Source organism: Streptomyces boluensis (genome assembly GCF_009908195.1).
GTDB lineage: Bacteria > Actinomycetota > Actinomycetes > Streptomycetales > Streptomycetaceae > Streptomyces > Streptomyces boluensis.
The window spans coordinates 1-46,063 of the sequence record NZ_JAAAHS010000015.1 but is presented as its reverse complement, the minus strand read 5'-3'; the positions used below and the strand labels follow the sequence as shown (position 1 = coordinate 46,063).

Sequence of the window (46,063 nt, the reverse complement as noted above, 5' to 3'; positions counted from 1 at the left end):
CTCGGGGGCAGGGGTGGCGGGTCGCCTGGGCGTGGGGCCGGGTGCCTCTTCCTGGCCTCCGCCAAGCCGAGGACGAGTGTGGTGCAGAGCCAACGGATCTCGTCGGGATCGTCAGCCAGGAGCACCCGCGCGGCGGCCTGGGCGGTGGGTGAGTCCGGGCCGCCGGGGAGCCCTGGCGCCTCCGGGCGCAGCCGGTTCAGATAGGCGCGTTCATACGGGTCCGGGACCAGATCCATGACCTGTGCCGCATCGAGCATCGACGCCGTCACCGCCGCGCCCTCCCAGGGCCCTTGAGCCAGGCGGAGCAGGTGACTGCAGTGCCGCTCCCGCCAGTTGCGAGCACGCCGGTCCTCACCCGCGCCAAGCCGGGTACGGAGCGTGACGGGTGCCTTGCCGGAGAGCAGCGCGGCGTTGGCCTCGGCGAACTGCCGTACGTCGTCGGCGAGATAGAGCCAGACCATCGCTCGGTAGCGGTTGATGTAGAACTTGGCCGGGACGAGGAAGCCGAGGCGGGCGAGTTTGGTGAAGCGGTCCCGGGTGATGCCCATGAGGTCGGCGCCCGCGCTGGTGCCGACGAGTTTCACCCGGCCCCGCAGCGCCTCGGGAAACCCGTGCGCGGCCTGGAGCCGTTCGACCTCGGACCGGGCCACCCGCCAGCGTCCGGGATCCTTCCCTCCGGCTGTGCGGACCAGGCCGAGCTGGACCGCGAGATTCAACTCGGTTCGCTTCAAGCCCAGTTCTACTGCCGCGCGACCCGGCGCGTATGACGCCGTGGGCGTGTGGGCTTCGGTGTTCGGTGCGGCATGTGCATGTGCCGTCATGGTGGCGGTCTCCCCCGTGAGTTCGTTCGCTCGATCACTCTCGGTGAAGACCGTAGCCCGCTCGCGACTTTCTCCGCTCGGCCTGTGGATAACTCTGCCGAGCGGCGCGAGAAAGCCCCGAATCACGGGCCGGTCGGCTCGTGCGGCCGGCCGGCCGCACGAGCCGACGAACCGTCAGAGCTCCACGGCTGGCGTCTCGTTGGGCTGTCGCGCGCCGACGCCGAGGTGCTCTCCGACCCGGTTGACGAGGAGCGTCATCTCGTACGCGACCTGGCCGACGTCGGCGTCCGCCGAGCTGAGGACGCACAGGCAACTGCCGTCGCCCGCCGAGGTGACGAAGAGGATCGCCTCGTCAAACTCGATCATGGTCTGTCGGACGGTGCCCGCGCCGAAGTGCCGTCCCGATCCCTTGGCCAGGCTGTGCAGGCCGGACGAGACCGCGGCCAGGTGCTCCGCGTCCTCCCGCTGAAGTTCCGTACTCGTCCCCGTGACCAGGCCGTCGTTGGACAGGACCAGTGCGTGCCGGACATGTTCGACGCGCTTGGTCAGGTCGTCCAGCAACCATCCAAGTTCCGTGTTCTGCGCCATGTTTGTGCCTCCCCGTTACTCCGTTGCTCGCAAGCCTTCACCAATGGCGCGTTACGGGCAAGGCAGGATGGGGCCATGGCACAGAAGATGACTGACGCCGAGTGGCGGGCCTTCGTCTCGCACGGCACGCGCACCGGAAAACTCTCGACCGTACGGGCCGACGGCTCCCCGCACATCGCTCCCATCTGGTTCGTGCTCGACGGGGACGAGCACCTGGTCTTCAACACCGGTAAGGACACCGTCAAGGGACGCAACCTCGCGCGCGACGGCCGGGTCGCCCTGTGTGTGGACGACGACCGGCCGCCGTTCTCGTACGTCGTGCTCCAGGGGCAGGCCGAGCTGATCGAGGACCTGGCGCAGGTGCGGGCGGGGGCCACGCGGATCGGCGCCAGGTACATGGGCGGGCACCGGGCCGAGGAATTCGGCGCGCGCAATGGAGTGCCCGGCGAGCTGCTTGTGCGGGTCCGGATCGCCAAGGTTCTCGCTCAGGCCGGAGTGGCGGACTGAGCTGCGGGTTCAGTGCACTGGGCGGCCCGTGTCAGGGCCGGCCGACGGTGTCGAGGAGCCGGGCGGTGTGCATCCGGCCTGCGTACTCGACGAGCCGGATCAGCACTTCCTTTCCGGAGTCGCGGTCACGGGCATCGCACAGCACCACGGGCGTGCCCTGGTCCAGGTCGAGTGCGCGGGACACGTCACCGGCTCCGTAACCGCGCGCTCCGGGGAAGCAGTTGACCGCGACCACGAAGGGGATGCGGCGGTGCTCGAAGAAGTCCACCGCTGGAAAACTGTCCTCGAGGCGCCGGGTATCGGCGAGGACAACGGCGCCCAGTGCGCCCTGTGACAGCTCGTCCCACAGGAACCAGAAGCGGTCCTGTCCCGGTGTGCCGAAGAGGTACAGGGAAAGCCCGCTCCTGATGGTGATCCTGCCGAAGTCCATGGCGACCGTGGTGGTGGTTTTGCGGTCCACTCCCCCGGTGTCGTCCACCGACTCGCCCAGTTCGCTGAGCTGTTCCTCGGTGCGCAGTGGCCGGATTTCGCTGACCGAGCCGACCAGGGTGGTCTTGCCCACGCCGAATCCGCCGGCTACCAGGATCTTCAGGGACAGGTCCGTGGGGTCACTGTCGGCTTCGTATCGCTCGGGGGCCATCGATCACTTCTCTCGGGTGGACGCCAGGAGTTCGGGGTCGGCACGCGTGTGCCGGGGTCTGGGCAGCGGTTCCGGACGGAGGCAGCAGTATGGCCGCCAGGCGCTCGGGCACGAGGGTCTCGACCGTGGACAGCAGCAGTTTGACCGCTGTGCGTCCGAGTGGTGTCGAGGTGCGGGCGGTCGAGGCCCCACCTGGTTTCGGTTTCCACGCGCGCGTGGTTGGGGTTTCCACACGCGCGGATTCGGTTTCCACATGCGTCGTTTCGGTCCCCACGCGCGCGTGGCCGTGGCTTGTCACAGAGCACGCAGTCCCTCGATCACTTCGCGCAGGATCCGTTCGTCGGGCAGTTGCGCGGGCGGCACGGGGCGGCTGATCTTCACGCAGCCACCGGCGAGGAGGTCGCCGAGGAGCACCCTCACCACTCCGACGGGGAGGTCGGCTCCCGCGGCGAGTTCGGCGACCGACTGCACTTCTGTGCGGCACAGGTCGACGATCGCCCGGTGTTCGGGGCCGAGCGCGCTGTCGCCGCCCGCCTCGGGTGCGTTGGCGTCCAGGGCGACGAGGGCGATCAGGTCGAAGCGCGCCGCCGCCGGGCCGGGGTCGGTGCGGCCGCCCGTCATCGCGTAAGGACGTACGAGCGGCCCCGCCTCCGCGTCGTACCACTGGCTGCCGGGCTGCGCGCGGTCGCCGCCCTGAGGCCCGTTCCGGGTGCTCATCTGCGGCCGCCTCTCCCGCTCACCGCGCGGCGGGGGGCTGCTCGGCGTACCGGGGCGGCGTGTACAGGTGCTCGCCGACGCGCTTGACCAGACGGGCCATCTCGTACGCGACCAGACCGATGTCGGCGGCCGCCGTGCTCAATACGGCGATGCAGGAGCCGTCTCCCGCCGCGGCGACGAACAGGAATCCGTCGTCCATCTCGACCATCGTCTGGCGCACTCCCCCGACACCGAAGTGCCGGCCGGCGCCCTTGGCCAGACTGTGGAAGCCGGAGGCGACGGCGGCCAGGTGCTCGGCGTCCGCGCGGCGCAGGGTGCTGGAGGATCCGACGGCGAGCCCGTCGTTGGAGAGCACCACACAGTGCCGGACGTCGCCGACACGGGCCACCAAGTCGTCGAGGAGCCAGTCGAGTTCACCGGAGCGGTGTGCGGTTCCGGGGCGCGGGTCGCCGGTCATGTGCGGTCTCCTTCGCTGCTGTCGCCGGTTTTGCCGGGGCGGGGGCTTCCGGGGCGAGGCCTGCCGGGTGCCCCAGGTGGGCGGCCGCCGCCTCGCGCCCAGCCGTCGCGGTACGCCGTCATACGGGCTCTGACTTGTTCGGGGGTACGTTCGCCGGGCTCGGGGGCGCCTTGGGGTACCGGTGTGGGCTCGGCGGCGGGGTGCTCGCGCAGTTGTGGGGCGAGGCTGGCCTGGCGCACCCTGCGGGGCAGTCCGCCGATGTCGTCGTCGACGGACTCCGGCCCTGTGTGGCCGTCGGGCTCCGGTGACCACGCGCGCGTGCTGGTGTCCGGGGGCCGGTTCCGGGAGTCCTGTTCCGTGGCGGCTTCATGGGGGCCGGTGCCCGTACTGGTGTGGAGCTTGAGGGTGATGACGCCGGGTCGGGCGGCCGGTTCCGGCTGGTCCGAGGGTGCGAGTTCGGGACGCTGCCTTGCCGGGCGTACGGAGCTGGTCGACGCACGCGGGAAGGCCGCCACATCGCGTGGGTGAGCGTTGTCGTGGGCGCTGGTGTGGGCGTTGGTGTGGGCGTTGTCGCGGCCCTCGTCGTGGCCCGGCACGCGCGCGTGCTCGAACCGGTCTCTGAGGGTGCCGATTTCAGGGACAGGGACAGGGACAGGGGCGGGAGCGGGGGCGGCCAAGGCGCTTTCCTCGGTGGCCTGTTGGAGGAGTCCCGTGGGCAGCAACACCACGGCCGTGGTGCCGCCGTACGGCGAGGTGCGCAGATGCACCCTGATGCCGTGCCGTGAGGAGAGCCTGCTGACGACGAAGAGGCCCAGCCGGTCGCTGTCGAACAGGTCGAGGGCCTCGGACTGCTCGATGCGCCGGTTGGCCGCGTCCAGCCGCTCCCTGCCCATGCCGAGACCCCGGTCCTCTACCTCCAGGGCGTAACCGTTGCCGACGGGTTCGCCGCTGACCCGCACCCTGGTGTGCGGCGGGGAGAACTGGGCGGCGTTCTCGATGAGTTCGGCCAGGAGGTGGGTGACGTCGGCGATGGCGGAGCCGACAACGGCAGCCTCCGGGAACTGACGGACCTCCACGCGCGCGTAGTCCTCGATTTCGGAGACGGCGGCGCGCACGACGCTGGTGAGGGACACCGGTGCGCGCCAGGCCCGGCCCGGCGGGGAGCCGGACAGGATGATCAGGCTCTCCGCATGCCGTCGCATACGGGTGGTGAGGTGGTCGAGCCGGAAGAGGTCACCGAGTTCGTTGGGGTCGTCGGCGCGGCGTTCCATCGCGTCGAGAAGGTTCAGTTGGCGGTGTACGAGGACCTGGGAGCGGCGGGCCAGGTTCACGAAGACCCCGGAGATGCCGCTGGCGAGTTCGGCGCGCTCGACGGCCGCGCGCAGCGCCGCCCGGTGCACAGTGTGCAGGGCCTCCGCGACCTGACCGGTCTCGTCGTCGGTGGCGGGGCCCTTCGGGGCCTCCGCATGGACGTCGATCTCTTCGCCGGCGCGCAACCGGTCCATAGCGTGCGGGAGTTTGCGCCGGGCGATCTCCAGGGCACTGTTGCGGAGGCTGACCAGTTCGACGACCAGTGCGCGGCCGATGCGTACGGAGATGACGAGCGACGCGGCGACGGCGAGCAACCCGAACAGGACCGCGGCGCCCGCCGGGGTGAGCGCCCCGCGCGTGAACGGGTCGGCGCGCTCCGCACCACTGCGACGCGCCTCCGCCTCGATGGCGCGCAGCCGCTCGCGCACATCCGGGTAGGCCTGTTCCCCGGCGCCGCCCTTGATGGCCGCGTAGGCCTTGGCGCCGTCGGACGCGGCGAGCACCTTGTCCTCGGTGGCGCGCACGTCGCGGTACGCACTGCCCGCCTCCAGGTCGCGCCACGCATCGCGGTCGGGCCCGTGCAGGTCGCGTACGGCGGTGTCGGTGAGGGTGCGGCGGGAGTCGACGGCGCCCAGGTAGCGGTGCAGCCGTTCGCCGTCCAGGGAGCCGGTGAGGCGCGCGGAGGCAAGCAGGGTGTCCTGGCGGGCCAACATCTCGCCCGCCTGGCCGAGTTCGAGCAGCACGCGCGCGTCGGAGCCGAGTTGGGCGTCGGCGATGCCGGTGAGGGCGCCGTTCACGCCGAAGGCGGCGGAGATGGTCCTCGTGTACGTGTCGTACGCCTCGTCCCAGTCGGTGCGGTGGTCCAGAACCGTGGTGCGCAGCGAGGTGAGCCCGTTCGTCCGGGTCATGAAGTCGTCGAGGCGTACGGCGACATCGGGCGGCAGGTCGCCACTGTCGGCGACCGTGTGCGCCGGGCCGAGGCGCAGCCGGTTCACGGCCCGGTCGGTGGCGGCGGCCCGCTGTTTCAGGCGGGCGGCACGGTCGGCGCCCGGCTCTGCGGCGTGCCGCACGGCGGCGTCGCGCTCCTCCTGCAGTGCGGTGACGGCCGCGGCGACGGGGGCACGTACCTGCTCGTCCACCCGCCGCACCTGCCGGAGTTCGGCCACGTCCTGCGCGGTGGTGACGGTGGCGTACGCCCACAGGGCGAGCAGCGACACGACGGGCACCATGAGGAGGCAGACGACCTTGGCGCGCACAGTGCGGGGGCGCAGCCGCAGGCGTCCGGCACGCGCGCGTGGAGCGGGTTTCGGTGTGCTCGGGTTGGGTTTTGCGGTCGGGTCGTGCTGTGCGTGGTGCGTGCTCGTCGCGTCCTCTGCAGCGGGCGCGCCCGCGTGGGCGCGGCGGCCGCGCGGGGGTCCGGGGTCCAATCCGGGGTCGGGCACTGAAGTGCCGTGTTCTGAGGGGTGTTCGGGGCCGGGTGATGTGCGGCGGGGTGTGCGCATGGCCTCCTCGCTCGGGCCGGGGTCTGTGGCTGTTCCTGTCCAGCGGCCGAGGAGGGGGTGGGGAGCTGCGGCCGGTGTGTGCAGTGCGCGTTCCTGGTGCGGGTTGACGCTGGGGGGCGCGTCGTCGCGGTCAGGGTGCGGCGGCTCCTTCCAGCGGGCGTTGGGCGGCGGCCGAGGCCGCGCTCTCCACCGCGGTCGGGGAGAGCGCGACGAAGGCCGAGGTGAGGAAGAGGTACGAGCCGAGGCCGACGGCGAGGGGGAAGACGAACTGCATCGCCGTGGCTCCGGGGAGCAGCGCACTGGAGGGGTCGACGCGCACGGTCACCGCGAACATGCCCGTGTAGTGCATGCTGCTGACCGCTCCGCCCATCACCAGGGAGGCGACGGCCACCGCGAGCGGTGAGGTGATGTTGAGCGCGGCCCACAGGGCCGCCGTCGCGGCGATGACAGCGATCACCACAGAGAGGCCGACGCGTACCGGATCGAAGATGACCTCGCCGTGCAGCCGTACCGCCGCCATGCCCAGGTAGTGCATGCTGGCGACGCCGATGCCGGTGGCGAGACCGCCCACCACGAGCGCGCGCCCGCGGTCCCGGCTGTAGCCGACGGCGAAGACTCCGCCACCGACGACCAGCATGGCGACAACGAGGCTGAGGATGGTCAGCGGCACGTTGTAGCGGATCTCCGTGCCGGTGACGCTGAAACCGAGCATCGCGACGAAGTGCATCGTCCAGATCCCGGTTCCGATCGCGGTGGCGGCGGTGATCAGCCAGTTGCGGCGCGCCCTGCCGGTGGTGGCGAGGGCGCGGACGGTGCAGCGCAGGCCGAGTGCCGCGCCGATGCACGCCATGACGTACGACAGTGCGGGGGTCAGCCAGCCGAAGGTGGCGTGGTCCAGGTGTCCCATGGCTCAGGGACGCTAGACCTGCCGGGGGCGCACAAGGGGCGCAGTTCGCAAGCTGGCGGAATATGACATGGATATGTTCCGGAACGATCGATCCAGGGTCGAACATGCGCGCAGTACGGACGTGCGAAGCGGAGCTTCCCCTTCACGGGGTGCTCGCGTCATGTCACGCGGTGCACTCACCACTTCACGGGGTGCACTCGCCCTCGCCGGACAGCCCCGTTGTCAGTGCTCTGCGGAATCATGAAGGCATGAGCGACAACGACAGCCGTGCACGGCAGCCCCAGGAGTACGACACCGCCCGCGTCCAGGAGTTCTTCGGCGCCCGCGCCGCCGGATGGGACGCACGGTTCCCGGACGACGGCCCGGCGTACGCGGCAGCGGTCGCCGAACTCGGCCTGCGCGCCGGAGCGTCCGTACTCGACGCGGGCTCCGGCACGGGGAGAGCCCTGCCCGCGCTGCGTGCCGCCGTGGGCGCAGAGGGCCTGGTCGTGGGCGCCGACCTCACCGCCGAGATGCTGACCGCCGCGGCGCGGGCGGGCCGTGATCGGGACAGTTCCCTGGTGCGCGCGGATGTGTCGCGGCTGCCGATCCGCACCGGCTCCATGGACGCGGTGTTCGCGGCCGGCCTCATCGCCCACCTGCCCCAACCGACGGAAAATCTACGGGAGTTGGCGCGAGTGGTGCGCCCCGGTGGGCAGTTGGCGCTGTTCCACCCCATCGGCCGCGCGGCGCTCGCGGCCCGGCACGGACGGCAGCTCACTCCGGACGACCTGCGCGCGGAGGCCAATCTCCGTCCCCTGCTTGCCGGTTCGGGCTGGAACCTGATGTCGTACGTGGACGAGGACGACCGCTTCCTGGCCCTGGCGGTGCGCGAGGACTGACAACGGCTGCGCGCGCCCGAGAGCGAGCTGAGGTGGTTTCCGACGACAATGAAAACGGGGGCAGCAGCATCCCGTCCGGCCGCCGCGCGGGAGCTCGTACCGCGTGCGCGCAAGGCCGGAAGACCGCACAGGGGGAAGGCAGTTCGACCATGACCGACATACTCCGCAGGCTGTTCCGGCCGGACGGGCGCGAGCCCGGCACGACCGTCGACGAAAGCCCGCGTGGCACCACAAAGGCGAAGGGCTCACGCAACCTCTTCGAGGCGGCGGCCACTTATGTTGCCGCCGGAGCGGAGGACGACCAGGAGCGGATGGACGACGCCGCCGGCTGGGTCTCACCCGAGGCACTCTCCTTCGGCGTCAGCGAGCTCGCGTGCCGCGCGGTGATCGCGCTGGCGCGTGAGCGCGACGAGTCACCGGAGCAGGTCGCGCGCACACTCCTCGGCCTGCCCACCGACTGACGCGGCGCGGCTCGGCTCGGCTCGGCGCAACACGGCGCGAAACGGCGCGATACGGCTCCCGGCACGGTGGCGGCACATCCGACCACGCCACCACCCACACGTCACCGTGCCGGGGCACGCACACGGGTGCCAGGCAAGCACAAGGGTGCCGACGAGCGACTTTGAAGTATCTCCGGGCCTCGACGCGCGAGTTACCCACTCGTTAAGGTGCGCCGACCGACAAAGCGAAGTGGAGGATGCCATGGCCGGGACGGACCAGGCCGTCACCGCCGACGATGATGCGCTGTACGTGCTCACAGCTGTGCTGTTGACGCCCGCGAAGTTCCCCAGCGCACTCGGCGACGACTATCCGGAAGCATGCGAAGCCCTCGGTCTCGCACCGCTCACCGACGGGTACGGCCTCGTGCTCGGGCAGGACTGCGACGGCGCCCGCTGGACGGTCGTCGTGGACGACGTGTCCCTCGTGGCCGTCGCCATCGCCTCCTGGGACTGCGGCATGGAGTACGACCTCTCGCCGGACGACCGCACCGTGGTGTGCGCGCTGCCGGGCTGGCCGCTCGCGGTGGCCGTCGCGGCGCCGGGCGTGGCCGCGCCGCACGACCCAGAGCCGGACCCGGACGCCCCCGACGCCCGCACGCTCACTCCCCCGGACACCAGCACATGGGGTCCGGCCCAACGCCGCCTCGGCGCCGACGAGATCGCCCTGCAGTGGGCGACCTGGCGGTCCCAGATCGACGACTCGGAGTTTGAGACGGAGCCCTCCGAGGCGGACGAGCCGGACACGGGTGCGCAGGACGACGAGGGCGTGGAAGGCGTCGAGGGCGTGGAAGGCGTCAAGGCCGTCGACGAAGAGACAGGGACCGAGACGGAGGCGGAGACGGAGACGGACTCGGCCACCGAGACCGACGGCGACGAGACGCCCGCCCAACCGGCGACCGGTGTGCGGCGCGTGCTCGCGGAGGCTCGCGCGTACGTCGACACTCCGCCGCCGCTCGGCCGGGTGCGTTCGGCCTTCGCCACGCAGGACGCTCGTACGTTGCGGGCCGACGGTCCTGGCTGGTCGCTGGTGGCGAGGACCGACGACATCGCGTTCGTGCTGCTCGACGAGGAGCCGGGCGAAGTCCTGCCCGTGGGGCGCGGGCCCGAACTGCCCGCGCTTCTGGAGGCCCTCGACAAGATGGCCGTACGCCCCACCTGAGTGAGCGCGGCGGCTCTCGACTCAGCGGCGGTCACGACTCGTCCGGTGACACCAACTCCGCCTCCAGAGCCGTCTCCGCGTCCTCGTGGGCCCGCAGGGCGTCGAGTTCGGACCGCCAGTCGGCGGTCCAGGAGGACCGCTGGCCGCCGATCCGTACGAGGGCGAGGGCGAACCTCGCCGCCACCACCGAGCCGCGTTCTCGCAGGTCCTTGGCGGCGGTGAGGAAGGCGGCGGGCGGGGGAACGGTGACGTATCCGGGGATGGCGTAGACGCCGCCCCAGGGGTTGTTGTGGCGTTCCAGCGTCTGCAGGAACCGGTCCCAGCGTTCCGGCCGGTACTTCCCGGCGCACAGTTCTGCGGCCAAGGCGTCGCGCCGCGCTCGGGCTGCACGCGCGTGCAGCCCGACGGATTCCAGGGCGTCGGCGAGGCCGTCGGTCGTCGCCGCCTCGTTCAGGGACGCGCCGCCGCCTCCGTGGCCCGCTCCGCTTTCGTTGCTGAGGAGTTCGGCGCAGGCGGTGAGGCGGCGGAGCATGTCGGCACGGAGTGGCGACTCTGCGTCGCGGGCGCGGCTGACGAGGCGCCGCCACGTGTCCAGTACGGCGGTGACGGTGGGGGTGCCGACGGGACCGGCCGGTACGCGCAGCAGGGCCTCGGCCGCCGCACGCCATTCGCGCGGTGCCCGCGCGGGATCGAGGAGCACCTCCGCCAGGGCCCGTAGCGCCGCTTCCGGGTCCGGCACGGACCTCGCCGCGAGGGTCCGGCACGCCGTTGCCACAGCGTCGTGGCTCATGCCTGTGGTGTGCAGCACCCGGATGAGGAACGCGGTGTACGCGGTGGCCCAATGTGCGGGACCGGACACAGGGCCGGATGCGGAACCGGACGCGTGGCCGAGATCGTGCACCACGCGCGTGTGCAGCACGACCTCGCGGAGCGCGGGTTCGTCGAGGCAGGGGACGAGGCGGTCCGCGATGTCGGGTCGGTCGACTCGGGCGACGAGGAACTGGGCCAACACGGCGCGTACGTCCCGGTGTTGGTTCTCCACGTCCCAGGCGGTGAGCAACGCGTCGAAGGCCGCGGCGTCCGGGAGTTCTCCGAGGGCGCGGGCCGCTTCCTTGCGGCTGCCCACGGGGTTGGCGAGGTCGGTGAGGACCGAGCCGAGCAGGGTGACGGCCTCGTCGGCGGGCCGGGTGCCGAACACCTGGCGCAGCGCCGCCATGGCTGCCCGGCCGCGTACGCCTCCCCTGCCCGTGTGCCGGAGCAGACAGGCGATCGACTCGTCCGCCGGCTCCTCCGCGTCCGGCGCGGCTTCGACGGTGACCACCGAGGCGGTGACCCCCAAGGCGCCGAGTGCCGCTGCGGCCACGGGTTGCGGCGCCTCGTCGGCGAGGCCGGTGAGGAGTTCCGGCGTACGGAGCCTGGACGCGGCGTCGGCGCGGGTGTGCAGGGGCACGTCCTCGTCCCGTGCCACGCGCGCGTAGTGCTCGTTCAGAGCGCGGCGCTGCCGCGGCAGCCAGCGGCCCGTGACGGCGGGAGCGACGCATGGCACCCAGGGTGTCGCGCGCGGCCTGAGGTGTCCTGTCAGTCCGTCCGTCGCGGCCGCGATGACGGGGTCAAGGAGGTCGGTACGGCGGGTGGCGAGGGTGTGCAGGACTCGGGGTACATCCGCGAACGACACGTCCTGGGCGATGAGTTCGGCGCACCGTTGCTCGCGGCGGGCCGAGGGCGCGACCCAGAGCCCGGCCGCGCGGGCGGCGAGTGTCGGGTCCGTCGAGGTCAGGGCGATGTCGTGGACGCGCCTGTCGAGATCGGGCAACCGCTCCAGGTGAGGCGCGAGGAGCTCGGCCAGAGTCACGCACAGGGCGGGGTTCTCCCGAGTGTGCGGAGTGGCGTCCACCGAGATCGCCGCCCACAGTGCCTGCGCCGTGGCCGTGTCGAGCGGCAACGGCTGCACGGCGCCACCGGAACGTCGGCCACCGGAACTCCGGTACGACTCGGTCCCATATCGGCGCGAGGCGTGCAGCGGATGCCGGGTGTCGTTCAGGACCTGGCAGAGCAATCCGGCGCTATAGGCGGCGTTTTCGAGGTCCTGGCCGCTGATCTGGGCGAGCGTGCTGCGGCGCAGCAACCGCCCGGCGGCGGTCAGGGTGCCGGAACTGGAGTCACGCGACTGCACGGCGGTCAGGGCGGCGTCCCGCAGGACCTGCCGGGGCAGTGCGCGGAGCAGTTCGGCGGCGGCGCCCGCGAGTTGGGTGAGGGTGTGTCGGCGGATCTCGTCGCGGTCGTGCCAGGCCCGTTCACAGAGTGCCGCGATCCGCGCGAACTCGGCCGGATCTCCGTTCAGTTCGGCACACGCGAGGAGTGTGGGCCAGGCCAGATAGCGGTCGTGGAGGCGGTGCTGACCGGCCATCTCGATCAGCAGGGGTTCGACCATGGACAGGGGCAGGACGACGGCGTACCGCGCCGCTCTGCGGTGGCGGCGCGCCCAACGCTGCCTGAGCGGTTCGATCAGGGGGGCGCGGTCGGCGGGTTCGAGGGCGGCGAGCACGCGGACAGGTAGCGCCCCGAACCCGCCGCGCAGCCGCTCGGCCCTGCGGGTGACGATGCGGAGGCGTTCGGCGGGCGGCAGCAGCATGAGCATGCTGTCCGGGGCCACGTCCTGCCGCTCCCCCGGGTGCTGGCGCCGGACGCCGTCGGCGCAGTGCTCCGCCAGCTCGATCAGATCGTCCGGCGCGAGCCGGTGCAGTGCGGTGCGCACCTTCTTCGGCAACGGCCCTGGTGGTACGCGTAGTTGGCTGCTCGGCCGGTCCGCCGGGCCGACCGGCTCGGCCTCGCCCCGGCCCGGCGGCCGGGCCGCGCGGAGGGCGTCGAGCGCGGCGGCCGGTTGTCGCAGTACAGCGACCGCGGCCCGCCCGTCGAGCAGGTGCGGCACGGCCCGTACGAGCACGAGGGCCGCCTCCGGGTCGCGTATGGCGGCGATGCTCGCAAGGTCACGGTGGTGGCGGCCGAAGCTGTGGACGGCGCTCCGGTCCTGCGGGGTGAGCTGGGCGTACCGTGCGGCGATCAGTCGGGCCACCGCCAAGGGTGCCGTGCGGGTCAGGGTGCGCAGCACTCCGTGCGGCGGGTCGAGCCGAGGTAGCCAGGTGTCGACGGTGGCCGAGGGGCAGGCGGGCAGGAGCCGGGCCGCGTCGTCGGCGCCGTACCGCTCGTGCACGCGCGGCAGGAGCCGTGCCGCCAGCCGGTCCCGACGGCTGAGCCTGAGCACGCGGTACGTGTCGTGGCGCACCGCGCGTGCGGGGTTCAACGCCAGCCGTTCCAGGGGTTCTTCGGGCACTGGGAGGCGGATCGCGGCGGACAGGGCCCGTCGGCGCAGCACCGGGTCGGCGAGCGCCGCGCCCACGGTGGGCAGATCGCGACGGGCGACGGCCAGGAACAGCGCGGTGTGCCGTTCGTACACGGTGCCCGCGTCGAGCGTGCGGTGCAGCGCGGCGTAGGCGTCCGGCGCGAGGGTGCGGGCATACCCGGCCAGGGAGCTGGTGCGGGCGGGGAAGGGCTGGTCGTCGAAGTGGATGCTGAGCCAACCAGGAGTGAGGGGCTGCGGGGAAGTGTGTGGGGCCATCAGCGATCACCGTGGGACCGCTGGGCCTCCTTTCCGGAAGTCATACGGAGAGGATCACCACCCGGCGCCGCCACGGCAAATCCTTTTCCGGGACGGCGCCTTCACCGCCGGCGGCCCAGGTCAGCCGCCTATCTGCCGTCGCCGGTTCCGTCGCAGTCTGCGGCGCTGGGACGGGTCGAGGGCCAGATACGCGCCGGCCGGGACGCCGATGACGATCAGCAGGACGGCCCACAGGGGCAGCCAGATCCACAGGAACAGACCGATCGCCACACCGCCGATGGCGATCTTCGCGTTGTTCGACATGATGTCGCCTCCTCTGCGGCCGGTGCCGCGCTCTGTCTGGAGAACGGACCCGCGCTCGCCCTGGTTCCAGTGTCGACCCCGAGCTACCCCTGATGTCGAGTGGTTCGAACCCTGACTCAACCCTGAGACCGCCCTCGGTCAGCGGGCGGTCGTCCGGCTCAGGGGCGGGCCCGGAGCGGCTCTCCGACCTCTCGCAGGTACCGGAGCACCTGACGATAGGAGTCGACGAGTCCGGTTTCCGCGTACGACAGTCCGAGGCGGCGGCAGTGCGCCCTGACCAAGGGCTGGGCGAGGCGCAGGTGCGGGCGCGGCATGCTCGGGAAGAGGTGGTGCTCGATCTGGTAGTTGAGGCCGCCGAGGAACCAGTCGGTGAGCGGGCCGCCGCGGATGTTGCGCGAGGTGAGGACCTGGCGGCGCAGGTGGCCCCAGCGGGCGCCGTAGCCGTCGGGCATCTCCATGCCCTTGTGGTTCGGGGCGAAGGCCATGCCCAGGTGGAGGCCGAACAGCGCCTGGTGCAGGACGGCGAACGCGAGGGCCTTGCCGGGTGAAAGCACGGTGAGAAGCAGGGCGGTGTATGCGGCGATGTGGACGAGCAGCAGCGGCCCTTCGACGGCACGTTCGGCGGGCGTCTGGCGGCGCAGGTCGCGCAGTCCCTGCACCTTGAGGTTGAGGCCTTCGAGGAGGCACAGGGGGAAGAACAGCCAGGCCTGGTGGCGGGTGAGCCAGCCCTGCAGGCCGGTTCGGCCCTCGGCGTGCGGCGCGGCGAAAACCAGCACATCAGGGGCGACGTCGGGGTCCTTCTCCAGATGGTTGGGGTTGGCGTGGTGCCGGTTGTGCTTGTCGTTCCACCAGGCGGCGCTCATCCCGAGCAGCAGGTTGGCGTGGATCAGGCCGATGAGCCGTGCGGACCGGCGGCCACGGGTGATCTGGGAGTGCCCGGCGTCGTGACCGATGAACGCGGTACGGGCGGAGAACACGGCGAGCGGCACGGCGAGGAGCAGCGTCCACCAGGTGTCGCCGAGCGTGACCATGCCGGTGACGATCGCGGCGAGGACCAGCGCGTTGGTCGCGATACCCAGGGCGTACCAGCCGGCCCGGCGCTCCAGCAGGCCCTGCTCCCGCACGGTGCGCAACAAGGGCGCGAACTCACTGCCCTTGCCCGCGCCCGCACGCGTGCCCCCGTCCGCACCCTCGCGCGTGCCCTCGTCCGCGCTCTCCCTTGTGCCGGTTTCACCGCCGTCTGCGCCGGTTTCACCGCCGTTCGCTGTGGGGGCGAGGCCCGGTTCCATGAGGCTGGGGTGCGGCATGGCGCGTCTCCGGTCTATAGGTCCGTCACGAGGAGGTGCGGGACGTGCGGGGATGCGGGACGTACCCGGGGTACGGAGGCACGGGATGCGGAGATGTGGCGCACCGGATTCCGCCCGCATAGAGGCGCTGCCATCAGCCGGGCGAGCAGCCGGGCAGCCGCTTTCGAACCTACGGAGAGTCACCTTGCGCGACCATGGCGCCACCACCCGTGTACGACGGGGGGCCTGCACGGCGCGCGCGGTAGGGCTGGCCACAGCCCGGAACCGGCGTGACGGCGATCACAGCATTCTTGCTCGCATGGGCACCCCGGGTCGATGTATCCTCGGCCGCCCTGCCCGCACTAGTCAAATTTGAGGAACCTGTCATCGCTGTGCACAGGCCATCTGCGGTCATGCCCTCCCAGATCCGTGAACTCTCCCTCTGCAGCGCCGTTTTCCTGCCCGGCGATCCGGCCCGCACCGGTCGCGTGGCGTTCTGGCACCCCACCGGACAGGCCCCGCCCGAAGCGGACGCGGGAACCGTCGCGGAGCTGACCGTGGTCCTGCCCGGCCCGGCGGAGGCCGAGCGTGTCCGGGTGCCCGCGCGGGTCATGTCCGTACGCGAGGCGCTGCCGGTGCTCACCCGGGCCCGCGCTCTGGACGGGGCCGACGCGGCGTCCGCGTTCTGGGGTGCCGCCGCCGTGTGGGCGCTGCAACTGGCCGCACGGGGGCTGCTGTTGCCCGGCCTCTCGGCCGCCGACCACGACGCCTGGCGCGTGGGTCCGCTGGCCGCGGACGACCTGCGACTGCTTCGTGACCTGGCGGCGGCGATGCCACCGGCCGCGCACGCGGTGCCGCAGGCCGTCGAGGGGCCGCTCCTTCTGCCCGAGCCGGAGCGGCTGCTGCGCGGTTTCCTCGACGCCGTGGCCGACACACTGCCCCGCTCCCCCGCCGCCCGGCTCGCGGCCGGGCAGCGCCCGTTCGCGGCCGAGGAGCCCGAGCACGTGCCCGCACAGCGCCCCTGGGCGGCCGATGTCGCTGCCGGGCACGACGCGGGCGTACGGATCTCGCTGCGCGTCGAGGTCGGCGGTCTCAGCGCCGCCGAGGCGGCTGACGCGCCCGGCGCGTTCCGTGCCGTGCTGCAGATGCACAGCGTCAGCGACCCGGCGCTGGTCGCCGACGCCGCCGAGGTGTGGGCCGAATCCGGGCCCGCGGCGCGGTCGTTCGGGCCTCGCGCGCGGCTCGACGCGCTGCTCGCGCTACGGCGGGCGGCCCGAGCGTGGGCGCCGCTCGCACCGCTGCTCTCGGCGGCCGTCCCGGACGCCGTGGAGCTCGCCGACGAGGACGTCACCGAACTCCTCGGCACGGCCGCCCGCACCCTCTCGGGAGCGGGCGTGGACGTGCACTGGCCGCGGGAGCTGGCCCGCAAGCTGACCGCGCGCGCCGTCATCGGGCCGCCGGACGGCGGCCCTGACGATCCGGACGGTGACGGCGGCGACCGTGACGCGCGGGGCTACTCCGCAGGACCGTCGTTCCTGTCCGCCGACGCGCTGCTCTCGTTCCACTGGTGGTTCGCCCTCGGCGACCAGGAGTTGACGCGCGAGGAGCTCGACCAGCTGGCGGAGTCCAACCGTCCGGTGGTCCGGCTGCGCGACCAGTGGGTGCTGGTCGACCCGCAGGAGGCACAACGCGCGCGTGCGCGGCAGGACCACAAGATCAGCACCGTCGACGCCCTGAGCGCCGCCCTCACCGGCTCGACCGAGGTCGACGGGCGCCGCGTGGAGGTCCAGGCCGGTGGGTGGCTGGAGCGGCTGCGTGAGCGCCTCGCCGACCCGGAGGCAGCCACACCCGTGGAGCAGCCCCGGGCACTCGCCGCGACCCTGCGCGACTACCAGTTGCGCGGCCTCGGCTGGCTCGCGCAGATGACCTCGCTCGGCCTCGGCGGCTGCCTCGCGGACGACATGGGGCTCGGCAAGACGATCACGCTGATCGCCCTGCATCTGCACCGGCAGCAGGACAAGGAGTCGGCCGGGCCCACGCTCGTGGTCTGCCCCACGTCCCTGATGGGCAACTGGGAGCGGGAGATCCAGAAGTTCGCGCCGGGCACGGCCGTGCGCCGCTTCCACGGTGGCTCCCGCAACCTGGACGGTCTGGCCGACGGCGAGTTCGTACTCACGACGTACGGCACGATGCGCCTGGACGCGGCCCAACTGGGCTCTGTCACCTGGGGGATGGTCGTCGCCGACGAGGCGCAGCACGTGAAGAACCCGTTCTCCGCGACCGCGAAGGAGCTGCGCGGAATCGGGGCCCACGCGCGCGTGGCGCTGACCGGCACCCCGGTGGAGAACAACCTGTCCGAGCTGTGGGCGATCCTCGACTGGACCACTCCGCGGCTGCTCGGCCGGCTCGGCACGTTCCGCTCCCGCTACGCGCAGGCCGTCGAGGGCGGCGACCCCGCGGCCGCCGAGCGGCTCGCCCGCCTGGTGCGGCCGTTCCTGTTGCGCCGCCGCAAGTCCGATCCGGGCATCGCGCCCGAGCTGCCGCCGAAGACCGAGACCGACCGGGCCGTATCGCTCACCACGGAGCAGACCGGCCTGTACGAGGCGGTGGTGCGCGAGACCATGGCGGCGATCACGGCCGCCGACGGGATGGAGCGGCGCGGCCTGGTCGTGAAGCTGCTGACCGGGCTCAAGCAGATCTGCAACCACCCGGCGCAGTACCTCAAGGAGGAGCGCCCGCGCGTGTCCGGGCGCTCCGGCAAGCTGGAACTCCTCGACGAGCTGCTCGACACGATCCTCGCCGAGGACGCGAGCGTGCTGGTGTTCACGCAGTACGTGCAGATGGCGCGGCTCATCGAAGGGCATCTGGCGGCGCGTGGCGTGCCCAGCCAGTTCCTGCACGGCGGCACGCCGGTGCGGGAACGCGAGGCGATGGTGGAACGTTTCCAGGACGGTGAAGTCCCGGTGTTCCTGCTGTCGTTGAAGGCGGCGGGCACGGGTCTGAACCTGACGCGGGCCGAGCATGTCGTGCACTACGACCGGTGGTGGAACCCAGCGGTGGAGGCACAGGCCACGGACCGGGCGTACCGCATCGGGCAGACGCAGCCGGTGCAGGTGCACCGGCTGATCGCGGAGGGCACGATCGAGGACCGGATCGCCGCGATGCTGGAGCGCAAGCGCGAGCTCGCCGACTCGGTGCTCGGCGCCGGCGAGGCCGCCCTGACCGAGATGACCGACGCGGAACTCGCCGACCTGGTGGCGCTTCGAGGGGGCACACGATGAGTGGTGGACACGACGAGGTGTACGCGGCGGACGACGCGTGCGGGGGGCACAAGTACGACGACGCGCACACGGCCGAAGAGGAACGGACGTTCGCGGCGCTGCCGCCCGCGCAGGGGCGGAGCTTCGCCACGAGCTGGTGGGGGCAGGCCTGGCTGAAGGCGCTTGAGGACACCGCGCTTGAGCTGTCGCAGCTCAAGGCGGGCCGCAGGCTGGCGCGTTCGGGCGCGGTCGGCGCGATCTCGGTGCGGCCGGGCCGGATCACCGCGGTGGTGAGCGGCCGTGACGGCAGCGGGCACCGCTCCGATGTGCTGCTGCAGCGCCTGACGGACGACGAGTGGGACCGTTTCCTCGACATGGCGGTCGAGCGGGCGGGGCACATCGCGGCGCTCCTCGACCGCGAGATGCCGCCTCATCTGGTGGAGGACGCGGCGGCCGCCGGGGTCGAACTGCTTCCGGGCATCGGCGATCTGGAGCCGCAGTGCACCTGTGACGCGTGGGACCACTGCGCGCACACGACAGCGCTCTGCTACCAGGTGGCACGGCTGCTCGACCAGGACCCGTTCGTGCTGCTCCTGATGCGTGGCCGGGGCGAGCGCGCGCTGCTCGACGAATTGCAGGTGCGCAGCGTCGCGCGGGCCGCGCAGGACGAACCGGAGGGGCAGGCCGAACAGGAGGACGCGGAGCGGGCGGAGGGTGTTCCGGCCGACGAGGCGTACGCGACGGGCGCGATCCTGCCCCCGCTGCCGCCGCTCCCGGTGCTGCCCGAGGCGCCCGGGGAGCCGCCGTCGCTCGACACCGAGACGCCGCCCGCGCCCGGAGTCGACGCCGCCGCCGTGGCGTTCCTGGCCGAGCGGGCGGCCATGGACGCGCACCGGCTGCTCGCCGAGGCGCTCGCGCCCGGTCACCGCGAGTCCGCGCCCGAGGAGCCGTTGACGGTCGACCAGGACGCGGTGCGGCTCGCCGCGGACGCCGGTCCCGGCGCGGACGCGCACGTGCTCACGCGTATCGCCGAGGGCACCGGCCGCGACCGGGAAGCGCTCCGACTGGCGGTACGCGCGTGGCAGTTGGGCGGGTCCGCGGGCCTGGCCGTACTGGAGGAGGAGTGGACGCCGCAGGCCGAATCGGCCGCACGCGCGCGTGCCGATCTGGAGACGGCCTGGGACGACGACGAGCGGCCCGCGCTGCGCGCCGCCCGCAACCGCTGGACCGCTTCCGGCTCCCGCGCCCAACTGCGCCTGGGCCGGGACGGCCGCTGGTGGCCGTACCGCAAGGAACGCGGCCGCTGGCAACCGGCGGGACCGGCAGCGCACGACCCGGCAACGGCGCTCGCGGCGGCCACGGGCGAGGCGGGCGGGGACGCATGACCCGGACGCTCGGCGTGGACGGGTAGCCGCGTGGACGGGCGTTGGTCCGGCCGGAAGGGGTGACGGCGCGACAGGAGCCGTGTGCGCGTCGCCGCCCGTTCATGTGGCGGTTTCCGGGTGTTGGGGCGAGGGATCGACTGTGATCACGCATTCGTTGATACGTCCACAGTCGTTCTGGAGGCCCTGATGTCCGCGCACGCCCCACAGAGGCGCCGAGTCCGCCGTTCCGTCGCCGTAGGTGTGCCGCTCGCCGTGGCCGCCGCCGTCGTCGTGGCCGGGACCGCCATCGGGGCGCCGACGCCGGCCGGCCCGTCGACGACCGCACCGGAGGTCACAGGCGCGGCGACGCTGCCGGACCTGCCGTTGGCGGAGTTCAGCAACGGCCTGCTGCCCGGCACGGTCGCCGACGACCGGGGCGTGGACCTCGGCGGCATCGGCAGCGACCTGTACCCGGCGGGCCGCGAGGGCGAGTTCTGGACGGTGACCGATCGCGGGCCGAACGGCCAGATCAAGGTGGACGGCGGCAAGCGGCGCACGTTCCCCGTGCCCGGCTTCGACCCCGCGATCGTGCGCGTCAAGGTGTCCGGCGACAGCGTCCGGGTGCTTGACGCGCGCCCCCTCACCACGGCGGGCGGCAAGCCCGTCACCGGGCTGCCCAACCAGCGCGAGCGCGACGAGGCCCCGTACTCGTACGACGCGAGCACCCCGCTGGCGTACGACCCGAACGGCCTCGACACCGAGGGCGTCGTGCGGGCGAAGGACGGTTCGTTCTGGCTGGTCGACGAGTACGGACCGTCGCTGGTGCACGTGTCCGCGCGCGGCCGGGTCCTGACGCGGTACGTGCCCGAGGGGCTGGCGCTCAAGGGCGCCGACTACCCGGTGGTGGAGGCGCTGCCGGGCGTACTGCTGCACCGCAAGGTGAACCGCGGCTTCGAGGGTCTCGCGCAACTGCCCGGCGGTGACCTGGTGTTGGCGGTGCAGAGCCCGCTCTCGCTGCCCGACGAGGACGCGGGCGAGGCTTCGCGCACGGCCCGGCTGCTGCGGTTCTCGCCCCGGCAGCAGGAGGTCACCGCGGAGTACGCGTACCGCTTCGACCCCGTGGATGTCGTCGACCCCGGCGAGGACGACACCTCCGAGCTGAAGATCTCCTCGGTGGTCGCGATCGGCCGCGACACGCTGCTCGTCCAGGAGCGCACCGACAAGGCGTCCCGACTGCACCGCGTACGCCTCGACCGGCGCGCCGACATCCTCGGTACGCGTTGGGACCAGGCGTCCACGTCGCCGGCCCTCGAAGCGCTGGACGACCCGGCGGAGCAGGGCGTTCCGGTGCTCGGGAAGCGGCTCGTCGTGGATCTCGGCAAGGTCGACGGTGTACCCGGGAAGATCGAGGGCGTGGCCGTGACGGGCCGTTCGTCACTCGCGCTGATCAACGACAACGACTTCGGGATGACGGACGGGTCTGAGGCCTTCGACGCGGACGGACGGCTCGTGGACAGCGGCCTGGAGACCCGGGTGACCTTCCTGGACCTCGGCGAACGCCTGTAGTTCCAGGCGGTGTCGGCCTCTGCGGCCGCCGCACCGCTCCGGGCGCGGTCGCGGGAACGCCCCTGGCTGGTCAGCCGTGCATTGCCCGGCCGAGCTCCTGGGCCCGCTCCCGCAGCACGGCGGCCCTTGCCGCACCCGCAGCGTCGAACGCCTCCGCCGCGGGTGCGGCGCCCGCGCGGTCCGCGAGGACGAGGGCCGTGGCGACGAAGCCGTCCGAGAGGGCCATGAGCACCGGATGCCGGGTGCGCCCGTAGCGTGCGAGGAGTGCCGTCGCGAAGGCCCGCAGGGCGAGCGGGTCGACGGTCGCCTCGTCGTCCTCCATCGGACCGATACCGGATGCCGAGCCCAACTCCACCTCGTACAGCGCGACTTGACGCAGAAACAGGCCCGCCACGCCGTTGGACGGATTCCACAGCGTCACACCATCGCATTCGAAGTACTGGCTCATCGCATCCCTCTCGCCGCCACCACCGTCGCCGCAGTCGCAGTCGCAGTCGCCACCATCCTCGTAGAGCCCGACTCGTCCAGAACACCCTCCACGCGCGTGTAGCGCCCGCCTGACCAGGCACGCCCCCGTACCCCGAACCACCGCACCGCACTCGTCATTGGGTCGACCAATGAATCTCCTACGCGCGTAGCCCGCACCCTTCCGCCCCAACAACCGCCCGCCGTACGGTATTTGGAGCGCGCCGGCATGTGCAGCGCACCCCACCCCGACGCCACACCACGCATCACCCGAGGGAGCACCACCTGAGGCCCTGAACTCCCCCACCCGAGAGGCAGATCACCCCATGGACCGTGCCAGCAGAACCCCCACCGGCGGGCCGAGCCGTCGCCGTCTGCTCCAGGGCGCCGCTCTCGCCGCCGTCCCCACCTCTCTCCTCCTCCCCGCCACGCGCGCCGACGCGCGGCCCACGAAGCGTGCCGACTACCCGGACGCCGAGTGGGTCCCGGCGAGCAACTCCAACTTCACGGCGTCCAACCGGCCCAGCTCGTACCCGATCGACTTCGTCGTCATCCACGTCACGCAGGAGACGTACGACGACACCCTGGCGATCTTCCAGAACCCGGACGCGCAGGTGTCCGCGCACTATGTGGTGCGCTCCGCCGACGGGAAGGTCGCGCAGTGCGTGCGGGAGCGTGACATCGGCTGGCACGCGGGCAATTGGGACTACAACACGCGCAGCGTCGGCATCGAGCACGAGGGCTGGGTGGACCAGCCGGAGTGGTTCACGGAGGCGATGTACGCGTCGTCGGCGCAGCTCACCGCGCATCTGTGCGCCGCGTACGGGATACCGAAGGACCGCGACCACATCATCGGTCACAGCGAAGTGCCGGGCGCGGACCACACCGACCCGGGCCCGCTGTGGGACTGGGAGCACTACATGGACCTCGTGAACTCCCTGTGAGGTGGACTCACACGGACTCCCTGCCACGTGAACTCCCTGTGAGGTGATCGTCACCTTCCGAGCACGTCTTCTCTCGTCGGAGCTGTTGTCGCCCCGCACGCGCGGGGCGACGATGGCAGCGTCCGCACCGCCGGTATGGGGAGGCAGAGTTGACGGATCCGTGGGTGGCCCTCCAGCCGGGCGCCGACCGTGCCGAGCGGGTGCGCGTGCTGCGCAGTGCCCACTCGGCGTTCACCTCGGCGGGGACCGTCGCCCGGCCCGTGCGTTCCGTGGTGGCCGATTCGTGGCGGCGCTCCGCGCGGGCGCGGGTCAGCCCGGAGGGCACCGCACGGGTCGAGCTCGTGGACGGCGACCTCGGGGCGTACCGCGCGCAGCATCCGCTGGCCCGGGTGATGCCGCTGTTCCGTGAGTTGATGAGCACGTTCGCGATGGACGGGGAGCATCTGCTCGCGGTGTGTGACGCGCACGGGCGGCTGTTGTGGGTGGAGGGGCACTCGGCCACTCGCGCCCGCGCGGGCGGCATGAACTTCGTGCCCGGCGCGCGCTGGTCCGAGTCCGCCATGGGCACCAACGCGCCCGGTACGGCGGTGGCCGTGGGCCGTCCGGTGCAGGTGTTCGCGGCCGAGCACTTCAGCCGCCCGGTGCAGCCCTGGACATGCGCGGCGGCGCCCGTGCACGATCCGCGGACCGGGCGGCTGCTCGGCGCCGTCGACATCACGGGCGGCGACCGCCTTGCGGAGCCGATGAGTCTGGCCTTCGTGCAGGCCGTGGCCCGCGCGGGAGAGGCCCAACTCGCCCTGGACCGGCGCCCGTCCCGCCGGGAGACGATCGAGCTGTACGCCCTTGGCCGGGACGAGGCAAGGCTCGTCGCCGGGGGCCGCAAGGTGCGCCTGAGCCGCCGGCACAGCGAGCTGGCGGTGCTGCTTGCCCGCCACCCCGAGGGCCTCACCGGGGAGCAGTTGCTGCTCTGTCTGTACGAGGACGAGTCGATGTCTCCGGTGACGTTGCGCGCGGAGCTGTCGCGGCTGCGGGCGCTGCTCGGCGCGGAGTTGCTGGCCTCGCGGCCGTACCGGTTCACGGGACCGGTCGACGCGGACTTCCTGCTCGCCGAGCGGCGGCTCGCCACCGGGTCCGTTTCCGGCGCCCTGTCCGCGTACAACGGCCCGCTGCTTCCGCTCTCCCAGGCGCCCGAGGTGGCCCGGTTGCGGCGGCGGCTCGACCGGGCGCTGCGGGACGCACTGATCGGGCGCGGCGATCCGCAGCTGCTCGCCGACTGGGCGTACAGCCGCTGGGGCGGCGACGACCTGGACGTGTGGCAGGCCCTGGTGGCGGCGACGGCACCGGGCACACCGGAGCGGGCCGCGGCGCGCGCCCGGCACCGCGAGCTGGACGCGGAACAGTCTGCGCCCTAGTCCCACCCCCGGATCTCCCCCAACCAGCCAGCCGGGCAACCGGGCAACCGGCCAGCCAGGCAACGTACTTGCAACCTCCGCGCTCCTAGCCTCCCCCAAGAGCGCTGCCCAACGGCGGGCGGCCGTTCCCGGGAGGCCCGAAGAGATGACCCGTTACGCCGCGCCCGGCACCGAGGGCGCCCTCGTGTCCTACGAGTCGCGTTACGACCACTACATCGGCGGCGCGTATGTGCCGCCCGCCCGCGGCCAGTACTTCGAGAACCCCAGTCCGGTCAACGGGCAGCCCTTCACGGAGATCGCCCGCGGTACGGCGGAGGACGTGGAGCGCGCCCTGGACGCCGCACACGCGGCCGCGCCCGCGTGGGGCCGTACGTCCGCGACCGAGCGCGCGGTGATCCTCAACCGGATCGCCGACCGGATGGAGGCCCATCTCGAACCGCTCGCGGTCGCCGAGTCCTGGGAGAACGGCAAGCCGGTGCGGGAGACGCTGGCCGCCGACATCCCGCTCGCCATCGACCACTTCCGCTACTTCGCGGGTGTGGTGCGCGCTCAGGAGGGCTCGCTCAGCGAGATCGACGACGACACCGTCGCGTACCACTTCCATGAGCCGCTCGGTGTGGTCGCGCAGATCATTCCGTGGAACTTCCCGATCCTGATGGCGACTTGGAAGCTAGCGCCGGCGCTCGCGGCGGGCAACGCGGTGGTCCTGAAGCCCGCCGAGCAGACGCCTGCGTCGATCCACTACTGGCTCAGTCTGGTGGCCGATCTGCTGCCGGACGGTGTGCTCAACATCGTCAACGGTTTCGGCGCGGAGGCGGGGAAGCCGCTGGCGTCCAGCCCGCGCGTCGCGAAGGTGGCGTTCACCGGGGAGACCACGACGGGGCGGCTGATCATGCAGTACGCCTCGGAGAACATCAAGCCGGTCACGCTGGAGCTGGGCGGCAAGTCGCCGAACATCTTCTTCGACGATGTGTGGTCGGCGGACGACGCGTTCCGCGACAAGGCCCTTGAGGGCTTCACCATGTTCGCCCTCAACCAGGGCGAGGTGTGCACCTGTCCTTCGCGGGCCCTGATCCAGCGCGGCCACTACCGCGAGTTCCTGGACGCGGCCGTCGCCCGCACCGAGCTGATCGTGCCGGGCCACCCCCTGGACACCGCGACGATGATCGGCGCCCAGGCCTCCAACGACCAGCTGGAGAAGGTCCTTTCGTACGTCGACATCGGCCGGCAGGAGGGCGCGAAGGTCCTCACGGGCGGTGAGCGCGTGGAGTACGACGGTGAACTCGCGGGCGGCTACTACGTCCAGCCGACGATCTTCGAGGGCGACAACCGGATGCGGATCTTCCAGGAGGAGATCTTCGGCCCGGTGGTCTCCGTGACCTCCTTCGACGACTACGACGACGCCTTGAAGATCGCCAACGACACGCTGTACGGGCTCGGCGCCGGTGTCTGGAGCCGCGACATCAACACCGCCTACCGGGCGGGCCGTTCGATCCAGGCGGGCCGCGTGTGGGTGAACAACTACCACGCCTACCCGGCGCACGCGGCCTTCGGCGGCTACAAGCAGTCGGGCATCGGACGCGAGAACCACCGGATGATGCTGGACCACTACCAGCAGACGAAGAACCTTCTCGTTTCCTACAGCCCGGAGAAACTCGGGTTCTTCTAGAGCCTCAAGTCGGGTGCCTGGAGGGAACGTTGTGCCTCAGGCACCCGACAACCACGGTCACCCTCCGCGACACTGTAGGAGTGACCTGTCACTGGCTGGAGTCGGCTGGCGGTGCTTTTGGACCAGTCACGGACCAGAGTTGGTGTCGCGACCACGCCCGGAGAGCCTCCTCATGGGGAGGGTGGATTCAGCTCTCGGGAATGCCAGCCCCCGGCGGTACTGCTCGTCGGTGACGGGTTCCAGCCAGGTGGTTCCGCCGCCTCGGCATCGAACCGGTCGTCATCGAACCCCACCCCCAACGGCTCGCCCGCGCCGAACGGCTGGGTGCGACACGCGACGACGGGCGTACCGGCTTCACGTACGTCTTCGAAACCTCCGGCCACGCCCCCGCCCTGCGCGACCGTCGTCCTGATCGGTCTCAATCCCCACCAACTGCCGCTCACCACCGACGACGTGGTCCGCCGCCAGCTGGTGCTCCGGGGCTCGATGATCTACGACCACCCCGGCGACTTCACCGCCGCGGTCACCGAACTGCCCCAGGCCCGGCCGGGACCGTGATGGACGCCCGCTTCGCACTCGGCGAAGCCCAAGAGGCGTTCGCCGGCGCCGCTCTCGCCCCGAGGAGATCCGCGCCCGTGAGGCAGACGGGCCGCACCAGGTCCGGCCTGCGCGCACGGCTCGACTCAGTGAGTGGCTCGGCGCACCCGATAGCGCAGGTGAAGCACCCGGTGGCCCTGAATCACCACGTCAGGATTCTCCAACCGGTGCTGCGCGTGGACCGACCCGAAGTAGCGCTTGCCGGACCCGAACACGACGGGTACGACGTCCATGCGCACCTCGTCGATCACGCCCGCGGCAAGCACCTGGCCACCCGCGTAGCCAGCGGCGACCTCGACCATTCGGTCACCCGCGAGCTCCTGCGCCTTGGCCACGGCCGCCTCGACGCCGTTGCCGAAGTGAAACGGCTCCTCGGGGTCCCATCAGGACGTCTGCGACACCTTCAGCTGGCCACTCTCGTCCAACGGGGCGCACGCCGACTTCGCCGACCTCTAAGACGCCGACGACATCCCCCGCCGAGTCCGCGTCCGGCGGCCCGCCGACCCGCTCACCTCGACGCCAGCCGGACCATGTCTCAATCAACATTCCATAGCAGGTGCGGGTGACCTCCCCATCAACAAGCAGGGCGTGCTGGACAGCTACGAGGCGCCGGCCCCGATCCTCGCCGCAGTGGGCTGAGGCTCAGCGTCCTCGGGCAGCGGCTCCCCGATGTCGCGCAGATCCGCTGTGTGGTCAGACGCGGTAGGCGTCCAGGGTCTCGCCGGCGAAGATCCGTTCAGGCGTGAACAGATCTTCGGTGAGGCCTTGTTCATGCATGTACCGCAGGAGTGTGCGCAAAGTGATGTCGTTGGCGGCCGCGCCGTACGGCCAGAAGTCCATGCCCATGACCGAGCGGGTGCGCTCGACCTCCTCGTACAGCCAGGGCAGCGAGTAGCGAAGGGCGTTGGTCTCGCCGATCCGGCGCAGGGCCAGCGCTCGGGACTCCTCGAACGCCTTGTACAGAGAGCGGGCAAGCCACGGCCGGGCGTCGTAGACGTCACGCCGCAGCGCCACCACATGCATGATCGGGAAGATCCCGGTGTCCGCGAAATACTTCTCCTCGACCTGGCGCGGGTCGGGGAACAGCCGGGTGATGCGCGAGTCCGCCTGGGCGAACGGCAGGGGCATCCGGGCACTGTACAGGGCGTCGATCTCACCGTCAAGGAGCATGTCGGCGAGGGTCCGGCCGGGACCGATCGGCTCGATCTCGACACCGAGGTGGTCGGGCAGCGGCAGTTTCTCGACCCGGCCCGGCTGGTGGAGACCACCGGTGCGGTAACGAGGCGCGGCGACCGGCAGGTTGTGGCGCTCGGCGAGCGTGCCCCGGATCCATACGGCGGCCGTCATCTGATATTCGGGGATGCCCACGAGGCGCCCTGCCAGGTCGGCGGGCTCACGAATGCCGGCGTCGGCGTTGACGTATATGCCGTTGTGGCGGAATGTCCGCGAGGGAAAGACGGGGATGGCTATGAAGTCGCCTGAGCGGGCGAGGTTCATCACGTACGAGGACAGTGACAACTCGGCGGCGTCGAACTCCTTGTGCCGCAGCATCCGGTAGAAGATCTCTTCCGGGGGAAGCGCGATGTAGGTGAGTTCGGCGCCCTCGGGGACGATGGCGCCGGTACGCAGCGCCTCCGTGCGGTCGTACTCTCCGCACGCCAGGGCCACGGGGACAGGGATACTCATGCGCGGTCTCCTCCTGGGGGCGTCGCATCACGGATCGCCTCGCCGGACTCGACGAGGTTCTGCAGGATCCGGACGAGTTCCTTGCGGTCGTCGTCGGGCAGGATCTCGACCAGGCGGTCGGTCATCGCGGCGGCGGCCCGGGAGACTTCGGTGAACAGCCGCACTCCGTCCGGGGAGAGCGACAGCAGGTTGCGCCGCCGGTCCACCGTGTCCTTGGTGCGGGTGAGGTAGCCCCGGGCGGCGAGCCGGTTGACGACCTCCGCGACGGTGGAGGTGTCCAGGGAGACCCTGCGGGAGATGGAGTTCTGGTCCGTTTCGGGCTCCTCGGCCACCGCGCTCAGCACGGCGAACTGCGTGGAGGTCACCTCCGCGGAGACCAGGGACACCCACATGGACGTATGGACCTGCTGGGCGCGGCGGATGAGGTGGCCGGGCTGCTGGTACATGTCGATGCGCAGGGCCGCCTCCAGAGCTTCGCTGTCGGGTTTCTGATCGGTCATCGCTCCCCCTTGTGTCCGGGTCGGTCGAGGTACGGTATGGCGCCGTCCGCGCTCACGGCGACCTCAAGGGTTCCGATGCGATCGATCGTCAGGGAAATCGTGTCTCCGTCGGAGAGGGGACCGACCCCGGCTGGGGTACCGGTGGCGATGACGTCCCCGGGGTGGAGGGTCATCGCGGCGCTGGCGTAGGCGATGAGTTCGCCAACTCCGTAGATCAGCTTGCTCGTCGAGGTGTGCTGGCGCAGAACGCCGTTGACGGAGCAGCGCAGTTCGAGCGCGGAGGGATCGGGTATCTCGTCGGCGGTGGTGATCCAGGGGCCGATGGGGGTGAACGTGTCGAACGACTTGCGCAGGGAGCGGTCCTCGGTGGAGCGGACGGTGATGTCGAGGACGCAGGTGTAGCCGAAGATGTGGTCGAGGGCGTCCTTGGGGTCGACATGACGGGCGGTCTTGCCGATGACGACGGCGAGTTCGCCCTCCTGGTCGGTGCGCTTATCCGACCAGGGCAGCCTGATGGTGCTGCGGTGACCGGTGACGGAGGTCGGGGCCTTGAGGAACAGTCCCCAGTCCACGATGGTCGCCGAGTCCGGCATCTCGTCCACGTGGTCGTAGTAGTTGGCGGGCGCGCCCATGATCTTGCCGGGGCGTGGCAGCGGTGGCTTCCAGTCGAGGCCGGCTGCGGCCCGCCGGGGAAGGTCCGCGAGCCGCTCCCGCGTCAGTTCGGCGGCGAAGTCGTAGCCGTGCTCGATGAGCCGGTGCAGTGGTTCGCCGCCGGTCAGTTCACTCACGTCCACGGCCGCGCGGCCGTGGATGTCAGCCGCGTCGTCGCCGTCGAGGACGACCGCGGTCCGGCCTTCGGCGAACACTCCGATACGCATGGGGTGTTGTCCCTCCTTGCTTGTCTGTCACCGGTCGGCGTCGGCCGGCGCCTTGGTCGGTTCGGCCGCCTCGGGCAGCGTCACTTCTGGACGTTCTTGACGATGTCGAGCGTCATTCCCAGCTCGGCGGACTGCTGCGCTGCGGGGATCTCCGGAATGGCCTTGCTCTGGATGTCGGCCATCACGGGCAGGCCCTCGGGAGCCGGGGTTCCGGAGCGGGTGCCGTAGACGCCGGCCTTGGACAACGCCGTCTGGCCCTCCTCGGTGTGCAGCCAGTTGACCAGGAGCTTGGAGGCGTTGGGTGCGGGGGCGCCCTTGAGCAGGCAGACGTACTGCGTATCGAAGCGGGCGCCTTCGCTGGTCGGGAAGACGAAGCCGACGGGGAGCTTCTTGTCCTTGGCGGCGGTGAAGACGGCGGAGTTGTTGGCCACCATCACCTGACGCTCGCCCCGGGCCAGGGACTGCTCGGCCAGGGCCGCGGTGTCGACGGTCTGCGGCTTGTTGGCCGACAGGCCCTTGATCCAGCCCTCGTCGAGCTTCTTCTCGGCCAGGAGGTTGGAGATCATCAGGGAGGTGACTCCCACGATGCCCGGGTCGGCCTGGACCAGCTTGCCTCTCCACTTGGGGTCGGCCAGTTCCTTCCAGCTCTTGGGTGCCTTGTCCGCCTTGATCTTGTCGGTGTTGTACTCGATACCCACGGCGAAGCGTGCGAAGGCGGAGTAGGGGCTGCCCGCGCCGGCCTCGTCGGCCGCCTTGCCGGTGGCGGTGAACGGCTTGTAGGACTCGCACTGCTCGGCCTGGTCGCTGGCCGCGATGCCGGAGCCGCCGTTGGTCTGCACCGAGCCCGCGTGCTTGCCGCTGGAGAACTCCTGGGCGAGCTTGGTGATCAGCTGCTGGCCGAAGACCGGTTGCGGCACGATCTTGATGGCCGGGTAGCGCTTCTGGAAGGCGGCGTAGGCGGTCGCGTAGAAGTTCTGGCTGGGACCGTAGACGAGGATCTGGCTCTCGTGCTTGTCCTGGGCGGCCTGGTAGAGAGCTCCGAGCTGCTTCTCCGAGCTGCTGCCACCGACCTTGTCGGCGCCGCCGGCGGACGTGGGGGCGGGGGCCGTGTCGGGACCGGCGCTGCAGCCTGCGGCAGCGAGCAGAGCGGTGGCGGCGACAGCGGCGCACAGCGGTGCCTTGCGTATATGCATGGTGGTCGTCCTCCGGGTGCGGGTGGTTGGGCGACTCGTTCAGGCCACGGCGAGCAATGCGCCGGGCTGGGGAACGAGGGAGACGCGGTCGCCGGGGCGCGCGGTCGCGGGCGCGGGGGTGCGCACCCGTACGGTGTGGGGGCCGACACGCATCGTGTACTCGGCCTGGTCGCCGAGGTAGGCGGCGGTCAGCACTTCGGCGGGAACTCCCGATGGGGTGGCGGTGTTCTCGACCGAGGGGGTGGGGGTGAAGGAGAAGGCGTTGGCCCGTACGACGACGGTGGCCTTCTCGCCTGCGGTTGGCGGCTGCCCGGTGGGGCGGGCCGACACGGGCTCGGGGAAGCCGTCGACCTGGACAACGACCTGGTCGAGGTCGGCTTTCACCACGACCCCGGGCAACAGGTTCTCGAAGCCCACGAAGTCGGCGACGAAGGCGTTGGCGGGGTCGGCGTAGATCTGCGTCGGCGTGCCGACCTGCTGGATGCGGCCGTCGTGCATGACGACGATCCGGTCGGAGAGGGTCAGTGCCTCGATCTGGTCGTGCGTGACGTACACCGAGGTGGCCGGGAGCCGCTCGTGCAGGAGCTGCAACTGCTCGCGCATGGAGGCTCGCAGGCGGGCGTCGAGGTTGGACAGCGGCTCGTCGAACAGGACCAGGCCCGGCTGCGCGACGAGGGCGCGAGCGAGTGCGACACGTTGTTGCTGGCCGCCGGACAGAGCGCCCACCGAGCGGTCGGCGAGCTGCCCCAGGCCGACGGTCTCCAGCGATTCCCGCACCCGTGAGGCGATCTCGGGGCGGGGTGTGTGACGCATCTTCAGCGGATAGGCGACATTGCCTTTGACGGTCATGTGGGGCCACAGGGCGTAGCTCTGGAAGACCATGCCGAGGCCGCGCTTCTCGGGCGGTACGAAGGTGCCCAAGCTGTCGACGACGACCTTGCCGTTGATGAGGATCTCGCCGGCGTCGGGCTTCTCGAGTCCGGCGATGCAGCGCAGGGTGGTGGTCTTCCCGCAGCCGCTGGGCCCGAGCAGGGTGAGGAACTCGCCGTCGGAGATGTCCAGATCGAGCCCGTCGACGACGCAGGCGTCGCCGTAGCGCTTGGTCAGGCCCCGGATGGTGACAGCGGCCATGGCTATTCCACTCCTGAGTTGGTGAGTGCGGGGCGGGACGGAATCGACGGCACCGTGGGCGTCACGGACGCGGTGGCCGCCCTCGCGGTGGGGGCCTTGGGGCTCGAAGCCCTGCCGCGTATCAGCCAGGCCACGGCGCCCAGGACGAGGGCGAGGCAGACCACGGCACCGAGGAGCAGCACGAACAGCGCCGCCGCCCGGGTGACCTCGCCCTGCACGTTGAGCTGGTAGACCAGAACGGCCACGGGCTGGTTGGCGGGGCGGGAGAGCAGGATGGGCACTTCGAAGTTGCCGGCGATCTGGATGGCGGTGATCAGCCAGGCCGCCAGGCAGCTCGGCAGGATGAGCCGGGCGACGATGCCGACGCCCATCCGCAGTGATGAGGCTCCGGAAACCCGCGCGGACTCCTCGAGTTCGCGGCCGACCTGGGCGAGGGCCGCGTCCATGGCGCGTCCGGCGACCGGGGTGGAGGCCACGACGAGGCCGATCAGCACGATAGTGACCGTTCCGAACAGTGACCGCAGGAACGGCACCGACAGGAACGTCCACACCAGTGCGAGTCCGAGGATGATGCCCTGGACCGCCCACGGCAGCCAGGAGGACAGCTCCAGGCCACGTCGCAGCCTCAGCGAGCCGTGCCGTCCGACCATCGCCGTCAGCAGGGACAGGGCGACGGCCAGCGCCCCGCCGACGACGGCGTACTGGGCGGTGTTGATCAGCGCGGGCATGACCTGGGGATCATCCAGCAGCGCCGTGAAGTTGTCGGCGGAGAAGCGGTTGATCCCGAAGACCGGCTGAAGGGATCCCAGGACGATCTGGATGACGGGCAGGACCAAAGCGAGCAGCGCGTACACGACGATCACGGCGTTGCACAGCCAGGTCCAGCGACCAAGGTCCCAGGGCTCGGGCCTCGCGCCCTTGCCGCTGACGGTGGTGAACTGCCTGCGGTCCAGAAGTCGCCATTTGATGGCCACCAGGGCGACCACGACCGCGATGAAGATCATGGCGAGAGCGCTGGCGGCGGCGTAGTTGGGCGGGATGTCGTTGTTGGCGAAGTCGAATATCTGGGTGGCGAAGACCTGGAAACCGGCCGGCCTTCCGATGATCAGCGGAATGTCCAGGACGATCAGGCCGATGATGAAGGCGATGATGAAGACGGACATGACCGCGGGGGCCATCACGGGCACATTGACGTGTACGAAGGTTTTCAGCCGCCCGGCGCCCGCGATCAGCGAGGCCTCCTCGAGTCTGCGGTCCATGGCGAGGAACGGGCCGATGAGGATGAAGTAGCCGAGCGAGCAGAGCTTGAGCGAGAGCACGAACCAGACGCCCCAACGCCCGGTCACCGCAAGGGTGTCGGGCAGCCCGACGGCTCCGAGTGCCTCGTTGAGGAGGCCGAACTTCGGTGTGCCAAGGAGGTTCCAGGCCAGGGAGAAGAACAGCGGCGGCGTGGCGAGTACGACGGCCATCAGCGGGGTGACCAACCGGCGCAGTGCCGCGTCGGTTCGCGAGACGATCCAGGCGAAGGCCACCGCCAGTGCGGTCGCGCTCAGCCCCGCCATGACCGCGAGCCACAGGGAGTTGCCGAGTGTCGAGTAGGTGCGGGAGTCGGCGAAGGCGTCGGTCAGGCCGGTGAGGCTGAAGTCGCCGGGCAGGCCGGGCGGTGCGGTGCGGAAGGCCCCGTACACGGTCATGGCGATGGGCAGGACGTAGAGGATGCCCACCAGTGCGAGCAGCGCGGCGATTCCCAGGCGGCTGCGGTTGAACAGTCTCACCGACGTCACCCGCTTTTGTGGTGCAGGGCTTGGAGGGCGAACCGGTAGCCGCGCCATCCCGCGCCCGCGAGGTACACGTTGGCCACCGGGAGGAAGATGTCGGGCTCGGGCTGCGGGCCGTAGCGGTGCAGCTCGGAGAGGTGTACGACGGCGATCGGGACGCACGCGTCCTGGACGGCGGTGCGCAGTGACCAGCCCGCGCGCGTGAGTCCGGCCGGATTGAGGATGATCCCGGCCAGGCCCTCCTGGTCCTGTTGTTCGTGCAGCCAGTCGATCAGGGCGCCCTCGTGGTTGGACTGGAAGTGGGCCGTCTCGACGCCGAGTTCATCGGCGCATTCGTCGATGTCGGCCTGGACGTCGGCGAGCGTGTGGTGGCCGTAACGTGCCGGGTCGCGCTTGCCGAGCCGGTTGAGATTGGGGCCTTGGAGTACCGCGTAGCGTGGCATGTCAACTCCTGAGGGCGTACAGGTCGACGTGGGCGGGGAGCGCCCGGGACGGGAGGGTGCCGTCGGCTCGGTACAACCAGTCGGTGTACGCGTAGCGGTCCTCGGCGCTGAGGCGGGCGAGGAAGTGGTCGCGCAGCAGGGCCGCGGCGCCGCCGAAGTGGCAGAAGTCGCCGACGAAGCGGGTGAGTTCCTGGACCGCGGAACTGCGCGGGAAGCGCGCGGCCTCGTAGGACTTGAACGCGGCGGCCGGGTCGCCGGGGGTCTCGGCGAGCGCGGCGCCCAGCGCGAGCGCGTCCTCCAAGGCTTGGCAGGCGCCTTGCGCGAGGTACTGGTTCATGGGGTGCGCGGCGTCGCCGAGCAGGGTGATCCTGCCCTGGGCCCAGCCGGCGAGCGGCTTGCGGTCGCACAGCGGCCAGCGCTTGCCGATGTCCATCTCGGCGACGGCCTGTCGCACGTAGGCCATGGCTCCGGCGAACTTCTCCGTCAGCTCCTGCGGGGTGCCCCACTCATCGGTGCCGGGCTCGCCGCGGGTGGATTTGAAGGACGCGACGCGATTGAGCATGGTTCCGCCGCTGATCGGATACTGCATGTAGTGGATGCCGTCGCCCACGTAGAGCATCACGGCGTCCTCGATGCCCTCGGGCCTGGGACCCGGGCCCCGGTAGACGACGTACGAGGACAGCAACGGCGGCTCGGCGTCGAGGAGTTGGGCTCTGATCACCGAGCGCAGTCCGTCGGCCGCGACGAGCGCGTCCGCGGTGAGGGAGGTTCCGTCGGCGCAGTGTGCGGTGGCGGATTCGCCGTCCTGGCCGACCTCGGTGATCTCTTTGCCGGGGACGAGGGTGACCAGACCGGTCCCACGGCAGGCGGTGATGAGTGCGGTGAGCAGTTCACCGCGGTGCATGACCGCGTAGGGCGCGCCGTACCGTTCCTCGAAGGCCTCGCCGAACGGCAGGGAGAAGATCTCCTCGCCGGTGGTGATGTCGGTCAGCGCCCAGCGGCTGGGCAGTACGGCGCGCCCGGCCAGGCCGTCCAGGACGCCCAGCTCGCGCAGGACGCGCCAGGCGTTGGGGCCGATCTGGAGTCCCGCTCCGACCTCGCCGAACTCTGCGGCTCGTTCGAGAACGGTGACGGTGATGCCGCGACGGGCGCAGGCGAGTGCGGTGGCGACGCCCCCGATTCCACCGCCGGCGATGAGGATCTCGGTGCTCACGCTCGCTTCTCCTTGCGCTGGAGACCGAAGGGCTCGAGCAGCGGCAGGTCGCTCATCTCGAACAGGACGACTTCGGTGTCGGGGTCGGGAACGTGCTCGTACCAGGTCCAGGCGGGAACGGCGAAGAAGTCCTTCTCGTCCCAGTCCAGGCGCTCTCCGCCGACGATGCTGTGACCGCTGCCGCGGGCGACGCAGAAGACGCCGCTGGAGACATGGCGCTGGGCCTTGGTCGGCTCGGGGAGCAACGACAGGTAGCAGGCCATGGTCGGCAGGACATGTCCGCCGGTCAGGGGATTGGTGTACTCGAGTTTCACACCGTTGTGCGGGTCCGTTCCGGACTCGGCGAGCTTCTTGAGCGCGGCGTAGGTCGTCCCCCACTTGTAGTTCATGATCGGGGAGTGCGGATGCGCCGGGCGGTCGGCGGTGGGGGTGAGGCCGGCTCCGTAGCGCTCAAGGCTGTAGCCCTCGGGCTTGTCGAGTTCCTGGAGGCCGCCGCTCGGATGGTCCTCGTAGAAGTTGGCGCGCATCTGCTTGACGAAGGGCACATCGAGCCCGTCGAGCCAGATCATCGGCTCGTCACCGGGGTGGCGGTGGTCGTGCCAGGTGTTCGCCGGGGTGAGCACCAGGTCTCCGGGCTCCATCAGGACCGGCTCGCCCTCGACGGTAGTGTATCCCGCTCCGGCCAGCATGAAGCGGATGGCTCCGGGGCTGTGTCGGTGAGCCGGGGCGTTCTCTCCGGGGAGGACGAGCTGGTACCCGGCCACGAGGGTGTGGGTGGTGCCGAACACTCTCGAAGGGTTGTGGGCGTTGAGGGCACGGCGGTCGGCCTCGTCGACGCCCAGGTCCATCACCTCGGTGGCCTGGTGAAGCAGCGGCTCCAGGCCGCGCCACCGCCACACGTGGGGCACCTCCGCGACGCCGGGTTCGGGGTCCGTGGTGCCGGGGATCCGCCACAACGGGGCGACTCTGGCCTCCTGGAGACGGCCGTAGTAGTCGGCGCCGGTGACGCTCTTTACGGGGGCTGCGTTCACAACAGTGGTCCCTTGCACACGCTGCGTCCGCAACAATTATTCCGTGCACGTATCTTCAGTGGACGTAAGAAAAGCAGCGCCGTCCGAGACCGTCAAGACTTCGGACACCTCGATCACGCATGCCGGGCACAACACAGGGGCGCCGCGCGCGAACCGGACCGCGAGCCGGATCCGTCGCCGCGCCCCGCGTGGCCTCTCACGATGCGATCTCCGCAGGTAGACCTGGCGAACAGCACCGGACGCGGCAGCTTGCGAAACGGTCCCCCAGGCGGCCGGCGATCGCGCAAATACGGACGGTGCTGCCCCGCCCCCGCCTCTCTCCGCCCGACCTGCCCGGACAAAGAAGGTGCCGCCGACTCCTCAGCGCCATCGGCAGGCACGTCACGCCATCAAGCCACCCACTGGCTCAGCCCGAACCCGGCACTGTAGCCATCGGCACAATTCAGTCGGATGAAGTGGTGCCACAAGAGGGCCGGCGGACACTTCACCCCTCCCCGCCGCGTCCGAGAGCGCCCTGCGCCCATGCATGTCAAGCAGGCGAGCGGGACCATGGAGGGACAAGGATGTTGAGGTGGGTGGATGTCATCGACACCTGAGCCGTCGAGGGCTCGTTCCGACATACCGCCGCCTGCAGATCCGGGTGCGCCTTTGGACGCGGCCAATGACGCGTCTGCGGTGGTGAACGATGCCGGCAGGATCGTGGTGTGGACCCGAGGGGCGGAAGAAGCCCTCGGATACTCCGCGACGGAAACGATCGGCCGGTCCGCCGCGATGCTGTTGTCCGACCCGGGCGACCGGTTCCGTGCGACGGGAGTCGCCGAGCACTGCCGCACGGGCACGGGGTGGAGCGGACAGATAGGGGCCCGCCACCGCGACGGCCGTCGCATCGAATTGCCGCTGCGGGTGTCCGCGTCGTTCCAACTCGGCGGGCAGGACTGCTATCTGGTCTCGGCGCGAGAACAGAGATCGCAAGGGGCCATCGGGCAGCCCGTGATGGACTGGTTCCTGACCCGGTCGCCCGTCGGCATGGCAGTCGTGGACACGGAGCTGCGCTACGTCTGGATCAACGACACCCTGGAGCGCTTCGGCGGGGTCCCCCGTGAACAGCGGTTGGGCAAGCGTCTGAGCGAGCTGCTGCCCGGGCTGCAGGCCGAGTCCCTCGAAGAAGTCATGGGCAAGGTGCTGAGGACCGGTGTGGCGGTCGCCGACTACGAGTACGTGGGCTGGAGTTGGGCCGACCCGCATCGACAGCACGCCTACTCGACGTCCTTCTTCCCCATGGTCGATGCCCAGGAAGCCGTGACGGGCGTCTGCTACATGGTTCTCGACGTCACCGACCGCTGGAACGCCCGTCAACTGCTGTCCATGGTCAATGAAGCCGGAGCCTGCGTCGGCAGCACCCTGGACATCATGACGACGGCCCAGGAACTGGCTGACTTCGCCGTACCGCGGTTCGCCGACTTCGTCGTCGTCGACCTTCTGGAGCAGGTCCTCAGCACGCAAGGACACGGGACGTGGCTGTCCGATGCGGGACCGGCGGCCGCGCGGCCCCTTATGCGCCGGGCGGGAATGAGTTCGGTACGCGAAGGCTGCCCTGAGGCGGTCGCCCAGGTGGGCGACCGGGTGGACTTCCTCCCTCCTCCGCATGACGTCGGCCTCCTCGTCCACGGCGAACCGGTCCTCATACCGGTGATCGATCCAGACCATCCCGAGTGGACGGTGCAAGAGCCCTGGAGGGCCGCGAGGATCCGCGAGTTCGGAATGCACTCCCTCATCTCCGTGCCGATGCGGGCGCGGGACACCGTCCTGGGCCTGGCCACATTCACCCGCTCGCTGAACCCCACCTCATTCGATGCGGACGACGCTCTGATGGCCCGGGAAGTCGTCGCACGCGCGGCCGTCTGCGTCGACAACGCACGCCGGTACACCCGCGAACACAACGCGACCGTGACGCTCCAGCACAACCTGCTGCCCCACACCTTGGAGGGCGGCACCGCCGTGGACGTCGCTTCCATGTACCTGCCGGCCGACGCCAAGGACGGCGTGGGCGGAGACTGGTTCGACGTCATCCCCCTGTCCGGCGCCCGCGTCGGCCTGGTCATCGGCGACGTGGTCGGGCACGGTATCAGCGCAGCCGCGACCATGGGCCGGCTGCGCACCGCGGTCCAGACACTCGCCGACATGGACCTGCCTCCCGACGAACTGCTCGCCCACCTGGACGACCTCGTGATCCGCCTCGGTGACGAGGAACGCGACGACGAAACAGCCGACCAGGGCAATATGGGCGTCATCGGGGCAACCTGCCTGTACGCCGTCTACGACCCGGTCACACAACGCTGCGAACTCGCCCGTGCCGGCCACCCCCCACCGGTCGTCGTCACTCCCGAAGGAGCCGTCAGCTTCCTCGAACTGCCCTCCGGCCCACCGCTCGGCCTCGGCGGACTGCCCTTCGAGGCGACCGAGATCGAACTCGCCGAGAACACCCTGATCGGCCTGTACACCGACGGCCTCATCGAGGGGGACGACCAGGACGTCGACCGCGGAATGGCGCGCCTGGGCAGCGCTCTGGCCGAACAGGACGTCCCGCTTGAGACCCTCTGCGCCAACGCCGTGGGAGAACTGTCCGACACCCCTCATGCCGACGACGTCGCGCTGCTACTCGCCCGCACACACGTCCTCACCACCGACAATGTCGCTTCCTGGGACGTGGCCTGCGACCCCGCCGCCGTCTCGGGCGCCCGCACCCTAGCCGCCCGCCAACTCGAGGAATGGGGCCTGGAGGAACTGACCATGACGACCGAACTCATCGTCAGTGAACTGGTCACCAACGCTATCCGCTACGCACCCGGGCACGTACGACTGCGACTGCTGCGCGAAGCCCGCCTGATCTGCGAGGTCACGGACACCAGCAGTACCTCTCCCCGGCTCAGGCACGCCCGGACCACCGACGAAGGAGGCCGCGGCCTCTTCCTCGTGGCCCAGCTCGCCCACCGCTGGGGCACCCGGTACACACGCGAAGGAAAGATCATCTGGGCGGAGCAGGACAACCCGTAGGAATGCGGCGTCGCCGCGCACCTCGCTGCGGGATCGCCCTTGGCAAGTCCGGTGGATGCCGATACATCATCCGGGCAATCCGCCGCCGGGATCCCCGTGGCCCGTGTCGGCGCGCCCGAGGACATCGCCAACGCGGTCTCGTTCTTCGTGGGCGAAGACGCGGGATTCGTCTCCGGCCAGGTGCAAGCGGCATGGGCCGGCCTCGCAGTCGGCCGGGTTGACCAGAGTCTCTGAACGCCTCAACGTTGGTACGGCCGCACTTCCGACCTACAGTCGGCGCGTCTCGCCGAAAAGCATTGGCCGGGGCGGGTGTTGGAGGAACCATCGCCAGGTGATCAACGGGATCCTGTACCGGCTGAGGACCGGCATCCGACGGCGGGATCCGCCGACTCGATTCGGGAAGTGCAGCTGGGCGACGCGGAGACCGCGCGCACCACGGTGATCCGGCATCTGTCCCGGTCCCGGGATCTGTACGTGAAACCGATCCGGGAGGCCCACACGGCGATCCGCTGCTAGGGAGTCCCGGCCGTTCTGCTCGTCGGCCCAACTCGGCGGAATTTCCTGGGCCGTTGGCGCGTTGTGGCCGTGTGACCGTGACCTTGCGGCATTGCGCTGGGCTGCCGCCTCGCGTAGCGTCCAGGCAGGTTATGAGTGTCAGCGTCAAGCCCTGGCTTGCTGACCGGCAACCCTCCTGCGCGGCGGGGTGCTCCAGGTGACGACCAGGTGGAGCCCGATCCCGGGGTTCACAAGCGCGACGGCGGGCTCCGGGCCCGCCGAGCCGGACGGACGGAGGTGACGGCCATGCCGCCGGTGTCCTGCCCGTGCGTCCTGGTGCTCGCCCCGCGTTCCTGCGTCCGTCTTTACTCCCGCGCTCACATCGACCTGCAGCGGGTGGCCGGCGCGCTCTGTCGTTCCTGACGCGCCCCCAGCCTTCGGCCGGGGGTAACCCCGTCTCCCCTCGCTCGCCCGCTGCCGGGCCTCCGGCAACAGGGCAGCGATCACCTACGGTCGTTCGGGAAGGCTCACCCGGTCGTGTCCTCGTCTTCTTCGCTGTCTTCATCTCTGTCTTCTTCGCTGCCCGCATCACTTCACCTAGCCGTCGCGCTGGACGGCGCGGGCTGGCATCCGGCCGCATGGCGCGAGCCCGAAGCCCGCCCGGGGGAACTCTTCACCGCCGCGTACTGGTCCGGCCTCGTCATCGAGGCCGAACGTGGCCTGGTCGACTTCGTGACCATCGAGGATGGACTCGGCCTCCAGTCCTCGTACTTCACGGAGCCCGACGGCCGCACCGACCGGGTACGCGGGCGGCTGGACGCCCTGCTCATCGCCGCCCGCGTCGCCCCGCTCACGCGGCACATAGGGATCGTGCCGACCGTGGTGGCCACCCACACAGAGCCCTTCCACATCTCCAAGGCGATCGCCACCCTCGACTATGTGAGCACCGGCCGCGCCGGCCTGCGCGTCCAGGTCACGGCGCGACACAACGAGGCCGCGCACTTCGGCCGTCGCACGTTTCCTCCCGTGCGCATCAAGGGTGTCGAGCAGTCCGCCGATCCCGTCGTACGGGAGCTGACCACCGAACTCTTCGACGAGGCCACCGACTACGTCGAGGTGGTACGCCGCCTGTGGGACAGCTGGGAGGACGACGCGGAGATACGCGACGCCGCCACCGGCCGTTTCATCGACCGCGACAAGCTGCACTACATCGACTTCCAGGGCAGGCACTTCAGCGTCAAGGGACCCTCGATCACACCCCGGCCGCCCCAAGGGCAGCCAATCGTCAGCGCGCTGGCCCACGAGCACAGTACCGGCGCGCCGTTCCGCCTTGTCGGCAGCTCGCTCGACGTCGGGTACGTCACTCCGTACGACGCCGACCATGCGCGGGCCGTCGTCGCCGCCGTCCGCGCCGAACAGCGGGCGGCGGGGCGGGCCGACGAGGTGGTGCACCTCTTCGGCGACCTCGTGGTCCTCCTGGACGACGACCCGGCCAAGGCCGCCGCCCGCCGGGACCGCCTCGACGAGCTCGCGGGCGAGCCGTACACCAGCGACGCCCCGATCTTCACCGGTACGCCGGTACAACTCGCCGATCTGCTCCAGGAGTTGCGGGCAGCGGGGCTGCCCGGCTTCCGGCTGCGCCCGGCCGTCGTCGCTCACGACCTCCCGCAGATCACCCGTGGTCTGGTCCCCGAACTCCAGCGCCGCGGCGCCTTCCGGACCGCGTACGAGGCCGACACCCTCCGCGGGCTCCTCGGGCTCCCCCGCCCCGCCAACCGCTATGCCGCCGCCGCTGCCGCCACCGCCTGAGCCGGAGGGACCGTACGACCATGAGCAAGCCGCTGAAGCAGATCCATCTGGCCGCCCACTTCCCCGGCGTCAACAACACCACGGTGTGGAGCGACCCCGAGGCCGGCAGTCACATCGAGTTCAGCTCGTTCGCGCACTTCGCGCGCACCGCCGAACGCGCCAAGTTCGACTTCCTGTTCCTCGCCGAGGGGCTCCGGCTGCGCGAACAGGGCGGAAAACTCTACGACTTGGACGTCGTAGGGCGCCCCGACACCTTCACCGTCCTGTCCGCCCTGGCCGCCGTCACCGAGCGCCTCGGCCTGACCGGCACCATCAACTCCACCTTCAACGAGCCCTACGAGGTGGCCCGCCAGTTCGCCAGCCTCGACCACCTTTCCGGCGGACGTGCCGCCTGGAACGTCGTCACCTCCTGGGACGCCTTCACCGGCGAGAACTTCCGCCGCGGAGGCTTCCTTCCGCAGGAGGAGCGCTACTCCCGGGCCAAGGAGTTCCTGGCCACCGCGATCGAACTCCTCGACTCCTGGCACGGGGACGAGATCGTCGCCGACCGGCACAGCGGCACGTTCCTGCGGGACGCGAAGGCCGGAGCCTTCGTGCACCAGGGCCACCACTTCGACATCGAGGGGCAGTTCAACGTCCCGCGCAGCCCACAGGGCCGCCCGGTGATCTTCCAGGCCGGCGACTCGGACGAGGGACGGGAGTTCGCCGCCGCCGACGCGGACGCGATCTTCAGCAGGCACAGCACCCTCAGGGAGGGCCAGGCGTTCTACGCGGACGTCAAGGGCCACCTCGCGAAGCACGGCCGCACCCACGACCAGTTGCTGATCCTGCCCGCAGCCACCTTCGTCCTCGGTGACACGGACGCCGAGGCGCATGAACGGGCCCGGGAGGTACGCCGGCAGCAGGTCAGCGGCGCCACCGCGATCAAGCACCTGGAGTTCGTCTGGAACCGCGACCTGTCCGCGTACGACCCGGACGGCCCGGTGCCCGACATCGACCCCGACCTCGGCGAGCACACCGTCGCGCGCGGCCGCGCCCAGGTGCGGATGTACCGCGACCCCTTGGCCGTCGCCCGGGAGTGGCGGGAGCTCGCGGCCGCCAACAACTGGTCGATCCGCGACCTGGTCATCGAGACCGGCAACCGCCAGTCGTTCGTCGGCACCCCGGCCACCGTCGCCGAGACCATCGACCACTTCGTGCAGGCCGATGCCGCCGACGGCTTCATCCTCGTCCCGCACATCACCCCGGGCGGCCTCGACGTCTTCGCCGACACGGTCGTCCCGCTGCTGCAGGAACGCGGCGTGTTCCGCACCGAGTACGAGGGCACGACCCTGCGCGACCACCTCGGCCTCGCACATCCCGACACCGGCGCACCGAGTGGGCGAGCGGCGTCATGAAGTTCCCCGCCATGTCCCACCCGTACTCGTTGGGACCGTTCCCGTCCGACGTCGCCCCCGTACCGCGGCGAGAGCCCCTGGCCCCGCCCGCAGCCGCCGAGTTCGGCCTGATCGACGCGCTGCACCCCGGCCGCCTCGACCTGGGGCTCGGCCGCTCCGGCGGGCCGCCCGCAGGGCGAGTCCACCACCCCGCCGTCCGCGGCCGTCGTCGACGGCCGCGGCCCCAACGGGCTGCGGATCCCGCCGAAGTTCTCCTTCAAGCACCTCGCGTACCGACGCCGGAGGAAGCCCGCACTCACGTCTGGACCGACGCTGACCGGGCCTCGTCCAGGACCGCGTCGACACGCAGTTCGTCGGCTCCCCGCGGCGGGGCGCCGACCAGCTGGAACAGCTCCAAGAGGCCACTGGCGCCGACGAGTTGCTCGTCCCGGCCATCACCCATGACCACACGGACCGGGTGCGGTCCTACGAGCTGCCGGCGGAGGAGTGGCGACGCCGCTGAGCCGGCGTCCGGGCGGCGGCCGGTGCCGCTCGTACGGGGCCTGAGCCGTCGGTCCCCGGCCGGTTCGGCTCAGGCCCCGCCGGCTTCCACGTGGTCCGACACCGCCACGATCAGCACCCGCGTGCCCGGTGCCGTCGTGCGCCAACGGTGGCGTACGCCGCCCGTGAGGTAGAGCGTGTCCCCGGCCACGAGCCGGTGTGTGCGGCCCTCGGCCTCGACCTCGGCGGCGCCGTCCGCCACGTACAGCAACTCGTCGTTGCGGTGCCGGAATTCACGGTCGGCGTGCTGCTCCCCGGTGAACTCCAGGGCGTGCATCTGCTGTCTGCCGCGCACCAGTGGCCGGGCCCTGGCCTCCGGGGCGAGGGCGGCGTCGGCGTCGGCGCGGACCAGGTCGACGCTGCGCGCCGGCGCGTCGGCAGCGGCCAGCAGCTGCACGGCCGTGGTCTGCAGGGCGTCCGCTACGCGCTGCAGGGAGCGCATGCTGGGCCGGGCACGCTCGTTCTCCATCTGGCTCAGGAACGGGACGGACAGGCCGCTGCGTTCGGCGACCGCGGCGAGCGTGAGGTCGAGGGCGCGCCGCCGGCGGCGGAGCGCATCCCCGAGCCCGGTCGCCCGCTCGTCCGGGGCCCGCACGTCCAAGGCTCGGTCTTCGGAGGTCCGGTCGGCGGAGGCCCGGTCGTCGGAGGTCCCGTCGTCCCGTATCTGGTCGTCCACCTGCGCAGAGTCTCATGCCCCCGCAGGACGCCCCGCACCCGCCCAAGGCTCCGGAGCAGATTTCGTACGCCCGACACACAGTTGCCACACAACTCACCTAGCTTCAAAGAGGTTTCAGCACATCAAAAAAACTTTGACCAACTTGGGAAGTGAGGGCACTCGTGCCTCCCGTGGACCAGAACCAGCGCCGGCGCCGTGGCACCGGACTCATCGCTCTCGACACCGACGCGGCGAGCCCGGGTCACACCCTGTTCGCACCGCTCACCGGCGGCGGCGAGGTGTACCTCGTCGACCTGCACGGCGAGCCGGTGCACACCTGGCACCTGCCGTACCGGCCGGGCCGGCATGCCCGCCTTCTCGCCGACGGACGACTCGCGTACAACGGTGTGCTCCCGGGCGAACAGGCGTTGTTCCCGATGTGGCACAAGTACCGGGGCGGGGTCATGCTCAAGGCCGCCGCCGACGGCACCGTGCTGCACGAGCACCGGGATCCCTACCAGCACCACGACGCCCACCACTTGGACGACGGCCGCATCCTCTACACCGCCCTGGAGCCCCTTCGCGGGGACCGTGCGGCCGCGGTGCGCGGCGGCGTCGCCGGGTCCGAGCCGGACGGCACGGTCTGGGCCGACACCATCAAGGAGGTCGACGCCGACGGCACTTTGCTCTGGTCCTGGCGCGCAGCCGACCATCTCGACCCGGCCGGGTACCCGCTGCACCCGGACTACTCGCGCGAGCACTGGCCCCTGATCAACAGCGTCACCCCGCTCGCCGACGGCAACGTTCTGGCCAGCCTGCGCAGTGTGTCCGCGGTCGTCGTGATCAGCCGCGAGACCGGCGAGGTCCTGTGGCGTACCGAACCCGGCACCGTGTCGCAGCAGCACGACCCCACCGAGCTGGAGAACGGCAACTTCCTCGTCTTCGACAACGGCGTCTTCCGGCCCGGCCACGACGTGCCGTACTCCCGGGTGATCGAGATCGACCGCAACGGCGGCAAGGTCGCATGGGAGTACCACGACCCGGCGCGCGAGTCCTTCTTCGCGCCCTTCATGGGCTCGGCGCAGCGCCTGCCGAACGGCAACACCCTGGTGACGGACTCCCCCGGTGGCCGCATCTTCGAGGTGACGCCGGACGGCTATCTGTGCTGGGAGTACGTGGTGCCGTACTTCGGCAGCTACCAGGAGTCGGAGGTGCGCCGACTCTTCCCGGCCGAGCCGAACGCGCTGTTCCGGGCGTACCGGTACCCGGCGGAGGTCCTCGGCTCCCTGGCGGGTGGTGCGTGAGTCCGCCCGGCGCCGCGGCTGCCTCCGCTGCTGTGGCCCCCGTCGACGAGCGTGTTCCGCTGCGTCGCCTCGCGCCGCTCGCCGTCCAGCACGTCCTGGCCATGGCCGCCGCGCCCGTGTCGACGGTGTTCCTCATCGCGGCCGCGCTGCGCCTCTCCCCCGCGGACACGGCCGCGCTCCTGAGCACCGTCCTGGTGCTGTGCGGCGTGGGTTCGCTGCTGCAGTCGCTCGGTGTCTGGAAGTTCGGGGCGCGGCTGCCGTTCGTGATGCTGCCGGGCGGCGCGGCCGCGGCGATCTTCCTGCAGATCGCCGCGGATCACGGGCCCGCGGTCGCGAGCGGCTCGGTGCTTCTGGCGGCGGGGCTGCTGCTCGCTGTGGTACCGCTGTACGCGCGGATCGTGCGGCTCTTTCCGCCGCTGGTGATGGGGGTGACCGTGCTGCTCATCGGGATCTCCATGATCCGGGTGGCGGCCGGTCTCGTCAC

The 46,063-nt window shown here is 71.0% G+C and carries 39 protein-coding genes, 2 pseudogenes and 1 riboswitch; of the genes and pseudogenes, 18 read left to right on the top strand and 23 right to left on the bottom strand.

The window, feature by feature from the left end; genetic code table 11:
- The coding region (locus tag GUY60_RS03945; protein ID WP_161693761.1) for a DUF6397 family protein at positions 1 to 731 on the bottom strand (731 nt) is incomplete at its 3' end.
- 264 nt (positions 732 to 995) lie between these two features.
- Positions 996 to 1,409 carry a roadblock/LC7 domain-containing protein gene (locus GUY60_RS03940; protein WP_161693759.1) on the bottom strand — a complete coding sequence of 138 codons (414 nt, stop codon included), beginning with the start codon at positions 1,407 to 1,409 and terminating at the stop codon, positions 996 to 998.
- Positions 1,410 to 1,484: 75 nt separating this feature from the next.
- Here GUY60_RS03940 and GUY60_RS03935 point away from each other — a divergent pair, with 75 nt between their 5' ends.
- Entirely contained in the window at positions 1,485 to 1,916 is a 432-nt protein-coding gene (locus GUY60_RS03935) for a PPOX class F420-dependent oxidoreductase (protein WP_161693758.1), read from the top strand.
- Positions 1,917 to 1,947: 31 nt separating this feature from the next.
- On the opposite strand, the gene GUY60_RS03930 is transcribed toward GUY60_RS03935, so the two are convergent.
- The 5 genes from GUY60_RS03930 to GUY60_RS03910 all read right to left on the bottom strand — a co-directional run bounded on the left by GUY60_RS03930 (position 1,948) and on the right by GUY60_RS03910 (position 7,450).
- On the bottom strand, positions 1,948 to 2,556 hold the full coding sequence (locus tag GUY60_RS03930; protein ID WP_161693756.1) for a GTP-binding protein: 609 nt from the start codon (positions 2,554 to 2,556) through the stop codon (positions 1,948 to 1,950).
- 294 nt (positions 2,557 to 2,850) lie between these two features.
- Positions 2,851 to 3,273: a DUF742 domain-containing protein gene (locus GUY60_RS03925; protein WP_161693754.1), complete on the bottom strand. Its 423-nt coding sequence runs from the start codon at positions 3,271 to 3,273 to the stop codon at positions 2,851 to 2,853.
- Positions 3,274 to 3,292: 19 nt separating this feature from the next.
- Positions 3,293 to 3,730, bottom strand: a complete 438-nt coding sequence (locus GUY60_RS03920; protein WP_161693752.1) for a roadblock/LC7 domain-containing protein — start codon at positions 3,728 to 3,730, stop codon at positions 3,293 to 3,295.
- Positions 3,727 to 6,543 (bottom strand): sensor histidine kinase, encoded by a 2,817-nt coding sequence (locus GUY60_RS03915; RefSeq protein WP_161693750.1) that lies wholly within the window; start codon positions 6,541 to 6,543, stop codon positions 3,727 to 3,729. Before GUY60_RS03915 ends, GUY60_RS03920 begins: the two co-directional genes overlap by 4 nt.
- A gap of 130 nt (positions 6,544 to 6,673) precedes the next feature.
- Positions 6,674 to 7,450: an MHYT domain-containing protein gene (locus GUY60_RS03910; RefSeq protein WP_161693748.1), complete on the bottom strand. Its 777-nt coding sequence runs from the start codon at positions 7,448 to 7,450 to the stop codon at positions 6,674 to 6,676.
- Between the two features lie 248 nt (positions 7,451 to 7,698).
- On the opposite strand from GUY60_RS03910, the gene GUY60_RS03905 reads away from it, so the two are divergent.
- From GUY60_RS03905 to GUY60_RS03895, 3 genes are all read left to right on the top strand, one after another.
- Positions 7,699 to 8,331: a class I SAM-dependent methyltransferase gene (locus GUY60_RS03905; RefSeq protein ID WP_161693746.1), complete on the top strand. Its 633-nt coding sequence runs from the start codon at positions 7,699 to 7,701 to the stop codon at positions 8,329 to 8,331.
- A 149-nt stretch (positions 8,332 to 8,480) separates the two neighbouring features.
- The gene (locus tag GUY60_RS03900) at positions 8,481 to 8,792 is read left to right on the top strand and encodes a hypothetical protein (protein WP_188132129.1); all 312 of its coding nucleotides are present in this window, start codon (positions 8,481 to 8,483) and stop codon (positions 8,790 to 8,792) included.
- 241 nt (positions 8,793 to 9,033) lie between these two features.
- A complete protein-coding gene (locus tag GUY60_RS03895) occupies positions 9,034 to 9,990 on the top strand; it encodes a hypothetical protein (RefSeq protein WP_161693744.1) in 957 nt (318 codons plus the stop codon).
- 31 nt (positions 9,991 to 10,021) lie between these two features.
- On the opposite strand, the gene GUY60_RS03890 is transcribed toward GUY60_RS03895, so the two are convergent.
- The 3 genes from GUY60_RS03890 to GUY60_RS03880 form a co-directional block, all read right to left on the bottom strand.
- Entirely contained in the window at positions 10,022 to 13,606 is a 3,585-nt protein-coding gene (locus GUY60_RS03890) for a hypothetical protein (protein WP_161693743.1), read from the bottom strand.
- A 120-nt stretch (positions 13,607 to 13,726) separates the two neighbouring features.
- Positions 13,727 to 13,909 carry a tail-anchor membrane protein gene (locus GUY60_RS03885; protein ID WP_161693741.1) on the bottom strand — a complete coding sequence of 61 codons (183 nt, stop codon included), beginning with the start codon at positions 13,907 to 13,909 and terminating at the stop codon, positions 13,727 to 13,729.
- Positions 13,910 to 14,067: 158 nt separating this feature from the next.
- Entirely contained in the window at positions 14,068 to 15,216 is a 1,149-nt protein-coding gene (locus GUY60_RS03880; RefSeq protein ID WP_246234250.1) for a fatty acid desaturase family protein, read from the bottom strand.
- Positions 15,217 to 15,608: 392 nt separating this feature from the next.
- Here GUY60_RS03880 and GUY60_RS03875 point away from each other — a divergent pair, with 392 nt between their 5' ends.
- From GUY60_RS03875 to GUY60_RS03865, 3 genes are all read left to right on the top strand, one after another.
- On the top strand, positions 15,609 to 18,476 hold the full coding sequence (locus GUY60_RS03875; RefSeq protein WP_161693739.1) for an SCO1167/SCO6262 family helicase: 2,868 nt from the start codon (positions 15,609 to 15,611) through the stop codon (positions 18,474 to 18,476).
- Positions 18,473 to 19,840 (top strand): SWF or SNF family helicase, encoded by a 1,368-nt coding sequence (locus GUY60_RS03870; protein ID WP_246234248.1) that lies wholly within the window; start codon positions 18,473 to 18,475, stop codon positions 19,838 to 19,840. Before GUY60_RS03875 ends, GUY60_RS03870 begins: the two co-directional genes overlap by 4 nt.
- A gap of 186 nt (positions 19,841 to 20,026) precedes the next feature.
- Positions 20,027 to 21,385 carry an esterase-like activity of phytase family protein gene (locus tag GUY60_RS03865; protein WP_161693737.1) on the top strand — a complete coding sequence of 453 codons (1,359 nt, stop codon included), beginning with the start codon at positions 20,027 to 20,029 and terminating at the stop codon, positions 21,383 to 21,385.
- A 70-nt stretch (positions 21,386 to 21,455) separates the two neighbouring features.
- Here the strand turns inward: GUY60_RS03865 and GUY60_RS03860 are convergent, their stop codons facing one another.
- Complete coding sequence (locus GUY60_RS03860; RefSeq protein WP_161693735.1) at positions 21,456 to 21,833, bottom strand: DUF6086 family protein; 378 nt, start codon at positions 21,831 to 21,833, stop codon at positions 21,456 to 21,458.
- 343 nt (positions 21,834 to 22,176) lie between these two features.
- On the opposite strand from GUY60_RS03860, the gene GUY60_RS03855 reads away from it, so the two are divergent.
- The 4 genes from GUY60_RS03855 to GUY60_RS03840 all read left to right on the top strand — a co-directional run bounded on the left by GUY60_RS03855 (position 22,177) and on the right by GUY60_RS03840 (position 26,433).
- Entirely contained in the window at positions 22,177 to 22,794 is a 618-nt protein-coding gene (locus tag GUY60_RS03855; RefSeq protein ID WP_161693733.1) for an N-acetylmuramoyl-L-alanine amidase, read from the top strand.
- Between the two features lie 149 nt (positions 22,795 to 22,943).
- Positions 22,944 to 24,206, top strand: a complete 1,263-nt coding sequence (locus GUY60_RS03850; protein WP_161693731.1) for a GAF domain-containing protein — start codon at positions 22,944 to 22,946, stop codon at positions 24,204 to 24,206.
- A 145-nt stretch (positions 24,207 to 24,351) separates the two neighbouring features.
- Entirely contained in the window at positions 24,352 to 25,875 is a 1,524-nt protein-coding gene (gene exaC, locus GUY60_RS03845; protein WP_161693729.1) for an acetaldehyde dehydrogenase ExaC, read from the top strand.
- Between the two features lie 324 nt (positions 25,876 to 26,199).
- The gene (locus tag GUY60_RS03840; RefSeq protein WP_246234246.1) at positions 26,200 to 26,433 is read left to right on the top strand and encodes a hypothetical protein; all 234 of its coding nucleotides are present in this window, start codon (positions 26,200 to 26,202) and stop codon (positions 26,431 to 26,433) included.
- A gap of 125 nt (positions 26,434 to 26,558) precedes the next feature.
- Here GUY60_RS03840 and GUY60_RS03835 read toward each other — a convergent pair.
- The 10 genes and pseudogenes from GUY60_RS03835 to GUY60_RS03790 form a co-directional block, all read right to left on the bottom strand.
- A pseudogene (locus GUY60_RS03835) lies at positions 26,559 to 26,855 on the bottom strand (dihydrofolate reductase family protein); the annotation flags it as partial.
- Between the two features lie 310 nt (positions 26,856 to 27,165).
- Positions 27,166 to 28,158 (bottom strand): substrate-binding domain-containing protein, encoded by a 993-nt coding sequence (locus tag GUY60_RS03830; protein WP_161693727.1) that lies wholly within the window; start codon positions 28,156 to 28,158, stop codon positions 27,166 to 27,168.
- Positions 28,155 to 28,658 (bottom strand): MarR family winged helix-turn-helix transcriptional regulator, encoded by a 504-nt coding sequence (locus GUY60_RS03825; RefSeq protein WP_161693725.1) that lies wholly within the window; start codon positions 28,656 to 28,658, stop codon positions 28,155 to 28,157. Before GUY60_RS03825 ends, GUY60_RS03830 begins: the two co-directional genes overlap by 4 nt.
- Complete coding sequence (locus tag GUY60_RS03820) at positions 28,655 to 29,536, bottom strand: fumarylacetoacetate hydrolase family protein (protein ID WP_161693723.1); 882 nt, start codon at positions 29,534 to 29,536, stop codon at positions 28,655 to 28,657. Before GUY60_RS03820 ends, GUY60_RS03825 begins: the two co-directional genes overlap by 4 nt.
- 80 nt (positions 29,537 to 29,616) lie before the next feature.
- Positions 29,617 to 30,729: an ABC transporter substrate-binding protein gene (locus GUY60_RS03815; protein ID WP_161693721.1), complete on the bottom strand. Its 1,113-nt coding sequence runs from the start codon at positions 30,727 to 30,729 to the stop codon at positions 29,617 to 29,619.
- Positions 30,730 to 30,768: 39 nt separating this feature from the next.
- Positions 30,769 to 31,860 carry an ABC transporter ATP-binding protein gene (locus GUY60_RS03810; RefSeq protein ID WP_161693719.1) on the bottom strand — a complete coding sequence of 364 codons (1,092 nt, stop codon included), beginning with the start codon at positions 31,858 to 31,860 and terminating at the stop codon, positions 30,769 to 30,771.
- A 2-nt stretch (positions 31,861 to 31,862) separates the two neighbouring features.
- Positions 31,863 to 33,635 carry an ABC transporter permease gene (locus tag GUY60_RS03805; protein WP_161693717.1) on the bottom strand — a complete coding sequence of 591 codons (1,773 nt, stop codon included), beginning with the start codon at positions 33,633 to 33,635 and terminating at the stop codon, positions 31,863 to 31,865.
- 5 nt (positions 33,636 to 33,640) lie between these two features.
- Positions 33,641 to 34,081, bottom strand: coding sequence for a type II 3-dehydroquinate dehydratase (locus tag GUY60_RS03800; protein WP_161693715.1), 441 nt, complete (start codon positions 34,079 to 34,081; stop codon positions 33,641 to 33,643).
- A 1-nt stretch (position 34,082) separates the two neighbouring features.
- The gene (locus GUY60_RS03795; protein WP_161693713.1) at positions 34,083 to 35,294 is read right to left on the bottom strand and encodes an FAD-dependent monooxygenase; all 1,212 of its coding nucleotides are present in this window, start codon (positions 35,292 to 35,294) and stop codon (positions 34,083 to 34,085) included.
- Positions 35,291 to 36,325, bottom strand: coding sequence for a cupin domain-containing protein (locus tag GUY60_RS03790; protein ID WP_161693711.1), 1,035 nt, complete (start codon positions 36,323 to 36,325; stop codon positions 35,291 to 35,293). Before GUY60_RS03790 ends, GUY60_RS03795 begins: the two co-directional genes overlap by 4 nt.
- Positions 36,326 to 36,904: 579 nt before the next feature.
- Between GUY60_RS03790 and GUY60_RS03785 the strand changes: the two genes are divergently transcribed.
- From GUY60_RS03785 to GUY60_RS03770, 5 genes and pseudogenes are all read left to right on the top strand, one after another.
- Positions 36,905 to 39,379 (top strand): SpoIIE family protein phosphatase, encoded by a 2,475-nt coding sequence (locus GUY60_RS03785; protein ID WP_161693709.1) that lies wholly within the window; start codon positions 36,905 to 36,907, stop codon positions 39,377 to 39,379.
- A 286-nt stretch (positions 39,380 to 39,665) separates the two neighbouring features.
- Positions 39,666 to 39,779 (top strand): annotated as a pseudogene (locus tag GUY60_RS39650) (IS5/IS1182 family transposase); the annotation flags it as partial.
- 243 nt (positions 39,780 to 40,022) lie between these two features.
- Positions 40,023 to 40,137, top strand: a riboswitch (SAM riboswitch).
- 43 nt (positions 40,138 to 40,180) lie between these two features.
- Positions 40,181 to 40,297 (top strand): putative leader peptide, encoded by a 117-nt coding sequence (locus GUY60_RS39895; protein WP_376771151.1) that lies wholly within the window; start codon positions 40,181 to 40,183, stop codon positions 40,295 to 40,297.
- Between the two features lie 114 nt (positions 40,298 to 40,411).
- Positions 40,412 to 41,683 (top strand): LLM class flavin-dependent oxidoreductase, encoded by a 1,272-nt coding sequence (locus GUY60_RS03775; protein WP_161693705.1) that lies wholly within the window; start codon positions 40,412 to 40,414, stop codon positions 41,681 to 41,683.
- A gap of 20 nt (positions 41,684 to 41,703) precedes the next feature.
- A complete protein-coding gene (locus tag GUY60_RS03770) occupies positions 41,704 to 43,080 on the top strand; it encodes an NtaA/DmoA family FMN-dependent monooxygenase (RefSeq protein ID WP_161693703.1) in 1,377 nt (458 codons plus the stop codon).
- Positions 43,081 to 43,375: 295 nt separating this feature from the next.
- On the opposite strand, the gene GUY60_RS39645 is transcribed toward GUY60_RS03770, so the two are convergent.
- Complete coding sequence (locus GUY60_RS39645) at positions 43,376 to 43,522, bottom strand: hypothetical protein (RefSeq protein ID WP_161693701.1); 147 nt, start codon at positions 43,520 to 43,522, stop codon at positions 43,376 to 43,378.
- Between the two features lie 129 nt (positions 43,523 to 43,651).
- Entirely contained in the window at positions 43,652 to 44,215 is a 564-nt protein-coding gene (locus GUY60_RS03760) for a helix-turn-helix domain-containing protein (protein ID WP_161693763.1), read from the bottom strand.
- Positions 44,216 to 44,466: 251 nt separating this feature from the next.
- Between GUY60_RS03760 and GUY60_RS03755 the strand changes: the two genes are divergently transcribed.
- Together GUY60_RS03755 and GUY60_RS03750 are read left to right on the top strand one after the other, a co-directional pair.
- Positions 44,467 to 45,579, top strand: coding sequence for an arylsulfotransferase family protein (locus GUY60_RS03755; RefSeq protein ID WP_312866172.1), 1,113 nt, complete (start codon positions 44,467 to 44,469; stop codon positions 45,577 to 45,579).
- The coding region (locus GUY60_RS03750) for a solute carrier family 23 protein (protein WP_312866171.1) at positions 45,576 to 46,063 on the top strand (488 nt) is incomplete at its 3' end. The genes GUY60_RS03755 and GUY60_RS03750, both read left to right, overlap by 4 nt.

Coding starts and splice junctions, on each gene's coding strand:
- GUY60_RS03935 (WP_161693758.1), top strand. CDS start 1,485: ATGGCACAGAAGATGACTGACGCCGAGTGGCGGGCCTTCGTCTCGCAC.
- GUY60_RS03940 (WP_161693759.1), bottom strand. CDS start 1,409: ATGGCGCAGAACACGGAACTTGGATGGTTGCTGGACGACCTGACCAAG.
- GUY60_RS03925 (WP_161693754.1), bottom strand. CDS start 3,273: ATGAGCACCCGGAACGGGCCTCAGGGCGGCGACCGCGCGCAGCCCGGC.
- GUY60_RS03920 (WP_161693752.1), bottom strand. CDS start 3,730: ATGACCGGCGACCCGCGCCCCGGAACCGCACACCGCTCCGGTGAACTC.
- GUY60_RS03915 (WP_161693750.1), bottom strand. CDS start 6,543: ATGCGCACACCCCGCCGCACATCACCCGGCCCCGAACACCCCTCAGAA.
- GUY60_RS03880 (WP_246234250.1), bottom strand. CDS start 15,216: ATGCCGCACCCCAGCCTCATGGAACCGGGCCTCGCCCCCACAGCGAAC.
- GUY60_RS03810 (WP_161693719.1), bottom strand. CDS start 31,860: ATGGCCGCTGTCACCATCCGGGGCCTGACCAAGCGCTACGGCGACGCC.
- GUY60_RS03895 (WP_161693744.1), top strand. CDS start 9,034: ATGGCCGGGACGGACCAGGCCGTCACCGCCGACGATGATGCGCTGTAC.
- GUY60_RS39895 (WP_376771151.1), top strand. CDS start 40,181: ATGCCGCCGGTGTCCTGCCCGTGCGTCCTGGTGCTCGCCCCGCGTTCC.
- GUY60_RS03800 (WP_161693715.1), bottom strand. CDS start 34,081: ATGCCACGCTACGCGGTACTCCAAGGCCCCAATCTCAACCGGCTCGGC.
- GUY60_RS03785 (WP_161693709.1), top strand. CDS start 36,905: ATGTCATCGACACCTGAGCCGTCGAGGGCTCGTTCCGACATACCGCCG.
- GUY60_RS03855 (WP_161693733.1), top strand. CDS start 22,177: ATGGACCGTGCCAGCAGAACCCCCACCGGCGGGCCGAGCCGTCGCCGT.
- GUY60_RS03770 (WP_161693703.1), top strand. CDS start 41,704: ATGAGCAAGCCGCTGAAGCAGATCCATCTGGCCGCCCACTTCCCCGGC.
- GUY60_RS03815 (WP_161693721.1), bottom strand. CDS start 30,729: ATGCATATACGCAAGGCACCGCTGTGCGCCGCTGTCGCCGCCACCGCT.
- GUY60_RS03890 (WP_161693743.1), bottom strand. CDS start 13,606: ATGGCCCCACACACTTCCCCGCAGCCCCTCACTCCTGGTTGGCTCAGC.
- GUY60_RS03875 (WP_161693739.1), top strand. CDS start 15,609: ATGCCCTCCCAGATCCGTGAACTCTCCCTCTGCAGCGCCGTTTTCCTG.
- GUY60_RS03825 (WP_161693725.1), bottom strand. CDS start 28,658: ATGACCGATCAGAAACCCGACAGCGAAGCTCTGGAGGCGGCCCTGCGC.
- GUY60_RS03910 (WP_161693748.1), bottom strand. CDS start 7,450: ATGGGACACCTGGACCACGCCACCTTCGGCTGGCTGACCCCCGCACTG.
- GUY60_RS03930 (WP_161693756.1), bottom strand. CDS start 2,556: ATGGCCCCCGAGCGATACGAAGCCGACAGTGACCCCACGGACCTGTCC.
- GUY60_RS03870 (WP_246234248.1), top strand. CDS start 18,473: ATGAGTGGTGGACACGACGAGGTGTACGCGGCGGACGACGCGTGCGGG.
- GUY60_RS03830 (WP_161693727.1), bottom strand. CDS start 28,158: ATGAGTATCCCTGTCCCCGTGGCCCTGGCGTGCGGAGAGTACGACCGC.
- GUY60_RS03885 (WP_161693741.1), bottom strand. CDS start 13,909: ATGTCGAACAACGCGAAGATCGCCATCGGCGGTGTGGCGATCGGTCTG.
- GUY60_RS03860 (WP_161693735.1), bottom strand. CDS start 21,833: ATGAGCCAGTACTTCGAATGCGATGGTGTGACGCTGTGGAATCCGTCC.
- GUY60_RS03865 (WP_161693737.1), top strand. CDS start 20,027: ATGTCCGCGCACGCCCCACAGAGGCGCCGAGTCCGCCGTTCCGTCGCC.
- GUY60_RS39645 (WP_161693701.1), bottom strand. CDS start 43,522: ATGGGTGATGGCCGGGACGAGCAACTCGTCGGCGCCAGTGGCCTCTTG.
- exaC (WP_161693729.1), top strand. CDS start 24,352: ATGACCCGTTACGCCGCGCCCGGCACCGAGGGCGCCCTCGTGTCCTAC.
- GUY60_RS03900 (WP_188132129.1), top strand. CDS start 8,481: ATGACCGACATACTCCGCAGGCTGTTCCGGCCGGACGGGCGCGAGCCC.
- GUY60_RS03905 (WP_161693746.1), top strand. CDS start 7,699: ATGAGCGACAACGACAGCCGTGCACGGCAGCCCCAGGAGTACGACACC.
- GUY60_RS03820 (WP_161693723.1), bottom strand. CDS start 29,536: ATGCGTATCGGAGTGTTCGCCGAAGGCCGGACCGCGGTCGTCCTCGAC.